The sequence below is a fragment of the Enterococcus bulliens genome, assembly GCF_053761865.1.
Window position 1 is genome coordinate 1 of the sequence record NZ_JBSMXK010000007.1, and the last position, 57671, is coordinate 57671.

Sequence of the window (57671 nt, forward strand, 5' to 3'; positions counted from 1 at the left end):
ACTCCTTTCGTTTGTTTATTTTGTGGTGATTTAATCATACAGGAAGCGAGTATGTTTTTTAATACCTAAAATGACAAATGGACTGATGAATTGAATTCAATTCATCAGTCCATTAAATTATAGAGCCGAAATTATCGGGCGTGATTCGGCTTATTTTCGTAGGCGGTGCTTCTAAAATACCATGTTTTCGATAGTGAAAGAGGTGTGACAATGTCCTGTCACACCTCTTTTTTCAGATATTTAAAACTTTGTTTAAAAAGTCTTTGGTACGTGGATTGGTTGGATGATTAAAAATTTGATCTGGTGTGCCATCTTCTAAAAAGTTTCCACCATCGATAAACATAACACGGTTGGCGACTTCTTTAGCAAATCCCATTTCGTGGGTAACGATCACCATCGTCATCCCTTGTTTGGCTAGTTTTTTCATAACGTTCAACACATCGCCAACCATTTCAGGATCTAGCGCGGATGTCGGCTCATCAAAGAGCATGATATCAGGATTCATTGCCAATGCGCGAGCAATGGCGACCCGTTGTTTTTGCCCACCAGATAGGTTATCCGGATAAGCGTCTTTTTTATCGGCTAATCCAACTGTTTCAAGTAGTTTAACAGCTTTTTTTTCTGCTTCGGCTTTACTTAATTTTTTAAGGTCTGTTGGTGCGAGAATGATGTTTTCCATAATCGATAGATGTGGGAAAAGGTTGAAGTGTTGAAACACCATCCCGATATGTTGACGGACCATATTGATATCTGTGTTTTTATCCATTAGATGGGCGCCATCGACGATGATGTCTCCGCTAGAAGGCTCTTCTAGGCGGTTTAGACAACGTAAAAAGGTCGATTTACCTGAACCGGAAGGGCCGATAATGCAGACGACTTCGCCTTCTTTGATCGAGACATTGATATCGTTTAAAACAGTATTGTCTCCGTATTGTTTGACTAAATGTTCTACTAATATTTTTTCTGCCATCTTAATTCACCTTCTTTTCTAAAACTTTCGCTAAACGAGTTAATGCTGTGATCACGATCAAGTAGATCATTGCGATAATAAAGTAGACAGACGTACTTTGGAGTGTGCTTGCTACAATGATTTTTCCAGTTTGTAACAACTCGACCACACCGATAGCGGAAATGATAGTTGTATCTTTTAAGGTAATGACGAATTGGTTAACAAACGAAGGCACCATGATGCGTACCGCTTGCGGTAAAATGATTTTTTGCATCGTTCGGTTGTAAGATAATCCTAGACTACGTGATGCTTCCATCTGTCCTTTTGGTACAGCGTTGATTCCACCACGAACGATTTCAGCGATATAAGCACTGGCGTTTAGCGTCAAGGTAATGACCCCGGCAACAAAGTCTGGAATGGTAATGCCTATCGCTCCTGATAAACCAAAGAAGATAAAGAATGCCAATACCATCATTGGAATACCGCGAATAATATCCACGTAGATTGACGCGACGATGCGTAGTGCTTTGATTGGTGCGACACTCATCAAGCCAAAGATGACGCCGACTAAAATCGCGAGCGCAAAGGAAATCAAGGCAAGAAGCATTGTTTTGCCTAAACCGGCAAGCAATTGTTTATAGTTGTTTTTTAAGATTCTCCATAAAGAAGAGTTATCTTTAGTCGATTCTTGTTTGACTGGTTCGCCATCTGCGATATACGTTGCGATAATCTTGTCATATTCACCTGATTGTTTCATTTGTGCTAAAGCTTCGTTGAACATTTCAAGTAATTCTTGGTTTTGTCCTTTTTTCACAGCGAAGGCATATTCACCGCCACTTTCACGTGCAATCGGTGTAGCAAGTTCTTGACCTTGAGAGATGGCATAGCCGATTACTGGATAGTCGTCCATGATGGCGTCGACTGCGCCGACTTTGACTGCTTCGTATAATTGATCTGCTGCATCATAACTTTTGATCGTGTAGCCATATTTATCTTTATTGGCTTCTAAAAAGTCCGCACTTTCGGTCCCGACTTTTACCCCGACCTTTTTGCCTTTTAAGTCTTCATAAGAGTTGATGTTTTTATTGCCTTTTTTGACTGCGATTTGGATACCGCTTTGGAAATAAGGAGTGGAAAAGTCGAATTCTTTTTTTCGTTCGTCTGTCACAGTCATACCGGCGATCATGCCGTCAGCTTGTTGCCCTTGTAAGGCTTGAACTGCTGCTGAGAAGCCGATGAAGTTAAAGTCGATCGTGAAACCTTGTAATTCTGCCGCTTTTTTCATCAAATCGACATCGATTCCCACATATTCATTGTCTTCGTTTTTGAATTCAAATGGGGCAAAAGCAGAGTCGCTTGCAATAATGTATTTCTCTTTTAGCGGTGTGATTTTTTTCATTTCTGTTTGTGATGTTATCGTTTCGCTATTTGTTTTGATATACGTTTGAACGATTTCGTCATATTGGCCTGATTCTTTTAATTTTTTAAGACCGGCGTTGAATTTTTGGATCAGTTCGGCATTTTCGCCTTTTTTGACTGCAAAACCGTAAGCATTTCCTTTTTCAGCTGTCCCAATGAGTTGCAAAGGTTCTCCCTTGTTGATGGCGTACCCTAAAACAGGATAATCATCGAAAATTGCTTGCACCGTTCCATTTTTGATGGCACCGTATACGCCAGTAGCATCGTCATAAGTTTTGATCGTATAGCCATATTTATCCTTGTTTGCTTCTAAAAATGTTGCACTTTCAGTTCCAACTTTAGCACCGACAACTTTTCCTTTTAAGTCTTTATAGGATTTGATTGAGTTATCGCCAGTTTTGACAGCCATTTGGATGCCGCTATCAAAATAAGGATCAGAAAAGTCAAAACTTTTTTTCCGCTCATCTGTAATACTCATTCCTGCGATCATACCATCTAGTTGTCCAGATTGGACTCCTTGGATCGATGAATCAAATCCCAGTGGACGCAAATTGATGGCGAATCCTTGATCTTTGGCGATCGCATTTAACAAATCAATATCGATCCCTACATAATTTTGATTGTCATCTTGAAATTCAAACGGAGCAAATGTGATGTCAGTTCCGATTTGATAAGTCGTTTCTTCTGCTTTTACGCTACGTGCCGTAAACAACCCTAACGTCGCCACGATGGAAAGTAGTGATAAATAAAAAAGCTTTCGTTTCATGTAATGATTTCCTCCATTTCTTCTCATAAAAACTTAGTCGATTCTATTTGAATTGACGATTAGCAAGAGTATAACAAGAAAAAAGAAAAAAATAAACTGAATGCTTACATGAAATGTAAGGAAAACTTACATAAAAAGTTTAAGAAATAAGCTTCCATCCTTATGAAACAAGTCACAAGAATAGCGAAAATATGTTCGCTATGATAAAATATAAGAACGAAAACGAACAATTGAAATGAGGATTGAGGATGATTGAACGAAACAATTCGATTCCTTTTGATCTAGTTTCTGCGTATCAACCGGCCGGTGATCAACCGGAGGCCATCCGCCAACTAGTCGAAGGAGTTCAAAAGAAAGAAAAAGCACAAATACTACTAGGAGCAACGGGAACGGGGAAAACCTACACGATCTCAAATGTGATCCAACAGGTCAATAAACCGACTTTGATCATTGCGCACAATAAAACATTAGCTGGTCAATTATATGGCGAGTTTAAAGAATTTTTCCCCAATAACGCAGTAGAATATTTTGTGAGTTATTATGATTATTATCAGCCAGAAGCTTACGTTCCTTCAAGCGACACATATATCGAAAAGGACTCAAGTGTCAATGATGAAATCGATAAATTACGTCATTCGGCAACGAGTTCGCTTTTAGAGCGCAATGACGTGGTAGTGGTGGCTTCAGTTTCTTGTATTTTTGGTTTAGGTTCTCCTATGGAATATCAAAAGCAAGTTGTCTCGATTCGCGAAGGAATGGAGATTTCACGCGAAGAAGTGTTACGTCGTCTGATTGATATCCAATTTGAACGCAATGATATTGATTTTCAGCGGGGACGATTTCGCGTGAGAGGTGATGTCATCGAAGTCTTTCCAGCTTCACGCGATGAACGTGCGTTGCGGATTGAATTTTTTGGCGATGAAGTCGATCGAATTCGTGAAGTCGATGCCTTGACAGGTGAAGTCCACAACGATATAGAGCATGTCTCGATTTTTCCGGCAACTCACTTTTTGACCGATGAGAATCATATGGAAAGCGCGATTGCGTCCATTCAAGCCGAACTTGAATGGCGTTTAAAGATTTTACGAGAAAATGAACAGTTACTAGAAGCACAACGTTTAGAGCAACGCACTAATTATGATATCGAGATGCTACGTGAAATGGGGTATACTTCAGGAATCGAGAATTATTCGCGACATATGGATGGACGTAAAGAAGGAGAACCACCTTATACGTTGATTGATTTTTTCCCTGAAGATTTTTTGATGGTGATCGATGAATCACACGTTACGATGCCGCAAATTAGAGGCATGTACAATGGAGACCGCGCGCGTAAGCAAATGTTAGTAGACTATGGATTTCGTTTGCCATCAGCTTTAGATAATCGTCCTTTACGATTGGAAGAATTTGAAGCGCATGTCAATCAAATCATCTATGTTTCTGCCACTCCAGGACCATATGAATACGAGCAAACAGATCACGTCGTACAACAGATCATCCGACCAACTGGACTCTTGGATCCAATCATCGATGTGCGTCCTATCATGGGGCAAATCGATGATCTAGTAGGAGAAATCAACGAGCGTGCAGAAAAAGACGAGCGTGTCTTCATTACGACGTTGACGAAAAAAATGGCAGAAGATTTGACAGATTATTTCAAAGAACTTGGTATCAAAGTGAAGTACTTGCATAGTGATATCAAAACACTTGAGCGAACTGAAATCATTCGTGACTTACGCTTAGGCGTATTTGATGTATTGATTGGAATCAACTTACTACGAGAAGGGATCGATGTGCCAGAAGTTTCTCTAGTTGCGATCTTAGATGCCGATAAAGAAGGATTCTTACGTAGCGAACGCTCATTGATTCAAACGATTGGGCGCGCGGCACGAAATTCCAATGGGAAAGTGATCATGTATGCAGATAAAATGACCGATTCCATGAATAAAGCGATCGAAGAAACGGCTAGAAGACGTTCGATCCAAGAGGCGTATAATGAAAAACATGGAATCACACCGATTACCATCAAAAAAGAGATCCGTGATCTGATCCGCATCTCTAAGGTCGCAGAAACTGCAGAAGCTTATGACGTGCAGTCGATTACCGAACTCTCAAAAGAGGAAAAAGAACAATTACTATTGAAGTTAGAAAAAGAAATGCGCGATGCGGCTAAAGCATTAGATTTTGAAACAGCTGCTACACTACGCGATACCATTTTAGAATTAAAAGCAGAATAATATAGGGGGCTTCTTTGTGGCAAATGATAAAATAGTGATTCATGGTGCACGAGCACATAATCTAAAAAATATTGATGTGACCATTCCGCGTGACAAGATGGTTGTAGTGACCGGACTTTCTGGTTCTGGAAAAAGCTCGCTTGCCTTTGATACGCTTTATGCAGAAGGACAACGTCGTTACGTTGAAAGCCTTTCTGCTTATGCACGGCAATTTTTAGGACAAATGGATAAACCAGACGTCGACAGTATCGATGGCTTGAGCCCAGCGATCTCGATCGATCAAAAGACTACAAGTAAAAATCCGCGTTCAACCGTTGGTACAGTCACTGAAATCAATGACTATCTAAGATTGCTTTATGCACGTGTAGGTCATCCGATTTGTCCAAACGATCATGTAGAGATTACCAGTCAATCAGTAGAGCAGATGGTCGATCAAGTATTGGCGCTACCTGAGCGTACAAAAATCCAATTATTAGCACCTGTTGTACATGAAAAAAAAGGGCAACACAAAAAAGTATTTGAGATGATCCAACGAGAAGGTTACGTTCGCGTACGGGTAAATGGAGAAACCTATGACATCACAGAAGTTCCGGAATTACCTAAAACGAAAAAACATTCGATTGCAATCGTTGTCGATCGTATCGTGATCAAAGACGGAATTCGTTCACGTTTATTTGATTCATTTGAAGCGGCGTTACGTTTAGCAGATGGCTATGCGGTTGTTGATGTGAACGGCGAAGAAGAGTTATTGTTTAGTGAACATTATTCTTGTCCTTATTGTGGTTTTACAGTCGGTGAATTGGAACCGCGTTTATTTTCATTCAATGCACCATTTGGGGCTTGTTCTGAATGTGATGGGTTAGGGATGAAATTAGAAGTCGATTTAGATTTAGTCGTACCTGATACAACCAAAACGTTGCGTGAAGGCGCTCTGGTGCCTTGGAATCCAATCAGTTCACAATATTATCCGCAATTGTTGGAACAAGCGTGCTATGCTTTTTCAATCGATATGGATACGCCTTTTGAACAATTAAGTCAACAAGAACAAAACATCATTTTGTATGGTTCTGGTGAAGAAGCGTTCCATTTCCATTACGAAAATGATTTTGGTGGTGTCCGTGATGTCGATATCGCGTTTGAAGGTGTGATGAGCAATATCAAACGACGTTATCACGAAACCAATAGTGATTTTACGCGAGAACAGATGAAATTGTATATGACAGAATTGCCTTGTAACGTCTGCCATGGTTATCGTTTGAACCGTCAGGCGTTATCCGTTAAAGTCGGAGGGGAACATATCGGTCAAGTGAGTGAAAAGGCGATCACCGAAGCGTTACATTTTGTTGATCAGCTGATCTTGTCTGAAAAAGAACAAACGATTGCACAAACGATCGTAAAAGAAATCAATGATCGGTTAAGCTTTTTACGTAATGTAGGACTTGATTATTTAACGTTAAGCCGTGCAGCCGGAACGCTTTCTGGAGGCGAAGCACAACGGATCCGCTTGGCTACACAAATTGGATCAAATCTATCTGGTGTATTGTATATTTTAGATGAGCCTTCGATTGGATTGCATCAGCGTGATAACGATCGTTTATTAGATTCGCTTCGAAAAATGCGCGATCTTGGAAATACACTAATTATAGTAGAACACGACGAAGACACGATGCGCGCTGCGGATTATTTGATCGATGTAGGTCCAGGAGCTGGTGCTGCTGGTGGTCAAATCGTCGCACAAGGAACACCAAAACAAGTGGAAAAAAATAAAGCATCGCTTACTGGACAATATCTATCTGGCAAACGAAAAATCCCAGTACCTGAGACGAGAAGACAAGGAAATGGTCAGGCGATCGAAGTACTTGGGGCTTCAGAAAATAACTTAAAAAATATTGATGTAGCTTTTCCCCTAGGTGAATTCGTTGCGGTCACAGGTGTTTCTGGTTCAGGAAAATCGACTTTGGTCAATGAGATCTTGAAAAAAGCCTTAGCGCAAAAAATCAATCGAAACAACGCAAAACCTGGAAAATATCGCTCGATCACAGGATATGAAGCTATTGAGAAAATCATTGATATCGATCAAAGTCCAATCGGTCGTACACCACGAAGTAACCCTGCGACCTACACGAGTGTTTTTGATGATATCCGTGATCTGTTTGCAAAAACCAATGAAGCAAAGGTTCGGGGATATAAAAAAGGGCGCTTTAGTTTTAACGTCAAAGGCGGCCGTTGTGAAGCTTGTCGTGGAGATGGAATTATTAAAATTGAAATGCATTTCTTACCCGATGTCTATGTACCGTGTGAAGTATGCCATGGGAAACGGTACAATTCGGAAACACTTGAAGTTCACTATAAAGGAAAAAATATTGCCGATATCTTGGATATGACGGTTGAAGATGCGGTCGAATTTTTCCAATCGATTCCAAAGATCAATCGGAAACTGCAAACGATCGTAGATGTCGGTCTAGGATATATCACATTAGGTCAACCTGCTACCACATTATCTGGTGGTGAAGCACAACGGATGAAGCTTGCAAGTGAGTTACACAAGATATCAAATGGAAAAAGTTTTTACATTTTAGATGAGCCCACAACTGGACTACATTCAGAAGATATTGCCCGTTTGTTAAAGGTTTTGGATCGCTTAGTTGAAAAAGGCAATACGGTGTTAGTGATTGAACACAATCTTGATGTGATCAAGTCTGCGGATCATTTGATCGACCTTGGACCAGAAGGCGGTGCCGGTGGGGGCACGATTCTAGCGACTGGGACACCTGAGGCACTCGCACAAGTAGAAGAAAGTTATACCGGAAAGTATTTGAAGACAGTATTGTCTTAAAAAAAAGTAAAGGCGAAACTCGTCTTTACTTTTTTTTCGATAAAATGTAGTCATGATACGCCCGGGATGATATAATTGTTTAGATTATGAGAAAAAGAGGGGGTAATACTATGGTAGATAATTTAGAATTAGTTATTATTACAGGGATGAGCGGAGCTGGAAAAACGGTGGCTGTTCAAAGTTTCGAGGACATGGGCTATTTTTGTATTGATAATATGCCGCCATCATTGATTCCAAAATTTTGGGAATTGATTAAAGAATCTGGCAAAATCTTAAAAATCGCATTGGTCGTCGATATGCGTTCACGCTCGTTCTTTGAAGAGATCCAAAGTATGTTGATTGAAATCGAGAATACCAATTTCATCAATACACGTATTTTATTTTTAGAAGCGTTAGATGCCGAATTGGTTTCTCGATATAAAGAAACCCGTAGAGCCCACCCATTGGCAATGGATGGTTTGGTAACAGAAGGCATCAAGAAAGAACGTCACTTATTAGAAGAATTTAAAGCGCAAGCATCGGTTGTTGTCGATACAACAGAATTGACTCCACGTCAATTAAGAGAGCGAATCAATGCCGAGTTTCGGACGAGTGATACCACACCGGGATTTCGTATCGAGATGTTGTCATTTGGATTTAAGTATGGATTGCCAATCGATGCAGATATCGTGATGGACGTGCGTTTTCTACCAAATCCACATTATATCCAAGAATTGCGTCCATTAACGGGACTTGATCAACCGGTTTACGACTACGTGATGTCTTTTGATGAAACGGAAGCTTTTTACCAACAGTTTAGTCAATTGCTACTTAGCGTGATGCCAGGTTATATCAAAGAAGGCAAAAGCAGTCTAACGATTGCGATCGGATGCACGGGTGGACAACACCGTTCAGTGGCATTGACAAAACGAATCGGAGACTTGTTGAAGCAAGAGTATCTCGTACACACCACACATCGAGATAAAGATAAACGTAAAGAAACGGTCAATCGTTCATGAGCTTAAAGACTTACCGTATCCATAAACCAAAAGTGGTGGTGTTAGGTGGCGGAACGGGATTGCCGGTGATCTTAAAAAGCTTACGCAATCAAGGAGTAGACATTACAGCAGTCGTGACGGTCGCAGATGATGGAGGGAGTAGTGGGGTGATTCGTGATTCGATCACAATGGCCCCGCCAGGAGATTTACGGAATGTATTGGTCTCGCTATCGGATATGCCAAGACTTTATGAGGATATTTTTCAGTATCGTTTTAAATCAGAAGATCATTTTTTAGCCAATCATGCGTTAGGAAATTTGATTATTGCGGCTATTTCTGAAATGCGTGGGAGTACATATGAGGCGGTACAATTATTATCTAAAATGATGCATGTCGACGGTCGCGTCTTTCCATCTTCTGATGAACCTTTGATTTTACATGCAGTGTTTAAAGATGGAACGACGGCTGTAGGAGAATCGAATATTGCCAAACAGCGAAAAACGATTGATCGTGTTTTTGTGCAAAATCAACACAATCAAAGCGAGCCAAAAGCGGCACGTAAAGTGATTTCTTCAATTTTAGAGGCAGATATGGTGGTATTAGGGCCGGGTAGTTTATTTACCAGTATTTTACCAAATCTAATGATTGCTGAAATCGGCCAAGCGTTATTAGAAACAAAAGCAGAAACAGTCTATATTTGTAACATTATGACGCAAAAAGGCGAAACCGAGTATTTTAGCGATGCCGATCATGTGCGCGTCTTGCATGAGCACTTGCGTCAACCTTTTATCGATACCGTCTTGGTCAATATTGAAAAAGTACCAGAAAATTATATGGACAATGAGCGTTACGATGAGTATTTAGTTCAAGTAGAACATGACTTTTTAGCTTTACGTGATGAAGGTTGTCGAGTAGTATCTACTGACTTTCTTGAATTACGTGATGGTGGAGTGTTTCACGATGGCGAAAAAGTTGTACAAGAATTATTGCGCTTAGTGTATGAACGAAAACGAAGACATTAAGGGCTAGTGTAGAAAGAAGGTGATCTGGATGTCTTTTGCAGCCGAGGTCAAAAAAGAATTAACGGGTCTTGAAGTGCATCGCGAGCATGCTAAAGCAGAACTTGCGGCGTTGATTCGGATGAATGGTTCTCTAAGTTTAGCCAACCATCAATTCATCTTAAATGTCCAAACAGAAAATGCGGCGATCGCTAGACGAATCTATTCGTTATTAAAAGATCATTATGATGTAAAAAGTGAGTTACTTGTACGTCGTAAAATGAAATTGAAAAAGAACAATGTGTATATCGTACGTCTAAAACAAGATACTCAACGGATTTTAACAGATTTAGACATTATGGATGGCATGATGTTTCACACGCATGTATCCGATGAGATCATGGGAAATAGTCAAAAAATGCGTTCGTATCTAAGAGGAGCATTTATGGCATCAGGCTCTGTGAACAATCCGGAAACGAGTCGATATCACTTAGAGATTTATTCACTTTATGAAGAACATAATCAAGATATTTGCGAAATGTTGAATTTTTTTCAGTTGAATGCACGCACGCTTGAACGCCGTAATGGCTATATTTCTTATCTTAAAGGTGCCGAACAAATCGCCGATTTTTTTGTGGTGATCGGGGCTACCAATTCGATGCTGAAATTTGAAGATGTACGGATTGTAAGAGATATGCGCAATTCGGTGAATCGTTTAGTCAATTGTGAAACGGCCAATATGAATAAAACAATCGACGCAGCATCAAAACAATTGCAAAATATTTCGTTTATCGAGGATACGGTCGGACTCAGTGCATTGCCGGAAAAATTACAAGAAATTGCAGAATTACGTTTAGAAAATCCTGAAGTTAGTTTGAAAGAATTAGGAGAAATGATTCCATCAGGAGCGATTTCTAAGTCGGGAATCAATCATCGGATTCGCAAAATCAATGAATTCGCTGAACGATTGCGCGAAGCAAAATAAAAAACCAAAAGCCTAGGTTAGTTCAACACTTCGGCTTTTGGTTTTTTTATTTAGCGTTCGACTAATGAAACTAAATCTTCATGGGTGATACTTTCATCAAAGATTTGATCCGCAAATAAAATCGTTGGAACAAATTTGATATTCGCGGCTTCGCTCTCAGCTGTGATCTCTTTGGCATACTCTTCATGATTATGACGTGTTAGGCCTAGTTTTTCTTCAGCAAACGTTGCGACTTCTTCTAGAGATAGATCGCCCCATTGATCTTGTGTGTCAAAAATTTTCGCGATCTCCATCAATGCTGTTTTCGCATCATTTGTTGTCACGTATTGATGCATCACATTTCCACGTTGTAAGGATTCTTTTTGTCGATCCGTCAGTTTGATCAGACGAGACAATTGATTGGCTTTTACCGCTTCATTTAAATAGTGCTCCGATTCTTGGAACCACTTTTTACAATAAGGGCAACGTAGATTCACAAACTCGATCATCACGCGTTCGTTGTCTCCGATTTTAATTCCATGTGTAGTGTTTGTTGCCTCAGGTTTAATAACAGAAATATCCATTCTCATATCCTCCTTTAATGACTATCACTATTGTACCTAATTTTTACCAAAATGCCCACTAATCAAGCAGTTTGATTTTTTGTGAAAAAGATAACTTTCATCTTTATAATTTTTTCACAATCTATTATACTAAAGAAGAAAATCAAGTAGAGGAGTGTCAGTATGAGAGAATATCGTGTAATGGATGGGAATGAAGCGGCAGCGTATGTGTCGTATGCCTTTACTGAAGTTGCTGCCGTTTATCCCATTACTCCAAGTTCACCAATGGCTGAATTGGTCGAACAATGGGCCGCGCAACAAAAGAAAAATATGTTTCACGAACCGGTGACGATCGTGGATATGCAATCTGAAGCAGGAGCAGCAGGGGCTGTACATGGTGCCTTAAAAACAGGAGCTTTAACAACCACGTATACCGCGTCGCAAGGATTATTATTGATGTTACCTAATATGTATAAAATCGCTGGAGAGTTGTTGCCAAGTGTGATTCACGTAGCGAGTCGAGCATTGACGACTAATGCATTGAGTATTTTTGGGGATCATTCTGATGTGATGGCCGTGCGCCAAAGTGGCTATGCCATGCTAGCGTCTAGTTCCGTTCAAGAAGCAATGGACCTTGCAGCGATTGCTCATCTAGCAACGATTACCAGCCGAATTCCTTTTGTGCATTTTTTCGATGGTTTTCGAACGAGTCATGAGATGCAAAAAATCGAAGTGCTACCTTATGCGCAGTTGGAAAAATGGCTCGACAAAGAACAGCTTAAAGCGTTTAAAGACGAAGCGATGAATCCGAATCATCCCACAGTAAGTGGCGCCAATCAAAATCCAGATGTTCATTTTCAGCAACGTGAAGCGTTAAACCAACCTTATCAAGACGTGATTGCTACAGTTAAAGAATATTTTTCTAAGTTAAATACTTTTCGTCAAACTGATTATGATGTGGCAAACTACTATGGTTATCCTAAAGCAACGCAAGTGATCATCGCCATGGGATCAATCACGGAAACGATTCGTCAAACTGTCGAATATCTACAGATGAAAGGTCGGAAAGTGGGCGTGGTATGTATACGGCTATATCGTCCTTTTCCAGTAGCAGATCTATTAGAAGTGATGCCAAAGACTGTTGAAAAGATTGCTGTGCTCGATCGTAGTAAAGAAGCGACTGCTCCTGGAGAATCTTTACTGCTAGATGTAAAAAGTACTTTTTATGGTCAGGAAAATGCGCCCATTATTATTGGCGCGCGTTACGGTCTAGGCGCAAAAGATACACGACCAGAAGATATCAACGCTTTATTTGATGAGTTGGAAAAAGAGCAACCGCAAAAAGAAGTCACTTTAGGCATTGTAGACGACGTGACACACCTTTCGTTGAAAGTAGGAGCGACACTTGATCTCACACCAAGTACGATCAAGCAAGCAAAATTTTGGGGATTTGGTTCAGATGGAACAGTCAGTGCAAGTAAATCAGCGATCAAAATCATTGGCGAACAGACAACGCAAAACGTTCAAGGCTATTTTTACTATGATTCAAAAAAATCAGGTGGATTGACGATTTCGCATCTACGTTATGGAAACGATACGATCCATTCAGAATATTTGATCACAAAAGCGGACTACGTTGCTTGTCATACGCCTGCTTACGTTCATCGTTATTCTTTATTAGAAGATTTGAAAACACAAGGTATTTTTGTCTTAAATACACCATGGACGGCAGAGCAACTGATGCGGGCACTGCCAACTGCATTAAAACGTGATTTGGCACGAAAACAGATACAGTTTTATACGATCAACGCTATGGAACTTGCGCAACGCTATGGTCTAGGTCGACATATCAATAAAATTATGGAAACGGTCTTCTTTTATTTAATGAATCCATGTCCCTTTACACAAGCAATGGAAGCGATGAAAGCTGAAATCAAACAAAAATACCGACATAAAACTGAACAAGTCGTTGAAAACAATTTAGCGATTTTAGCAGAAGTCGTCAATAGTTTAAAAAAAGTCGCTGTGCCTAAAGAATGGGCAACATTGGAAGTCGACTCACATAAAAAGACAGCGACAGACGACTATATGGAAAACGTGGCAAATCCAGTGCTGGCACAAAAAGGAGACTGCTTGCCTGTCTCGGCTTTTTCACCATCAACACGGCAAACCGGTCAGATGCCACTGGGGACTGCTGCGTATGAAAAACGAGGGATCGCTTTAGAAGTTCCAGAGTGGTTTAGTGAACGTTGTACGATGTGTAATGAATGCGCTTTTGTCTGTCCACATGCAGCGATCCGCCCATTTTTATTAGACGAAGAAGAGGAACAAGCAGCTCCAGAAGGATTTATTACACGCAAGTTTCGAGGTAAGGATGGACTATGGTATCGAATCCAAGTTTCAGTAGAAGATTGCACAGGATGTGGACTTTGCGTTGAGGCTTGTCCAGCAAAAGGCAAAGCGTTAGCAATGGTCCCTTATGAAACGAAAAAGCAAGAAGCGATTCATTGGGCGTTTGCGATGACATTGAAACAAAAAGAAAATCCCGTAAAAGTATCAAGTGTCATGGGATCACAATTCGAAAAACCACTACTAGAATTTTCAGGTGCTTGTGCTGGTTGTGGTGAAACGCCTTATGTCAAATTGTTGACCCAATTATTTGGCGATCGGATGCTTGTGGCCAATGCGACAGGTTGTTCTTCAATTTGGGGCGCTTCTTTTCCTACGACACCTTATACGACAACTGCGTCAGGCCAAGGACCGGCGTGGTCGAATTCATTATTAGAAGACAATGCTGAATTTGGCTATGGTATGCATATTGGCATAACAACTAGACGCCAAGCACTAGCGCGTCAGATCCATCTACTTGCAAAAAAAGCTCGCAATGTGTTTGAAAAAGAAACAGTACAATTGATGAAAGAGTTTATTGATCATTTAGCAGAAAGTGACGGAACCAAGCAACGCGCTGCAAAATTAAGACAAGCTTTGTACCATGAAACAGCTTTTGAAGTAGAGCGACAAGCCATATTAGCACAAGAAGATCTATTTGTGAAACCGAGTCAGTGGATCATCGGTGGTGACGGTTGGGCCTATGATATTGGCTATAGTGGATTGGATCATGTCATTGCAAGCGGTGCGGATGTCAATTTACTTGTGTTAGACAATGAAGTCTATTCAAATACAGGAGGACAAGTCTCAAAAGCCACCCCGAAACATGCTGTTGCAAAATTCGTATCAAACGGAAAAGCACAACGCAAAAAAGACTTAGGAAGAATCGCGATGACATATGAATCGGTCTATGTGGCTCAAATTTCATTTGCAGCTAGTCCGATACAGACGATCAAAGCGATTGAAGAAGCTGAAAAATTCCCTGGACCATCGATTTTAATCGCCTATACGCCGTGTATCGCGCATGGATTGATCGGTGGTATGCGACAAAGTCTAACCGAAGCCAAATTAGCTGTTGAAAGCGGCTATTGGCCACTGTATCGGTATCACCCAGAAACGAAACGATTTACTTTAGATACGAAACGGCCTAAATTCGAACGCTTAGAAGACTTTTTAACGTTACAATTGCGATTTAAACAGACGCAAAAAACCAAAACATTGACCCCGATGGTAAACGAATTGACCGAGCAAGTGACACAACGCTTTAGCTATTATGAAGGATTGACTGGTAAACGAAATCATGAAGAAAAGTCAACTGAAGTCGATGAAGCGACCCAACGTCGTTTGGCCAGACGAGCTGCGCGAAAGCAGCACGAGTAAAAGAGGGTGTAGTCAATAAGCTACTTCTAAAAAAATCGCATATTTGATTTTTAAGAGTGTGACAATTTTCTGTCACACTTCTTTTTTACGGATGCAAAAAGTTTTTAAAAAATTTCGGAAAAAGTCATGATTTTGTTCAATTTTAAAAAACGCTTATGTTATACTAAAAGTTGAAAAGTCTGAGAGCAAAGGAAGGCTTCATATATGTCAATTAACTTATCGAATTTTTTTAATTTGGAACACTGGAAACAGTTTGTTTCCGTTGATTTTTTATCTTGGGATTTTGCCATTAATTTACTAGATATTCTAGTGGTTTGGTTTATTTTATATAAATTGATTCAATTGGTTCGCGGAACGAAAGCGATCCAATTATTAAAAGGGGTTGCGGTCTTTATCGCAACACGTTTTGTAGCAGAGCTGATTGGGCTACATACACTTTCATGGCTGATGGATCAAGTCATCACGTATGGTGTGATCGCCGCTATCGTCATTTTTCAACCAGAGATTCGCCGTGGGTTAGAGCATTTAGGCCGGACTTCGTTTTTTAATTCGACAAAATCAAATAAACGTCAAGATGAGCAAATGATTTTAGCGTTTGATAAAGCGATCCAATATATGTCAAAACGAAAAATCGGAGCATTAGTGACGATCGAACGTAATACCGGATTAGAAGAATATATCGAAACCGGGATTCCTGTTGATGCAGATATCAGTGGAGAATTGTTGATCAATATCTTTATCCCCAATACACCACTACACGATGGTGCTGTGATTATCCGCGATGGTAAAATCAGTGTCTGTTGTGCATATTTGCCTTTATCTGAGAGCTTGTTGATTCCAAAAGAGTTTGGAACACGGCACCGTGCAGCAGTGGGTGTCTCTGAGGTGAGCGATGCGGTAACGTTTATCGTATCTGAAGAAACTGGGGATGTGAGCATTACCATGAACAACCAATTATTACCTGGTCTGACTCGCGAAGAATATTTAGCGATCTTACGTCGTGAATTGATTCCAAATGAAGAAAAAACTGTTAAAAAACCTTTTTATAAGGTCTTCATCGATGAGATGAATCGCTTGAGTAAAAAGGGGGATAAATAATGTTAAAAACGAAGCGGCGCAAAAATATTTTTTATGCAGTGATTTCGTTATTGTTTACCTTAGTGTTATTTTTTAATGCAAATGGATCGACATTACAAGGAAATATCATTCCCACACCAACAAGTTATGAGGAAACGTTAAAAGAAATTGCGATCCAACCACAATATGACTCTAATAAATATTTTATTCAAGGATTTACACCAACCGTAACGGTCAAATTAAAAAGTGATAATCGGGTCCAATTGAATACGGAACTGAATACCGAAACGCGTAATTTTAGAGTGATCGCAGACCTTGATGGACTGGAGCCTGGAACACATGAAGTCGCACTCAAGGTCGAAAACTTAAGTAGTGGCGTCAGTGCAACACTTGAAACCAAAACGATCACTGTCACAATCGAGAAAAAAGTCACCAAAACATTTGATGTCAAAACAGATTTATCGCAAGCAAATTTGCAAGATGGCTATGAATTAGGTAAAATAGCAATCGAACCGAGTACAGTGTCGGTAACGACGGGCGAAGAAACAGTAAAAGAAATCGACCAAGTGCTTGTATCTGCTAATTCAATCGTCAATGCGACCAAAGATATCAATGCAAAATTAGCTGTAGCAGCGGTAGATGCGAATGGTCAAAAGTTACCGGTCGTGATTTCACCAGAACAAGTGACCGTAAGCGCAACAGTCACACTGCCTTCTAAGCAAGTGCCGATCACGGTCGTGCCAACGGGAGAGATGGCTACAAGTCTATCATCGATCGATTATGAGTTAAATGAATACAATGTGACGGTAAGTGGTGAACAAGCAGCACTTGATCAAGTCACTCAAGTTTCGGTATCGGTCGATATCGACAATGTAGTCAAACAAACTCAAGTCACGACACCAGTCGATGTACCAGAAGGAGTCGAAGTATCACCAAATGAAGTGACAGTAACGATCAAACCTGTACAAAAGCCAACAACAAGTACCACCTCGTCTAGTCGTGCGCAAACATCGGCTGCTTCTAGCAGTTCAACAAGCACTAATGAAACGACAGCAAGTACGACTAGCGAAACAGAAACTAGTACGTCAGTGTCTGAAGAAGTCGTTACTAGCGAAACCACAAATTGAGTTTTTTGAATAAGAGAGGATATAGGACATTATGGGAAAATATTTTGGAACCGACGGAGTTAGAGGAGAAGCTAATACTGAACTTACACCAGAATTAGCCTTTAAATTAGGCCGTTGTGGCGGATATGTATTAAGCCAACATGAAAGTGCTGACCGCACACCACGTGTATTAGTAGGGCGAGATACACGAATTTCTGGTCAAATGTTAGAAAATGCCTTAATCGCAGGCTTGCTTTCAGTGGGGATCGAAGTCTTTCAACTAGGGGTGATTTCAACACCAGGTGTCGCATACTTAACACGCTTGCAAAAAGCGAGCGCAGGTGTGATGATTTCAGCATCACATAACCCTGCACAAGATAATGGGATCAAATTTTTTGGAAGTGACGGTTTTAAATTAGTTGACGACCAAGAAGCAGAAATCGAAGCATTATTGGATGCACCAGAAGATACACTACCTCGTCCTTCATCAACTGGGTTAGGCACGGTAGAAGAATATCCTGAAGGACTAATGAAGTATTCACAATTTTTAGTTCAAACGATTCCAAGTGATCTTTCAGGTTTGACGGTTTGTATCGACGCGGCAAATGGTGCGACAGCATCAAGTGTCAATCGTTTATTTGCCGATTTAGAGACAGATTTTTATACGATGGGAACGTCACCAGATGGGTTAAACATCAATGATGGTGTAGGCTCAACCCATCCTGAAAGATTAGCTGCGATGGTTGTTGAAAAACAAGCCGATGCTGGTCTGGCATTTGATGGTGATGGTGATCGCGTAATCGCGGTAGATGAATTAGGGAACATTATCGATGGCGATAAAATTATGTATATCTGCGCAAAATATCTTGCGGAAAAGAAACGTCTAAAACACGATACGATCGTGACGACAGTCATGAGTAATCTCGGGTTTCATAAAGCGGTAGAACAAATCGGTCTAAAAGATGTGATCACTCAAGTTGGGGATCGCTATGTCGTAGAAGAGATGCGCAAAAATGACTACAATTTTGGTGGAGAACAGTCTGGACATATGATTTTCCTAGATTTTAATACAACTGGTGATGGGATGTTGTCTGGTATCCAATTGTTAAATGTCATGAAGGAAACTGGAAAGACGTTATCTGAGTTAGCAGCAGAAGTTGAGATCTATCCTCAACAATTAGTCAATATCCGTGTATCGAATAAATATGGTGCAATGGACGTTCCAAAAATCAAAGCTGTAATCGAAGAAGCGGAACAAGAGATGAATGGAGAAGGTCGGATTTTAGTTCGTCCTTCTGGAACAGAACCGTTGTTACGCGTGATGGCAGAAGCGCCAACCGATGAAAAAGTTACGTACTATGTTGAAAAAATCGCGGCAGTCGTACGTGAAGAAATCGGTTTAGATTAACCTTAAAAAAGCTGTGAAGAGAACCACTTCTCTCGCAGCTTTTTTGACTAATGGAGGGTATTATGAAGACAAAATATAAGTTATGGAGCATCGGTGGAATCGCGATTTTATTCGGTGTGGGTGGTGCAACTTGGTATTACCAAACACATCAAGCACAAGCCAAAGCCAAAGAAGTTGTGATGGAGTTTACCCAAGCCTTGAGCCAACAAAAATTTACAGAACTCAGCCAATATGTGACAACAGATTCAATCAAAACAGCAGGGCTTAAAGAAGATGAGTTGGCGACGAAATATCAAAATATTTACCAAGGAATCGGAGTAACAGCAGTCAAAGTCGATCAGATGAAGACTATGAAACAACAAAAAGGGTGCGAAGTGTCTTACGAACTCACGTTAAGTACGTCATTAGGAAAATATACGGCGACGTATCAAGCGCTGGTTGATAAGGATAAGATAAAATGGACACCAGCTTTGATTTTCCCGGATATGACAAAAGACGATACGGTCTCTTATCAGCCGCTCTCAGCTACAAGAGGGCAAATATTCGATCGAAATCAGCAAGGTCTAGCAATCAATGATACGCTTGATCAAGTCGGAATTATTCCAGGACAGCTAGGAGAACAAAAAGAAAATGCGATCGCACAAATCGCAACTTTATATGGATTGACTAGTGAAGGAATCAACCAAACTTTAGCTCAAAGTTGGGTGACAGGTGATGCTTTCGTACCATTGAAAGTGACAAAAGACGCACCAAATGAAAACCTTCCTGGTGTGGAGATTAGACAAACTACAGGTCGTTATTATCCATTAGGAGAAGCCGCGGCGCAATTGATTGGCTACACAGGAGAAGTAACAGCAGAAGATTTGGAGAAAAATACAAAATTGGAAGCTGGGCAATTAATTGGACGATCAGGACTTGAACAAACACTGGATGATACATTGCGTGGTCAAGACGGTGGTAAGATCGTTTTATTAGATCAAGATCAACAAGAAAAAAAAGTTTTATTAGAAAAACAAGTCACCAATGGTCAAGACGTTACATTGACTTTAGATAGCAATGCACAAAAAATCGCTTTTGAACATTTAGGGGGCAAAAAAGGATCTTCGGTTGCTACGATGCCTAAAACTGGAGATCTACTCGCTTTGGCCAGTTCACCAAGCTATGATCCGAATAAAATGGCCAATGGTATCTCAACAGCAGACTACAATGCATATGCTGAAAATGAAGCCAAACCGTTTATCAGTCGCTTTGCGACACGTTATGCTCCGGGCTCGACTTTTAAAACGATTACGGCTGCTTTAGGAATCGATGCAAAAATGCTTGATCCAGATCAAAAAATTGCGATCCCATCATTGAAATGGCAAAAAGATGACTCATGGGGAGATTATCAAGTGACCCGTGTCCAACAGACCGATGAAGTCAATTTAAAAGATGCTTTGATGTATTCAGATAATATTTACTTTGCACAACAAACATTAAAAATGGGCGAAGCGACATTTAGAGAAGGATTGAATCGCTTTATTTTTGGAGAAACCCTTGATCTACCATTTGAGATGAAAGCCGCACAAATTTCAAATGCCGATCAATTTAATTCAGAGATTTTATTAGCGGATACGGGCTATGGGCAAGGCCAGTTATTGATCAGTCCAGTAGAGCAAGCAACGATGTATTCGGTATTTGCAAACGAAGGAAATTTGGTATATCCACGATTACTACTTGATGCCAAAACAAAAACAAAAGACAATGTCATCAGTCAAGATGCAGTGAAGATCGTCGGTAGTGACTTGCGTGCAGTTGTGACGGAACCCACAGCCTTTGGGTATCGATTAAATGCTTTAGGAATCGATGTCGCAGCTAAAACGGGTACGGCAGAAATCAAACAATCACAAGATGATACCACTGGAACAGAAAATAGTTTCTTATTTGCTTATGATTATGGCAAGCACAACTATTTGACTGTTAGCATGTTTGAAGATAGTGAAGGCGAGTATACGGCGATCAAACAAGCCGATGATCTACTTTCTTATCTTGCACAAACTTATCAATAACACGAATAAAGAATTAAAAAAGAGAAAAAGTGAAATCGAATCTTTTTCTCTTTTTTTAAAAGGGGCCACACAATGGAAATCATGACATTAAAACAATTAAAAACAACGATCGCAGCTTTAGAAGCTTCAGGTGTAGGCGAAGACACACCGATATTTTTAGATACTGGCTGGGATAGCATTCAAGAACTCGATCCTGATGCATTGACTGTAAAACAAGCAAGACCATTCCAAATTCAAGATGTATTGACCAAAGAATACTATGGTGGCTTCGTATTAGAAGAAAAAGCACATACCAAAGAAACGACTGGGGATAAACAAGATGTTCTTGTATTTGACCATAAATATTAAATGGAAGTAGAGGGATAAGAAATGAATAAAAGAAGATGGGTAGCAGTGGGAATATTTGGTGTCGTTGTCGTAGGCTCGATACTAGTCAGTGTGATGGGCTCTTCAGACGATCAAACAGAAAAGAATAAATTAACGACTGTCCAAAGTATTTTATATGGAAGCAATGAGTTAGCTGAAAATCAATTGGAACCCGGCGTTGTCGATAAGCGTATCGTAAAAGTTACGATCGATGGTACAATTGCCGATACAGGTGAGTCGAGTGGATTATTTTCAAGTGAAGGATACAATCATGATTTTGTATTGCAACAGTTACAAGCGATCCAAGAAGACGATTCTATCAAAGCAGTGTTATTAGAGGTTAATTCACCAGGTGGTGGGGTATATGAAAGTGCAGAACTTGCTAGACAGATCCATTTGATTCAAGATAAGAAAAAAGCACTCTATGTATCGATGCAAAGCATGGCTGCTAGTGGCGGATATTATATTTCTGCATCGGCAGATAAAATCTTTGCTACAGATGAAACGATTACTGGTTCGATTGGGGTCATTTCTTCTAGTTTAAATTATGCCGGATTATTAGAAAAATTAGGATTAAAAGAACAAACATACAAAAGCGGGGCATTAAAAGATATGAATGCACCAACAAAAGAGCCAAGTGAAGAAGAAAAAAATGTGATGCAAGACTATATCAATAGCTCATATGAACGATTTGTAGATATTGTAGCAACTGGCCGTAAGTTACCTAAAGAAACCGTATATAAATTAGCAGACGGTCGTATTTACGATGGAAGTCAAGCAGTTAAAAATGGTCTAGTCGATGAGATTGGGTATGAAGATCAAGTATTAACTGCTTTGCGCAAAGATAAAAACTTGAAACATGCACAAGTGTTTGAATATGGAACAAGCAGTACAGGATTTGCCCAAACCTTCTTTGGTGCGAAATTAGCGCAATGGCAAGGGTTGACACAAAGTCCAGAAACTCGTTTGACGAAAGTGATCGAAAGTATTGGAACGCAAAGTGCACCAAAACCAATGTATATGTATGGAGGGGAGTAAGATGAGCGAAAAACAAGAAACGTTTTTTAGTGAATTGGTCGTACAAAGTAAAAAACAACAGTATACACAAACAGAAATCAATGCGATCAAACAACAAAGCCAAGCGACACTTCCTCCAGAGATTGCTGAGGTAAATACTGCATTACCACCTTATTTTTTTAGTGGTGTGTGGATTCGCATGTTTGCATTGCTCCTCGATCTGATTTGTATTGCCGCATTGACTCAAGTGGTGCGTACGATCGTGGGCATGTTTATCACGTTTTCAACACTTGGTACGTTTAGTGTATATGGAATTTGCGGTTTGATCGTTTACTATGGTTACTTTATTTTACTGACTAAATACAATCACGGGCAAACGATCGGTAAAATGATTTTTGGCATCCGGGTCGTCTCTTTGACGAGTTCCACATTGGATTGGCAAACTGTTTTGTTGCGTGAAGGATGTGGACGGTTCTTTTTAAGTATCCCGATCTTGAATCTCTTTTTATACGCACCGATTTTATTTACGAAAAGAAAGCAACAAATCGCCGATCTCTTTTGCGATACCTCTGTGGTGAATCTAAAGATAGTTGCGTCTTTTTTACATCAAACAGATGAATCGAATCAAGTAGAAGCAGCATATAAGGAAGTGAGTCTTTGACCGTGTTATTTCCAGATGAGCACCAACGCTTACAAGCACAAGCTAAGACCGCTTTTTTAAATGAAGAGTATCATGCTTGTTTGTCCGCATTAGCGCAATTAGTACCGGAGTCACTTGCTAAAGAGGAGCAAGAAATGATCGTACACTGTCAAATGGCTTTGGGCGAATATGAAGCTGTCTTGTTGTATTTAAAAGAACACGCCGCCTTACTCACAACACAGAACATGTACACTTGCTACATTCAAGCGCTATGTAAGACATATCGGTTTTTAGATGCATGGTTTGTTAGTTGTGCACTAGGTCAAGATGACTTGCAGCAAACTGTATTGATGATGGAAAATGGCTATCTACAGTTTCATCCAGAACAAGCAACCCAAAAAGCACGCCAATTGTTGGATTTAAAACAAGGAAAACGTCAAGTTAAAGCTTGGCTGGCTTTTTTAGAAGGATTGACAAGTCAACAAGCAAAAACACTATTGCCTGAACTACTGGTTTATCAAGCAGAAACACAAGTCGCGTTAAAAAGTAAAGCAGCCGAACTCTTGGTCAAACTAAATGAGTCACGTGTTTTAGACGTGACCCATCCATTGACAAAACAACAACATGCGATCGATTTTTCTACTTTAACGACGCTAGAAGGAAGCAAGCAGTTACAAGTATTAGATCAAGAAAGTAGACGATTGGCAAATGAACCGCAGACATTAGCGGCAACAGTAGCCGAAATACGTGCACATTGGGCCTATCTTTATCCATTTTTACCAGAAGTTAAAGACGTGACACAATGGATCGATGTCTATGCATTAGATTACAAAGTTAGTCATTTAGCACAGCCAGTGTATCAGGAAATCGCACTAGCAAATATCCAAGAAACAAAAGAAAAGATTCGGCTAAAATTCTCGTTATTTTCTTAAAAAATGGCTGAGAAATAACGGAGTTTGTGTTTAAAATGTTTACAATTGGGCCTGTATAGTGTACTATTTAAAAGTATGCATGAAGCTATTTCATATAACAATAGACAGATATTCGGAGGGAATTACATGACTGCAAAGTTTGAAAAAAAAGGCACAAATGATGGTGTATTGACATTTTCAATTGCAAATGAAGAAATCCAAAAAGGATTGACAACTGCATTTAATCGCGTGAAAGGAAATTTAAACGTACCTGGATTCCGTAAAGGGAAAGTTTCACGTACTGTATTTAACCGTATGTACGGCGAAGAAGCATTGTATGAAGATGCATTGAACGCTGTTTTACCAGCAGCTTATGAAGCAGCTGTTTTAGAAGCTGGAATCGATCCAGTTGCACAACCAAAAATCGATGTGAAAAGCATGGATAAAGGTGAAGCTTGGACGATCGAAGCAGAAGTAACTGTAAAACCTGAAGTAAAATTAGGTGAATACAAAAACTTAACTGTTGAAAAACAAGATACTGAAGTAACAGATGAAGACGTAGACGCACGTGTGAAATCTGCTCAAGAACAACAAGCTGAATTAGCAATCAAAGAAGATGCTGCTGTTGAAGGTGATACAGTTGTGATCGATTTTGAAGGTTTTGTTGGCGAAGAAGCTTTTGAAGGTGGAAAAGGTGAAAACTATTCATTAGAATTAGGTTCTGGTTCATTTATTCCAGGTTTCGAAGAGCAATTAGTTGGCCAAAAAGCTGGTGACTCTCTAGACGTTACAGTAACTTTCCCTGAAGACTACCAAGCAGAAGACTTAGCAGGCAAAGAAGCTGTCTTCAAAGTAACTGTTCATGAAGTAAAAGCAAAAGAACTTCCTGAATTAGATGACGAATTTGCAAAAGACGTTGATGATAGCGTATCTTCATTAGCTGAATTAAAAGAAAAATTCCGTCAAGAATTAACTGAAAGCAAAGCGCAAGCAGCTAAAGATGCTGTTGAAGAAGCCGCAATCCGCCAAGCAGTGGAAAATGCTGAAATCGTTGAATTACCACACGTAATGGTTCACGATGAAGTACACCGTGCAATGGACGAATTCTTAAACAACATGCAACGTCAAGGAATCTCTCCTGAAATGTACTACCAATTAACTGGTTCTACAGAACAAGACTTGCACCAACAATTTGAAGCAGAAGCAGACACTCGCGTGAAAACGAACTTAGTGATCGAAGCGATTGCAAAAGCTGAAGGCTTAGAAGCAACTGAAGAAGAAATCGCTAATGAAATCAAAGAGCTTTCTGAAACATACAACATGCCAGAAGCACAAGTGAAACGCGTATTGACTGAAGATATGCTAAAACACGACGTAACAATGAAAAAAGCTGTTGACTTAGTAACATCTACAGTAGTTGAAGCGTAATTAAATCGATAAAAACTAGCAACTCCATTTGGGGTTGCTAGTTTTTTTACGGTTCTGGCTAGAATTGATGAGCAAAAATATGATGATTTATTATTCAAATATAACGGAAAACTATTCAAACTTTATTCTTTCATTAATTTCCCTAAAAAGCAGATAGCAATAGCTTTTTCTTTCCTGTAGAATATGCTATTATGGAGAAATGAAGTGTATAGATTGCTTTTTACTATTTTACGTAAAAAAGCAGTAAGGGGTGACGAATTTGTACGAAAATACAAATGGAAATGAAACAGTACGTTGCTCTTTTTGTGGCAAAGCCCAAGAAGAAGTAAGAAAATTAGTAGCCGGTCCAGGCGTGTATATCTGTGACGAATGTATTGAATTGTGTAAAGAGATTATCGATGAAGAATTTTCTGAAGATACGATTCACGAGTTACTAGAAGTGCCAAAACCACAAGAGCTATTAAAAACTTTAAATGAGTACGTGATTGGTCAAGACCGTGCCAAACGAGCATTAGCCGTAGCGGTATACAACCACTATAAACGAATCAATGCCAACAATGAAACAGATACAGCAGACGTTGAGCTACAAAAAAGTAACATTTGTTTGATTGGACCAACTGGTTCTGGAAAAACATTTTTAGCACAAACACTTGCTAAAAGCTTGAATGTGCCATTTGCGATCGCAGACGCAACGAGTTTGACAGAAGCTGGATATGTAGGAGAAGATGTTGAAAATATCTTATTAAAACTGTTACAAGCTGCTGACTTTGATGTTGAATATGCACAAAGCGGAATTATTTATATTGACGAAATCGATAAAATTGCACGTAAAAGTGAGAATGTATCGATCACGCGTGACGTTTCTGGTGAAGGTGTGCAACAAGCATTACTGAAAATTTTAGAAGGCACAACAGCGAATGTTCCGCCACAAGGTGGTCGTAAACATCCACATCAAGAAATGATCCAAATCGACACAAGCAACATCTTATTTATTGTAGGTGGTGCGTTTGATGGGATCGAAACAATCGTCAAAAATCGTATGGGTGAAAAAACGATCGGTTTTGGAAGCAATAACCAAAAAGTACCGGACAAAGATAGTGTCATGAAATACATTATCCCGGAAGATTTATTGAAATTTGGTTTGATTCCTGAGTTCATCGGACGTTTACCGGTAATGGCTGCATTAGACAAGTTGACCGTTGATGATTTAGTGCATATCTTAACGGAACCTAAGAATGCTTTAGTCAAACAATATACGAAATTATTAGCTTTAGATGATACAGAGCTAGTGTTTGAAGATGACGCATTACGCGCAATCGCGCAAAAAGCGATCGAACGCAACACTGGAGCGCGCGGATTACGTTCGATTATCGAAGAAATCATGATGGACATCATGTTTGACGTACCTTCAGATGAAGCGATTGCCAAAGTAATCATCACAAAAGCTGCAGCACTTGAAGAAGAAAAACCAGTAATTATTTATACAGAAGAAAAAGCTGGATAGAAAAAGTGGGGGAAATCGCATTTGGATTTCCCCTTTTTTAGGAGGAATACTATGAAAGTACACAATGCCGATATCGTGATCAGTGCCGTATCGCCTGCCCAATATCCGGAGACGGATCTACCAGAGATTGCTTTAGCAGGACGATCTAATGTTGGGAAATCATCTTTTATCAACACATTAGTCGATCGTCGTAACCTAGCTCGAACATCATCAAAACCCGGAAAAACGCAAACATTAAATTTTTTCTTGATTGAAAATGCGCTACATTTTGTAGACGTCCCAGGATATGGCTATGCAAAAGTATCAAAAACAGAGCGAGCAAAATGGGGCAAAATGATCGAGACGTATTTAGCTGAGCGCGAACAACTGAAATCCGTGATTTCATTAGTTGATCTACGTCATGCACCTTCAGTAGAAGATGTTCAGATGTATCAATTTTTGAAATACTATGATATTCCAGTAATCGTAGTCGCTACAAAAGCCGACAAGATTCCACGTAGTAAATGGAATAAACATATTAGTGTGATCAAAAAAGCCTTAGATTTTGATGAACAAGATGAATTCATCTTGTTTTCTTCGGTGACAAAACAAGGAAAAGAAGAAGCCTGGGCTGCAATTGAAGCTGCGATGGTTCGACCATAAAAAAGGAGCGCTCTAATTTGAGTGCTCCTCTTTTTGTTTCTTTTCCTCGTCATCTTCTGGAAGTAAAAAACGGCTGATATCGATAGCTTCTTTTTCTTCTTCAGGAGGTAAAAATGCAAAATCTTCTAGACGTTTATCTAAGGCGTCATCACGTTGAAATTTTAATCCCATGTTGAATTCCTCCATTTCAATTACTTGTAGTGTACCATGAAGTAAAAAAAATAAAAAGCTAGCCGAATGACTCGGCTAGCTTTTTTAGACTTTATTTAGCAACTGGTTTTTTTAATAATCCGAAGATCACACCAGAAACGATTGCTCCGATAAAGATGAATAACAAGTACATTAATGGGTTGCTTACCAATGGAATAACGAAGATTCCACCATGCGGAGCTAGAGATTTAATATCTAAGGCACCAACTAGACCACCAGTTAAAGCAGAACCGATTACGAAACTTGGGATCGCACGTAATGGATCGGCTGCAGCAAATGGAATCGCACCTTCAGTTACAAATGAAAGTCCCATTACGATATTAGTCAAACCAGCATCAACTTGACTTTGGTCAAATTTTTTCTTGAATAAAGTAGTGGCTACAAAAATTGCTAATGGAGGAACCATACCACCGGCCATAACAGCAGCCATAACGACTGAACCACCAGAAGTAACAGATTCTGCTAAACTTAATGTCGCAAACACATAAGCGGCTTTATTGATAGGTCCACCTAAATCGACAGCCATCATACCTGCAACTAAAATTCCAAGTAATACCGCGTTCGCACCACTTAATGATGATAAGAAGTTGTTTAACGCTGTGTTGATCGCACTTACTGGGATATTGATGAAAGTCATTAAGAATCCAGTAATCAATAATCCAAAGAAAGGATAGAACAAGATTGTTTTAATTCCACCAAGTGATTTTGGTAGGCCACTGAAGATTTTTTTCAAGAATAAGATTACGTAACCTGCTAAGAAACCGCCGATCAACGCACCTAGGAAACCAGCACTCTTCGGTTCACCACCAAAGTTGTTAAAGGCATACCCACTACTTGCTAACGCACCAGCTGCAAATCCGACGATCAAACCAGGACGATCGGCAATACTTGCTGCGATATATCCAGCAAACACAGGTAACATAAAGGCAAAAGCTGCACTACCGATTTGGTTGAAGTTTGCGGCCATTGGATGGTATGAACCTAGTTTACTTAATTGATCTTGAGGTACACCCATAAATTGGTCGATCATAAAGGATAGGGCGATCATGATCCCACCAGCGATAACGAATGGTAACATGTGGGATACACCATTCATCAAGTTTTTGTAGATCTCTTGACCGACAGAACCTTTAGACGTTTCTTCTTCTGAACTGCTGCTGTTATTTTCAGCATGATAAACAGGTGCTTTTCCTTCAACAGCTAATGTCAATAATTCTTCTGTCTTACGGATTCCATCACCAACTGGACGATTCAATAATTTTTTACCATCGAAACGGTCCATTTCGACTTTTTTGTCGGCTGCAACGATAACGGCAGTGGCGCGTTCGATATCTTCAGCCGTTAGACGATGTTTGATTCCATCTGAACCATTTGTTTCAACTTTGATATCGATACCCATTTCTTTGGCTTTTTTCTTTAATGAATCTTCAGCCATATAGGTGTGGGCGATTCCAGTTGGACAAGCGGTAACAGCGATCACATAAGGACGATCACTTGCTGTAGGAGCATCTTGTGCTTGAGCCTCAGCTTTTGCTTCAGCTTCTTTTTCTTTTGCTTCTTCTGCTTCAGCCGCTGCAAAAATCGCTTGGACTTGATCAGGTGTTTGAACACCTTTTAAGCTTTCCACAAATTCTGGATTGATCAATTGGCGAGATAAGGCCGCTAATGCTTGTAAATGAGTATCATTGGCACCATCTGGAGCAGCGATCATAAAGAATAAGAAAGTCGGTTGACCGTCTAATGCTTCATAGTCTACACCAGCATTTGATTTCGCAAACAATACAGTTGCTTCTTTTACAGCTGCATTTTTTGAGTGAGGCATAGCGATTCCGTCGCCTAAACCAGTTGATGTTTGGGCTTCACGTGCTAAAATCCCTTCTTTAAAGGTTTCAACGTCACTGATACGGCCAGTGTCGTATAATTTTTGGACCATTTCATCGATAGCACCGCGCTTGTCAGTCGCTTTCAAATCCATGATCATAGCATCTTTTACTAAAAGATCGTTGATTTTCATTTTATTTCCCCCTGTATATTAAGATAGTTTGGTAATGACAACTTCAGGTAACAATTCGTGAATAAAATCTGCGGTAGCAAGATCATCTGAAAATGCTGTTGCACTTCCACAAGCCACGCCCCATTTGAAAGCTTCGATAGGATCTTGATCTTTAGCAAATGCCCCAATGAAACCTGCGATCATTGAATCACCAGCCCCAACTGAGTTTTTCAAAGGACGTTTTAAGACGTTTGATTGGTAGATCCCTTGATCACAAAATAGTAAAGCACCATCGCCAGCCATTGAGATCAAGACATTTTTAGCTCCAGTTTCACGTAATTTTTCAGCATAGGGAAAGATATCTTCCATTTTTTCAAATTTCGTGTGGTACATTTCAGCTAATTCATGATTATTTGGTTTTACCAATAATGGTTGAGAAGAAAGTGAGTTCAATAGATCTTCACCAGTTGTGTCGATAACAAATTCAGCACCTTTTTCTTTGATCAATGTGATCAGTTCTTGGTAAAAGTTGGCGCGTAAGCTTTTTGGTGTACTACCAGCTAACACGACGATATCGCCAACAGTTACTTGAGCTAAAGCTTCTTTTAACGCCGTGATTTCATCATCTGATAACACGGGGCCAACCCCATTGATTTCAGTTTCTTCACCAGCTTTTAATTTGATATTGATACGCGTATCGTCTTGAACGCTTGTAAATGCGCAATTGATTCCTTCTTGTGTTAACCAGTCACTGATAAATGTGCCAGTGAATCCACCAAGAAAGCCTAACGCAACAGAATCAGTACCGACGCGTTTTAAAATACGTGAGACATTGATTCCTTTTCCACCAGGGAGTTTAAAATCAGTTGCCATACGGTTTACCGCGCCCATTTCCAATTGATCGACATGCACGATGTAATCGATGGAAGGGTTTAATGTCATTGTATAAATCATATTATGACCTCCTTTATAGTTGTATGTAGGGATAATCGTTTACGAATATCAGAAGGACAGTGATCAGTAATAATTTCAGCAGCATGTACGGGTGCAACTTGAACAAAATTGATCGTTTGAAATTTTGTCGCGTCCGCTAGAATAAACGGTCGTGCGCTGTTTTTTAGACCAATTCGTTTGAGATGAGCTTCTTCGATGTCTGGTGTCGTAAATCCTGCATGTAGATCAATCCCGTTGATTCCAATAAACGCTTGGTCAAAACGATATTGTTGCAGTTGTTCACTTGTCGTGACACCGGTAGAGGCTTGTGTAGAAAGTTTGACATTGCCACCTAAAATGATTGTTTCGATTTGATAGTCACTCAGCTGGGCTGCGTGTTTTACCGAATTCGTCACGACTTTTAGTTGGACGTCAGTTGGTAAAAAGGTAATCATCTGGAAAGTAGTTGTTCCAGCATCTAAATAAATAATTTCATTTGGCTGAATGAGTGAGGCCGCATATTTGGCGATAGCAATCTTGCCTTCGACATTGACTTGGCTTTTTTCATTCATATTTGCTTCAACGTTCAAAGTGTTGACTTTTTTTGCGCCTCCGTGGACACGCAATAGTAGACCGTGGTCTTCCATAAACTGTAAATCTCGTCGAATCGTAGACTCGGAAACGTTCAATGAATCAGTCAATTCAGTAAGCGTCACCATCTCATATTCTTTTAATAAAGAAAGGATTCGTTGTCGCCGTAGTTCTGTAAGCATTTACAATCACCCCATCACGCAGTATATTAGCATAGAATTTCGTATTAATCAATCAAAAACAGTCAAAAACAGTAATAAACAATCAAAAAAACCCTTTCTTTATGAAAGGATTTTGGGCGAAATTTCATATTATTCTAATCTGCATAAATTTACCTAAAAATCAAAACGCTTCCTATATAATGTAAAGCGTTTTAACTAGAGTGTTTTACTGTCTATCTGATAGATGAAATTAAGAGAAATATGAAAGTCCGTTTGTGGTGAACTAGTCAAAAATGAGTCATCCATTGTATAAATGGTAAAGTAAGGAACAAAAGAGAAGTTACTTATGGAAAGCTGGACATTAGTATGGGAAGAAAGAATAGGGGATGATGTTTACAGAAGTTGGGGGGGGGGCTGATTATTGAATAGACAAAAAACATTTCGAATATTGGGAAGAGTGTACTGATAAATCGTTTAAAAAACTAGATATCAAGACTTAGATCGTAATGATACCAAGGAATATCAAAAGAACATAAATCACATTTTACTAAGTAAACATATATTTCAGATAGACTTCTTGAATTACCGGTGCAAAGGCTTATTTGCTAACCCGCTGTGCTGGATAAATGTATTTTTAAATCAAAGTTTTTGTTTTCTAATTCAATTGTATATGTTAATAACTAACTATTTTTACTTGTTGAAAAAATCATTTCCTCATAAATAAACTTAATCTATTTTTGTCTCTACGAAAAGTTGTCTAGGATTTGATACTAACACCAATAGTTTATTAAAGGTGTTGTTCACTATGAAATACAGAAAAGTCAACAGCTACAAAATATTCAAAAAAATTATAAGAATAAAATTAAAGACTGCTTAACACCAAAAATGAAAGCATAAACGACAGAATAGATTTTTTCAACTTTAAAAACCTCTAAATTTTTGGGTCACTATAAATAGATAGGTACTTTTTATTAGTCACTTGTCATTCAAATTGTGATTCAACTAGATTTCGGAAATTTCACAAGCACTTTCTTTGTATTTTTCACTGTTTTTGTATAAGGTCATCCTTGGTGATTAATTTCACTGATTAAAGGAAGAGAGGAAATATTTTTTTATGGCACTAAACAAGAAGTTTACGAGAGCAAAGCTCTTAGTTATCATTATTACAACTGTATTCTCATTTTCAAGCATGTCGGATGCATTTTTTTTAAAATCTTATTCGGCAATTCCTTGGTTTATTTTATGTGCAGTTGTATATTTTTTTCCTTATTGCATTATATTATCTGATTTAACAAGTGTTTATCAAAATGAAAAGGGTGGGGTATATTCTTGGTTAAAGGAAACTAATACTGAAAAAGTTGCATTTATTGCCACTTTTCTATGGTATGGAAGCTATTTTACTTGGATGATTAGTCTAGTTATGAAGACATGGATTCCATTATCTATATTGATTTTTGGTAAGGATTTGACGAGCTCTAAGCAGCATTTATTGAATTTTTCAGCGATTCAATGGGTGGGAATTTTATCTATTTTATTAATTATTGGTATGACGCTTGCCACCTTTCGGGGATTTCGTAATATTTCATTCTTTTCTGTAATGAGTGGTCGTTTTATGCTATTTTTAGTTTCTGTAATGTTTGTTGGTAGTTTGTTGTTGTTCATTGGTCATCATGGTAAATTAGCTGAACCCTTCCATGTGAATGATTTATTTAAATCACAAGGTCAGTTTCAAACACCAATCGAAAATTTATCCTTTTTATTATTTGGAATCACCGCATTCGGTGGGTTGGATACAGTTTCTAGCTTAGTAAATAATACAGGTGAACTAAAACGTAATTTTGGGAAATACTTATTAGTCAGCGGAATTGTTATTCTAAGTCTATATATTTTGGGGATTGTCTTTTGGGGTGCAGGGATCAATGTACAAGAATTTATTCATGGTCCGTATCATTTAGGAAACTTAATGTATGGTTTGATGGGACAATTAAGTTTGAACATTGCTAATCTTTTGGGTTTGAGTACTTCAGCTGCAGCTTTATTATCGATCGTCTTTATGCGCTTAACCGCATTGACTTTATTCACAGCATATATTAGTTTATTATCCATTCTATTTTTTGTACCTATTCGTTCTTTGTTAGAGTCAATTAGGGGAATGAAAGGGGACGACACAACGGAAGAAAGCCAAAAAGTACAATTGAAAAAGGCGTTAGGGTTACAAGCTCTTTTTATTGCTTTGTTTGTGTTTATATTATCGTTTCAAAATCAATGGGCTGCGACCTTATATAATAAATTAACGATTATGACGAATATTTCACGCTCGATTCCTTATTTATTAGTTGCGTTGTCTTATCCAAAATTCAAACAGTTGTATCCAACACATCCATATTTGTCATTTGTAAATAATAAAAAAGTGACGTATCTTTTAAGCGGACTTGTAGCTTTGGCCGTTTTTTTAGGTATAATTTTTTCGGTTTATCAAAAAATTTCAGTCAAACAATTTGTCGATGCATCGTGGTTAGTCAGTGGCCCGCTGTTATTTGCAATTGTAGGGTACATTTTCTATAAAATGATTGTGAAAAATCCAAATAAAATAGCATAGAGGGTATGAAGTGATGACAACAGTTTATCGAATGGGTACACGTAAAAGTAAGCTCGCGCAAATTCAAGCAGATCAAGTGGCTAAATACATTTACTCGCATTTTCCCGATATTAAAATTGAAAAAGTACTAATCACCACAGAGGGTGATCGTAATCAAAAAGACAGCTTACTAAAAATTGGTGGTCAAGGTGTTTTTGTGAACGAAATTAGGCATCGTTTACTGGACAGGTCAATTGATTTTTGTGTCCATAGTGCCAAAGACTTGCCATCAGAGTTACCAAGTCAATTAACCCATGCTGCTTATCTACCACGTGAGGATGTTCGAGATGTTTTGGTTACCGCAGATACGATTGAAACCATCGATCAATTGCCTAATCAAGCAAAAATTGGTACCAGTAGTAAGCGGCGTCTATTTGAATGGAAAAGTGTGTATCCACAGTTTTACTACGAATCTATTCGAGGAAATGTGGATACCCGATTAAATAAGGTTGTGACCAAAGAATATGACGCCACCATTCTAGCTATGGCTGGTTTGAATCGTTTAGAGGTATCTTTAAGAGATTTAGGATTAAAAGCACATGTCGTAGAAGCTCAAAAACCATTCATTCCGGCAGTTGGACAAGGTGTAATTGCTGTGGAATGTTTGCGCACGAACCAGCCTTTGATTGATTGTTTGTCAAAAATTGATGATTCGATAACGCGCATGGCTATAACACAAGAACGAGAATATTTAGCAGAATTCGGTGCCGGATGTAATGTACCTATAGGGGCCTATGCTGAGATTGTGAATCAGCAACTTAAGTTTCAATCGATTGTTTTCAATGAGCAAAGTGGCACAGTAAACTACCACAATGAGTCGTTCGACTTGTCACCATCAATTGGCAAAAAAATCGCCAGAAAACAAAAGGAATGGTTAGAAAATGATAAATGATTCTTGCTTATTATTATTACGAGCGCAAGCAGATAATCAAAAGGATCGTCAGCAACGATTTGAAAACTATCGTGGAAAGATTGTAGAGTGCCCATTGGTCAAAATTTCAGTCGATTTTACTTGGTCTGAACAAAGAATGCTTGAGCTTGAGCGAGCAAATACGCTGTTCTTTACTAGTAAATACGGAGTGAAAATATTTTTTCACTTATGCTTTAAACAAAAAATTTCGCATCAAATGTTAGCAAACTATCGCTATGTTTGCATTGGTGAGCAAACAAAAAAAGCTATTTTAGAAGTTCTCACACCTGTTCAGGGAGTTTTCGTGTCAAAAAATTTGTCAGCAATTAAAATGGAAGAGGAATGGTTAGGTAAGTCGTCAAAAGTTATTCTAGGAGAATGGCTATGGATAAGCGGAAATTTGTCAGCTGATTTAAGGTATCTAGACACCTTTATTCAATGGCGTATTTATCAAAATCAAGCTGTCTCTGGCTATGAACAATTATTGATGAGTTGCTTGAAGCAACATAATATTACGGATGTATTTGTGAGCAGCCCCTCAATTTTCGAACGTTTTTATGAGATTGCTAATGAATGCCTTCAGATTGAGTCGCTTCGTTTCTTTGTTCTAGGTGAAACGACAACCAAGGCGATTCAACAAAAAAATCCAAAAATAAAAAAGATTCAGGAGATTAAGTGAAATGACGAATCCAAGTGTTTTATTTTTATATACAACCGTAGATGGTCAAACAAAAAAAGTAGCAGATGCCTTGCAAAAAGAACTAGAAGCAGCTAACATTGTTTACCAGCTAGAAAATTTAGAAAACTATAGTTTAACCGATATTCATTGGCAAAACCAACTAGTTATTTTGATGGGAGCTGTTCACACTGGTGGATTTGATCCAAAGTTAATCGCTGCTAGCCAAGATGAAGCGTTTATCCTTCATAGTAATCAGACTCATTTTGTAGCTTTAAATTTGATAGCAAGAAATAAAGAAAAAACTAAAATCGAGAATAATGTCTATGTCCGTGAGTTTTTATCAGCAACTGATTGGCAACCAGCTCACACGGAAATTATTGCTGGCGCTTTGAACTATACAAAGTATACAAAAGAAAAACAAGACTCTATTCTAAGAGTAATGGCTATCACTAAAGGTCCAACGGATATTACTAAAGACTATGAGTTTACTGATTGGCAGCAAGTTAATGAATATGCACAAAAGATTGTTAATTTTGTCAAAGGAGAAGACAAATGAAAAACAAAACCTATTTAGATGCTGCTCTAAAAAAAGACACTAATACTATTCCAGTTTGGTATATGAGACAAGCAGGGCGTTCGCAACCAGAGTATCGTAAATTAAAAAAAATATATACGCTAGAGGATATTGTCCATCAGCCCGAACTGTGTGCCGATGTAACGGCATTGCCAGTAGAAGATTATGGTGTCGATGCGGCCATTCTATTTAAAGATATTACCACACCATTTCCAGGAATTGGTGTTCCTGTGTATATCAAAGATGGTGTCGGACCGATTATCGATGATCCTATTCGTTCAATGCAAGATGTTTTAAGCTTACGTCTTTTTGAACCGGAAGAAAGTACACCATTTGTTTATGAAACGATCCGTATTTTAGCTCAGCAACGGTTAGAAGTCCCATTGATTGGTTTTGTGGGTGGCCCATTTACTTTAGCGAGTTATATGATTGAGGGAAGACCTTCAAAAAACTACGCGAAGACAAAATCTTTAATGATTTCACAATCGGATGTATGGTATTTATTAATGGATCACTTAGCGGATATGATTATTAAAGATGCACACGCTCAAGTTTTAGCTGGTGCCAGTGCTTTACAAATTTTTGACTCATGGGTGGGGAATTTGAACGTTCAACAGTATCAAGTATACATTAAACCCGTAATGCAAAAGATCTTTAGTGGTTTGAAATCCTGTCAGGTTCCGATTACGTTATTTGCATTTGGTGGTAGCCATTTGATCAACGAATTTAAACAATTTGAAATCGATGTAATTGGTTTAGACTGGCGTTTATCTTTTGCAGAAGCACGTGCAAAAGGGGTGAAACAAACACTTCAGGGCAATCTTGACCCAGCCTTTTTAACTTGTGATTGGTCGGAATTAAAACAAGAAACTACTCGTATTTTAACCGAAGGAAAAGAAAATGGCTCCTTTATATTTAATTTAGGGCACGGAGTATTTCCTGAAGTAGAACCAAGTACACTAAGACGATTAACTGATTTTGTGCATAATTTTACTAAGAATTGATTCTTTAAGCGTTAAATTTTTATTATCAATACATGTATCAATACATGTTAAAAAAATTCTCAAGTAAATCATGATTAAATAAATGACTTTCTTGAATACCAAACAAGGAGATAAAAAATTACTTTGTTTAATGTTCTTTCGAGCTAGTTTTAGTTTTCATTTTAATGTAACTTTATCGTCTAATTTTATTATAATATTTATTTAACAATTAGAGATTGATTGTCTAAACCAGCCGTTTTGATAAAGGATTGCGAAAATTATGAAAAGTTAGAAAAATAAAAAAATCCTTAAGCTGAAACTAAAGTAATTAAAGTATAATATTTTCATGTCTCAAAAAGTTGAATCAACTGAATCAACGATACTCATTTCTTTCTCACTGACTTACTAGTACCCGCTAGTAAGTCTTTTTGTGTTATTCAATTTTTAAGTCTTTGTCCAATGCACTAGAAATTTTATAAAGAGCATTAAAACTCCAAAAGTAAATGACATACTCTTTGGAAAAAATTTTCAAATCTATATAAAAATACAAGCGTTTACAAAAAAATGTGATAAAATTGATTCAATTAAGCAAAAGTTAGAGCAAGAAAAATCCGTCATTAATGCGATCTTGGATCAGGAGGAATAACAATGCTTTTTCTAGAAAAAATAAATGAACATGACTTTGATGAAGTCTACCAATTACAAAAATCAGTATTTAAAAAATTATATTCTAAATACCAAGATGAACATTCTCCATTTCTTCAATTTAAATCTTCAATGTTAGCAAAAATACGCCAATCAGATAATTATTTTTATTTTATTAAAGAAGAGAATAAAACTATAGGCTATATTCGAATCGTAATCAATAAAAATCAAATGAAAGGTAAGATAGGGCCGATAGGTATTATTCCAAATAATGAAGAACAAAGTCTTGGAACTGATACCATGTTTTTAATTGGAAGACAATTTCCTACAATCAAGAAATGGTATTTAAGCACAATCCTTCAAGAGCAAAAATTAGTGCATTTTTATACTAAACTTGTCTATAAAGATACGGGAGAAAAAATACAAATAAAAGAAGGTATGGATATGCTATTTTTTCAAAAAATTTAATGAAGATTTTCGAAAGATTCAATCATTTCAAACTGGTCAAATGAAAAACATTCGGTTGCTATTTATTATTGGAGTGCTTGAAGTGTTCATTCTGATATCGTTCTAGGTGAATTTAGAAGTTGTTTCAAATAACTCATAATTCATTAATTGTAGTCATTCGAATGAGAAATCAAAAATACAATTTATAGTTGATTTTGGCGAAATATTTTTTACTAACCAAGCGCATGGTATACTAAAAATAAAGGAGCTTTTTTATGGATATTTGGGAAACATTATATGAAGAGGCAAAAGATCTGTATAACCCTCATGAAGTATCCCCGTTTATTTATGCGCAACATGTAGTATGTGCTCTAGAAGCTGAGGACGGACAAATATTTACAGGCTATTGTTTTGAAGCGACTGCTGGAGTTTTCCATCTCTGTGCCGAACGCGCGGCAGCTTTCAATATGTATCAATTAAGTAAACAAACTAAAATCAAAAAAATTATAGCCTTTCGAAATGAAGCACCTTATGGGATAGGAGGTATGCCTTGTGGTGCTTGTCGGGAATTTTTACTGCAACTTAATAGTGAAAATTCAAAAACTGAAATTATGGTAGATTATGAAAAATGTGAAATTATTACTTTAGAAGAATTACTCCCCAAATGGTGGGGAAGTGATCGGGCCCAAGAACGAGAAGTCCAAGAGTAAACAATAAGCAAAATAATTATAAAATGTTTTTATTCGAGATTTTAGGGACCCTTTTTGGCCGTGTTTATTTTGGATAATTTCGTATTTGGAAATATTCATAGTAGATACGCTAGTCAGTGTCAAACGAGTCAGTATAGTAAAGCGTAAGCATAAAAAAACAGAAGCTCATCATACACTTCTGTTTTTTTATATCTTTGATTATTGTTCACTTGATGAATGGAGTTTGCAAAAGTACTCCCCATAGCCATCCGCTTTTTTGAAGTTTGGTTAGTAGCGATTTTCCATCCGGTGTGAGGCTTTTTTGTAAAGATAAGTTTCTGAATTGATTGATTAATTCGATTTTTTCTCGTGAAGAAGAAACATTGTGCTGTGTTAGATTTTCTAGACTTTGATCGAGTATCTTATGTTCATCAGTGCTTAGGTTCGGGTGTGCATGTTGAAATTCGACGAGCTCTTTTCTTAAGTCTTGTACAAAAATGTTTTTCATATCCAATGCCCTCCTATCGATTTTATTGTTATAATGTAATTCTAATTTTTTATTCATTTTTAGTCAAGTCTTGACTCATAAAATTCTTGTGAAGACTCAAAATATAACGTTTGATTACTCCGCTAAATCTGATCAAAGATTTAAAAAGCGGATCAATTAAAAATACGCACTAGATGGACTAAGCATCTGGTGCGTGTTTTTTATATCACTGTATACAACTGACTGCGAATCGTGCGTAGATGTTCTTTAGTGGTAAAAATCGTCAGGATATCACCTGCTTTGATCAACGTATCGCCATTGATCAAAATGACTTGATCACCACGTTGGATCGAAACAATCAATACGTGTTCAGGCCATTTGATTTCACGAATCGTTTTCCCCGCATAAGGGCTTTCTAGCGTGATCGGATATTCGATTACGGTCTGTTTTGTCGAGGTCATCTCGTGTTGCCCGACTAGACGTGCTAAGAGCGATTCATAAATGGGTGCACCACCTAGTGTATCGACAACTAGATACGCAATCAATGCGACCATTCCTGTTGCCATCAAATGATGCAAAGATCCAACCATTTCCGTAATCAAAATGATTGCCGTTAATGGAGCTTTTCCGATAGCTGCAAAGTAACCAGCCATACCGACAATAATAAAATTTTTCATATACACGTCATCTAGACCTAGATAACGGATCGCCACCGATGCAAACAGAGCACCCGCTAAGGCACCAAGTGTGAGGATCGGTAAAAAGATTCCACCAGGCAAAGATGCGCCGTATGAGATCATAGAAAAGATAAATCGTAACACGAGGACTCCGATCAAAGGCAGTATCGTCCAAGCTTGTGCTTCGACACATGTAATGACTTGATGCCCGCCTCCTAATAAATCTGGGAATAACAATCCAATAGGGACGATCAAGATAAAAGGTACGATCCCATGAAAAGCAGTCGGTAACGGGATATGAGCATACCATTTTGGTAAAGCCAATAACACGACCTGATAAAAGCGTGCAAATAATCCTAATAAAAGTGCAAACACGATCAATAACCAATAATCACTAAGCGGCATGTCTTGCAATTCACCAAGATAAAGGACGGGTCTGAGCCCAAATACATACAGTGAGACCATATTAGCGGTTAATGCTGAAGCAAAGGCTGTCAGCCAAACGAGTGGTGAAAAGGTATGATGGATCTCTTCGATAATGAACATCAGTCCTGCGATCGGTGCATTAAAGGCAGCTGAAAGCCCAGCACTGGCGCCACTTGAGATAAAGATCTTGCGCTCAAAACCAGTCGCTTTTGTCGTTTCTGCAAATCCTTGACCAATTGTTGCGCCTAACTGGATCGAAGGGCCCTCACGACCTAAAAAGAGTCCTGAACCGACTGCAATCAGTCCGCCAGCAAATTTCTTCCAAAGAACAGAAAACCAATTGTAATCCAGTTCTTCTTGCAATTGACCTTCTACTTGGGGAATCCCACTACCTTTGATCATCGGTTCTGAACGGATCAGAAGGCCTACGATTATCGCAGATCCAATCATCAAAAGTAACCAAGCAATAATCCACATAGGGTGATGAGGCAATTTGTGATAGATTTCGATACACCATTCGGTCAGTGAGCCAATTCCTAAACGAAACAGACTGACGATACTTCCAGTCAGTGCACCAATCACGATACCTTTTAACACAAAATTCAAACGAGTATGATCCAAAAAATGTAATTCATGTTTCGACATGTTTCATCCTCCATTCCATCCTTATGTTACGCGCATTTGATTTTTGAAACAAGCTGAGTTTTAGAAATTCCTATATTTTTCAGATAAAATGCTGAAAAATTGGGGGTGTAAATGCTATAATAATGAAGATTGCCAAAGAAAGGATGTTGAGAGATGTCATCCAAACAGACATTAATACAAGGTATGAATGAGCAGCAAAAACAAGCTGTCGAAACGACTGAAGGACCACTATTGCTAATGGCAGGTGCTGGAAGTGGAAAGACACGGGTGTTGACGCATCGCGTGGCCTACTTAATCGAAGAAAAAGAAGTGAATCCTTGGAATATCCTTGCGATTACATTTACCAATAAAGCCGCAAAAGAAATGCGCGAACGGATCCAAAAATTATTAGATCATGGAGCAGAAGATGTATGGGTTTCGACATTTCATTCGATGTGTGTCCGTATTTTAAGAAGAGATGTCGAAGCTTTAGGCTATACACGCAACTTTACGATCTTAGATCCATCTGAACAACTTTCTTTGATCAAACGTGTGCTAAAAGAGTTGAACTTAGACCCGAAAAAATATGATCCAAGAAGTTTATTAGGTACGATCTCGAATGCGAAGAACAGTCTCCAAAGTCCAGAAGACTATGAAAAACTAGCGGGAAATTATTACGAAGAACAAGTCGCAACTTGTTATACTCGCTATCAAAAAGAATTAGTGGCCAATCAGTGTATGGATTTTGACGATTTGATCATGAATACGATCGAATTGTTTGTCAAACATCCAGACGTGTTAGTTTTTTACCAACGTAAATTCCAATATATCCATGTCGATGAATATCAAGATACCAACCATGCACAATATACATTGGTGAAATTACTCGCAGCACGTTTTAAAAACCTATGTGTCGTAGGAGATGCTGATCAAAGTATTTATGGTTGGCGCGGTGCAGATATGCAAAATATCCTTGATTTTGAAAAAGATTATCCCGATGCAAAAGTGATCTTACTCGAACAGAATTATCGTTCAACACAGACGATTTTAGAAGCAGCCAATCAAGTGATTGAAAACAATACGAATCGTCGCGCGAAAAAGCTATGGACGGAACAAACATCAGGCGAAAAGATCTTTTATTACCGTGGTGAAAGCGAGCGCGATGAAGGTCGTTTTGTTGTCTCAGAAATCACAAAAGCGGTTCGCGAACGCACGCACACATATCAAGATTTTGCTGTATTGTATCGTACAAATGCGCAATCACGGATCGTCGAAGAATCGCTTTTAAAAGCCAATATTCCGTATAAAATGATTGGCGGACAAAAATTCTATGCTCGTAAAGAGATCCGCGATATCTTAGCTTATCTAAGTGCTTTAGCGAATCCTAGTGATTCGTTGAGTTTAGAACGCATCATCAATGTACCAAAACGAGGTGTCGGACCAGGATCAGTTGAAAAATTACGTGATTTTGCTTCGATGCATGAATGGTCTTTATTAGAAGCAGTCTACAATATCGATCTATCGGGAATCGGGGGTAAAGCCGGACGTGAATTAGGTAATTTCGGGCAAATGATGCTGGAATTAAGCCAGATGATCCCGTTCTTGACCGTGACGGATCTGACAGAAGAAGTCTTGAAACGTACGCATTATTTAGATGAATTGAAAGCTCAAAAAACGATCGAAGCGCAAGCGCGAATCGAAAACTTGGAAGAATTTTTAAGTGTTACCAAAGAGTTTGATCGGCAATATGCGAGACAAGAAAACGAAGAAACCGAAAGTAAATTATCCCTCTTTTTAAATGATCTAGCGTTAGTCTCTGATTTAGATTCGTATGAAGAAGAAGTGGCGCAAGTGACTTTGATGACGCTTCACGCAGCTAAAGGACTTGAATTTCCAGTCGTCTTTTTAGTAGGGATGGAAGAAAATGTCTTTCCGTTATCGCGTGCCTTACAAGAAGAAAGCGAGTTAGAAGAAGAACGCCGTTTAGCTTATGTTGGAATCACCAGAGCAGAACGTCGCTTGTATCTCTTGAATGCTTTTTCGCGAACTCTTTACGGACGAACACAATACAATAAGCCCTCACGTTTTATCGAAGAAATCGATGATACGTTATTAGAAGTAATTGGAAGAAATATTGCTTCACCAAAATCAAGTCAACGCCCAACGATCGTCCAAAATCGTCCGGCACAACGCACGGTAAGTACGTATCAGCAACCCACAAAATCAGGGGTATCAAGTAAACAACAAAGTGGAGCGCAAGAAGAGCATTGGCAATCGGGTGATCATGTGGTTCATAAAAAATGGGGACGTGGAACAGTGGTAAGAGTCAATGGATCTGGAAGTGACTTGGAATTAGATATTGCATTTCCACAACAAGGTGTGAAACGGTTGCTTGCAGCATTTGCACCGATTACGCGTGCATAGGAGGAGATTAGATGGAAGCCAATCAAGAAATAATCGATCGTATCGCCTATTTACAAGCGGAATTGACCAAATACGGGATGGCCTATTACGTAAAAGATCAGCCGCTAGTAGACGACGCGACATATGACGCGATGTATCGTGAATTAGAAGAGCTAGAAACGACTTATCCGCAATACCAGACAGAAGATTCACCAACAGCACGTGTCGGAGGGATCATTTTACCTGGTTTTGAAAAAGCGATCCATGAGATCCCGCTATATTCCCTTTCTGATGTCTTTACGAAAGAAGAACTGTTTGCTTTTGATCAACGTGTTCAAAAGGCGTTAGGCTATGAACCTAGTTATGTATGTGAGTTAAAGATCGATGGATTATCGATCTCATTGACGTATGAAGCAGGTCGTTTAGTCCGGGCAGCGACACGCGGTGATGGAACAGTTGGTGAAAATATTACCGAAAACATCAAAACAGTACAATCGGTACCGTTACGTTTACCTCAAGCGATCGATTTAGAGGTTCGTGGAGAATGCTATATGCCTAAAGCATCTTTTTTAGCATTGAATCAAAAACGGGAAGAAGAAGGACTAGAAACATTCGCCAATCCACGTAATGCGGCAGCCGGAAGTTTGCGCCAATTGGATTCTAAGATTACGGCGAGTCGTAATTTAAGTACCTTTATGTATACACTCGCAGACTTTGGTCCTTTGAACGTTACAACGCAAGAAGCCGCATTGACCCATTTAGACGAACTAGGGTTTCGCATCAATCCAGAACATCGAGTCTGTGACACGATCGATGCCGTTTGGGACTATATTGAAAGCTTTCGTGATCAGCGGAGTGGATTGCCTTATGAGATCGATGGTGTCGTCATCAAGGTCAATGAATTTGCTGCACAAAACAACTTAGGCTTTACCGTTAAAGCGCCACGCTGGGCAACGGCCTATAAATTTCCACCAGAAGAAGCGGTAACGACGATCGAAGATATCGTATGGACGATCGGCCGAACGGGTGTGTTGACGCCAACTGCAGTGATGACACCTGTCAAAGTAGCCGGAACAACGGTTGCTCGTGCAAGTTTACACAATGGTGATTATATCGAATTAAAAGATATCCGCTTATATGATCAAGTCGTAATCTATAAAGCAGGAGATATCATACCAGAAGTCTCACACGTCTTATTGGATGCACGTCCTGCTGATAGTATGCCTTATCCTTTACCTACGCATTGTCCAGAATGTGGCAGTGACTTGGTTCATTTAGAAGAAGAAGTCGCGTTACGTTGCATCAATCCGAAATGCCCGGCTCAATTAAAAGAAGGATTGGCTCATTTTGTTTCAAGACAGGCGATGAATATCGATGGTGTCGGACCAAGAGTGATCGCACAATTATTTGATACTGGTCTGGTTCACGATACAGCGGATCTTTATCGCTTGGAAAAAGCACAATTGATCGAACTCGAAAAGATCAAAGAAAAATCGGCTGAAAATATCTTGCAAGCGATCGAAGCAAGTAAACAAAATTCTTTAGAACGGTTACTATTTGGCTTAGGGATCCGTCATGTCGGTGCTAAAGCGGCGCGTTTACTCGCTGAAGAATTTGAAACGATCGAACGGTTTTTCACCGTAAAAGAAGAAGAGATTCTCGCGATCCATTCGATTGGACAAACGATCGCCGATAGCGTCGTGACGTATTTTGCGACACCAGAAGTACGCGAGCTTGTAGATGAATTTATGGAAGTGGGCGTCAATACCACTTACTTAGGACAAAAACGCAGTGAACTCGTTGCAGTTGATTCTTATTTCCAAGGCAAAACGATCGTTTTGACCGGGAAACTTTCCCATTATACTAGAGAAGAAGCGAAAGCGAAAATCGAAAGTTTAGGCGGAAAAGTCACCGGAAGCGTCTCGAAGAAAACCGACTTGGTCGTGGCTGGAGAAGATGCTGGGAGCAAACAAGCAAAAGCCCAAAAACTTGGCGTGCTGATTTGGGACGAGGCACAGATGGTCGCTGAAATCGACAAAGATCAAGCATGAGCGTAGGTTTTTTTAGAAATCAGTAGGGGAAACCTACTGATTTTTATTTCAAGATGTCGGATAAAATGATACAATACGAAGTAGAAATTTCGAAGAGGAGGATTTTATGGCAATTACAGAAGAACAAGTCAAACATGTTGCAAAATTAGCGAAACTTTCATTTGCAGAAGAAGAACTGCATGAATTTACGGCTCAATTAGACAAAATTATCGAAATGGTTGAAACTTTAGAAGAGATCGATACGACAGGGGTACCGTTTACCTCTCACGTGGTCGATTCGATCAACGTTTTACGTGAAGATCAAGCGGCTCCAGGTTGGGATCGTACAGAATTGATGCGCAATGTACCAGAATCTGAAGATGGATTCATCAAAGTACCAGCGATTTTAGACAATGGGGAGGCTGGCGCATAATGGAAAAATTATATACCAAAACGATCGAAGAATTACATGCACTATTAGTATCTAAAGAAGTGACGGCAGTCGACGTGACAAAGGCGATTTTTGATCGCATCAAAGAAACAGAACCTAAGATCGATGCTTTTTTAGCTTTAAATGAAGAAAAAGCTTTGGAAATGGCGAAAGCTTTAGACCTTAAAGGGATTACTGCTGAAAATGCCTTAGCTGGTATTCCGATCGGGATCAAAGACAATATCGTAACCAAAGATTTGCGTACGACAGCAGCTTCAAAAATGTTATACAATTTTGATCCTGTCTATGACGCAACCGTTATGGAAAAAGTGTACGAAGCAGATATGATTCCAGTTGGAAAATTAAACATGGATGAATTTGCGATGGGTGGAAGTACCGAAAACTCTCATTTTAAACAAACAAAAAATGCGTGGGACCAAACGAAAGTTCCTGGTGGATCTTCAGGTGGTTCAGCAGCAGCTGTAGCCGCAGGACAAATCCCAGCTTCTTTAGGTTCTGATACGGGTGGTTCGATCCGTCAACCAGCTGCTTTTAACGGAATCGTAGGAATGAAACCAACGTATGGCCGTATCTCTCGTTTTGGGTTGATCGCATTTGCGTCTTCACTAGACCAAATCGGACCATTGACACGTACGGTAAAAGACAATGCTCTAGTGTTAAATGCCATCAGTGGCTATGACGCGAAAGATGCAACGTCAGCTGGACGTAGTGTACCTGACTTTACAAAAGCAATCGATAAAGGTGTTAAAGGCATGAAGATCGCCTTACCGAAAGAGTATTTAGGCGAAGGGATCGATGCTGGCGTGAAAGAAGCGATCTTAAAAGCTGCAGATACCTATCGTGCATTAGGTGCGACTGTTGAAGAAGTTAGCTTACCTCATTCAAAATACGGGGTAGCGGTATACTACATTATCGCCTCTTCAGAAGCAAGCTCAAACTTACAGCGTTTTGACGGGATTCGCTACGGTTTCCGCTCAGAAAATGTGTCAACATTAGAAGACGTATATGTGAATTCAAGAAGTGAAGGATTTGGCGATGAAGTCAAACGCCGAATCATGCTTGGAACGTTCTCACTAAGTGCAGGTTATTACGATGCTTACTTTAAAAAAGCAGGCCAAGTCCGTACGTTGATCAAACAAGATTTTGATAAAGTCTTTGAAGAATACGACATGATCATTGGACCAGCAGCACCAACTGTTGCATTTGGAATCGGTGAAAACATCAATGATCCATTAGCAATGTATCTAGCAGATCTATTAACGATCCCAGTAAACTTAGCAGGACTTCCAGGGATGTCGATCCCAGCTGGTTTATCAAATGGATTGCCAGTCGGCTTACAATTGATTGGAAAACACTTTGATGAAGCAACGATGTATCAAGCAGCGTATGCGTTTGAACAAGCAACAGATTTTCATTTACAACAACCTGCGATTTTAGGAGGGACAAACGCATGAACTTCGAAACAATTATCGGACTAGAAGTCCACGTTGAGTTAAAAACCAACTCAAAAATCTTTTCACCAGCACCCGCTCACTTTGGGGCAGAGCCAAATACCAACACGAATATCGTGGACTGGGGCTATCCGGGTGTATTACCGGTCATGAACAAACAAGCGCTAGAATTTGGGATGCGTGCGGCATTAGCATTAAATTGCGAGATCTCAAAAGAAACGCATTTCGATCGTAAAAACTATTTCTATCCAGATAATCCAAAAGCGTACCAAATCTCTCAATTTGATCAACCAATCGGACACGATGGTTGGATCGAGATCGAAGTCGAAGGCAAAAAGAAAAAGATCCGCATCGAACGTGTGCATCTAGAAGAAGATGCTGGGAAAAATATGCACGGTATCGGCGGCTACTCACACGTTGACTTAAACCGTCAAGGCACACCACTGATCGAGATCGTATCAGAAGCAGATATGCGTTCACCTGAAGAAGCATATGCATATTTAGAAGCGTTGCGTTCGATCATCCAATTTACCGAAGTATCCGATGTGAAAATGGAAGAAGGCTCAATGCGTTGTGATGCAAATATCTCACTACGTCCTTACGGTCAAGAAAAATTTGGAACAAAAGCCGAATTGAAAAACTTGAACTCGATGACGTTTGTTAAAAAAGGATTGGCCTTTGAAGAAAAACGTCAAGCAAAAGTCTTATTATCAGGCGGTGAGATCCAACAAGAAACCAGACGTTTTGATGAAACAACGAATAAAACACTCTTGATGCGTGTCAAAGAAGGATCATCTGATTACCGTTACTTCCCAGAGCCAGATCTACCACGTTTTGTGATCGATGATGAATGGATCGAAAAAGTTCGTGAAAGTATTCCTGAGTTACCACAATCACGCCGTGCGCGTTACTTATCTGAATTAGAGCTTCCTGAATACGATGCAATGGTCTTAACGCAAACGAAAGAAATGTCTGATTTCTTTGAGGACACTCTTGCACATAACGCAGATGCTAAACAAGTCTCAAACTGGTTGATGGGTGAAGTATCCGCATATCTAAATAGTGAAAAATTAACTTTAGCTGATACGAAATTAACACCAAGTAATCTAGCAGGCATGATCAACTTGATCGCTGATGGCACGATCAGTTCAAAAATCGCGAAAAAAGTCTTCCGCGAATTGATCACAAATGGCGGCGATGCAAAAGAAGTCGTTGAAACAAAAGGTTTGGTTCAATTATCGGATCCAGCACAACTGTTGCCAATGATCAATGAAGTATTAGACCAAAACGCGCAATCGATCGAAGATTTCAAAAACGGAAAAGACCGTGCGGTTGGCTTCTTAGTCGGACAAATCATGAAAGCGTCACGCGGAAAAGCCAATCCAGGTGTCGTCAATCAATTGTTGCAACAAGAATTGGTAAAAAGATAGAAGGTCTGAACATGAAAAAAGCGCGAGTAATCTACAATCCGACTTCTGGAAAAGAAACGATGAAGCGTAGTTTAGCCGATATTTTAAATGCTTTAGAGCAAGCCGGCTACGAAGCCAGTGCCTATGCGACAACACCCAAACCTAACTCAGCTAAGGATGAAGCAACGCGTGCAGCTTTAGCGGGATTTGATTTGATCGTAGCAGCCGGTGGTGATGGCACGATCAATGAGGTCGTCAATGGGATCGCACCACTAGAGACGCGTCCGAAAATGGCGATCATCCCAGGTGGTACGACCAATGATTATGCTAGAGCATTGCGTATCCCGCGAGATAATCCAAAAGCTGCAGCAGAAGTCATTTTAAAAAATCAGACGGTCAAGATGGATATCGGAAAAACACCGGAACAATATTTTATCAATATTGCAGCCGGTGGTCATTTGACGGAACTGACATATGATGTTCCATCTGAGCTAAAAAGTGTGTTTGGATATCTTGCTTACTTAGCTAAGGGAGCAGAATTATTACCACGGATCAAGCCGATCAAAATGAAATTCAAGTATGATGATGGCGAGTACGATGGCAATGCGTCGATGTTTTTCTTAGGGCTTACCAATTCAGTTGGTGGTTTTGAAAAAATCGCTCCTGACGCAAAATTAGATGATGGCAAGTTTTCATTGATCATCGTCAAAACAGCCAATGTCTTTGAAATCGTTCATTTAGCTTCTTTGATGTTAAATGGCGGCAAACATATCAAAGATCGTCGAATCATCTATACGAAGACGTCAAAACTTGAAGTCTCCGTACCGTCTGATCATCATCGTTTGATGATCAATCTAGATGGTGAGTATGGTGGCGATGCACCGATGACATTTGAGAATCTGCACAATCATATCGAATTTTTTGCAGATCTCGATGCCATGCCAGATGGTGCGGTGATCGGAGGAGATGAACTGATTTCGATTGGACGTAGTTTTATCAAAGAGGTCGAAAAATTAAACGATGAAGACATCGATGGCGATGGCAAAATCGGATAAACGAGGTAAGTTGAGTGAGAATTCGCTCATCTTACCTTTTTTACTTGCGTAAGTGTCTAAAAACCGCTAGAATGACTTGAGGTTTTAATGAAAAGGAGAACAAGATGAAAACATACCCAGTAGCAAAGAATCAAGAAGTAGACGTAACGATCATGGATCTATCACATGAAGGTATGGGAATTGCTAAAGTCGATGGCTATTTATTATTTGTCGACAATGCCCTACCAGGTGAAGTCGTGACCATCAAAGTCTTAAAAGTAGGACCAAAATTTGGTTTTGCTAAAGTCATGCAGTATATTGAAAAAAGTCCACACCGCAACGAAGAGATCAATGAAGATCTATTACGTACCGGTATTGCACCATTAAGTCACTTAGACTACCCATCACAATTAGCTTTCAAACAAGAACAAGTTGAAAACGTGATGCGTAAAGTCGCAAAAATGCCAGACGTACCGGTATTGCCTACGATCGGGATGGACGAACCTTTTGGCTATCGTAATAAAGCACAGATCCCAGTTCAACGGATCAATGGTGAATTGACGACTGGATTTTACCGTAAACATAGTCACACATTAGTGCCAATGGAAGACTTTTTCATTCAAGAACAAGAAATCGATAAAGCGATCGTAACGGTTCGCGATATCTTACAAAAATTTGGTGTCAAAGCGTATAACGAAGAAGCGCATGAAGGATTCTTGCGTCATATCGTCGTTCGTCGTGGTCATTATAGTGAAGAAATGATGATCGTCTTAGTGACAAAGAAAACAAAATTCTTTCAAGCCGATAAAATCTGCGTAGCGATCACAGAAGCATTACCAAAAGTCGTATCAATCGTCCAAAACGTCAATGAAGAAAAAACAAACGTCATTTTAGGACCAGTCAACCGTGTCTTATTTGGTAAAGCATATATCGAAGACCAACTACTAGGCAAGACGTATCGTATCTCAGCGCGTTCATTCTACCAAATCAACACCGTTCAAGCTGAAGTATTATACAACTGTGCCATCGATGCAGCTGGTTTAAAATCTACGGATACAGTCATCGATGCGTATTCAGGAATCGGTACGATCGGCTTATCTTTAGCAGATAAAGTCCATCACGTTTACGGCATGGAGATCGTCGAAGAAGCAGTTGAAGATGCACGTACTAATGCAGAGATCAATGGTATCGAAAACGCGACCTATTTAGCTGGTAAAGCCGAAAAAGTGATGCAACAATTTGCTCGCGAAGGCATCCAAGCAAACGTCGTATTTGTTGATCCACCACGTAAAGGTCTAGAAGCGAACTTTATCGAGTCTACGGTTCAAATGAAACCAGAAAAAGTGGTCTACATCTCATGTAACCCAGCGACTATGGCACGCGATATCGCCTTATTTGCGGATAAAGGCTACAAAGTCAAAACGATTCAACCAGTCGACTTATTCCCACAAACACATCACGTCGAGTGTGTGACGGTATTAGTGAAAAAATAAGTGTATGAAGCAGTTCTAGAGTAATCTAGAACTGTTTTTTTGAATTAGGATTTGTTTTTTTATGTTACACTATAGGTAAATAGCATAACGAAGAGATAGTGTGGTGTAAACATGGCAATTGCAAAAGCAATTCAATTGTACTTAGCTGATGGAACGTTGAACGGGATTTTGACTATCCAAGAACCAGCTGGTTGGGGATCTGGTATTTTGGTATCTGCTCCTCGAGAGAATTTTGATCAATTATTAAAACGACCGGAAGTCGATAATGCCGGTATCTATTTTTTACTCTCAGAATCACAAGTGTATATTGGCCAGTCTCATAGTAGTATCAAGACTCGGCTCACAACACATGATAAGAAAAAAGACTGGTGGGACCGTGTGATTTTTCTGACGAAAACAGATAAATCTTTACGGGCAACAGATGTGCAATATTTAGAGGTAGAATTTATCAAACTAGCCTTAAAAAATCAAACAGCCGATATGGATAATAAAAATGGTGGCAATCAAAATGGCTATATTTCTGAATTTGACCGAGCAGCGAATGATCAGTTTATGCAAGAAGCCTTATTGTTGTTAGAAGTGATCGGGATTACAGTTTTTATGAAGAAGAATAAGTTAGAACAGCCCATAGTTGCAACAATTCCCGAAACGATTCACACTACAAATCCACGAACATGGCATCCAGCTATTGCAGACTATACATTTTATTATCGCACGAAAAATGGTGGCGATGCCCAAATGAAATGGATCAGTCCAAATGAGTTCGTCTTACTTGCAGGTTCTATATTGGGAAAAAGTTTTTCAAATAATTCGAGTGGTCAATATGCTCAAAAACTAAGAGCACAATATACAGATAGAATTAATGACTATATTTTAAATACCGATATTATTTTTCCAAATCCAAATCCTACTTCAAATATGGTGGTCGGTCGTGCAGCGAATGCTTGGACAGAATGGAAAACAAATCAAAAAGAAACGTTAGATAAGGTGATTCATCGCTTAAATCAAGCTACAGATTAGGAGTGAACAGTATGGATAATTTAGATAATCCTATTTTCGAAGTATATTCTCCAACTGAATTGTATTCTTATGTTCGTGGTTTGAAACAAAAGATGGGGCGGTTGAAAAATCAATTAGAACATCCAGACTATCAAGGATCGGTAGAAGAAAAGATTGAAGCAATCGAGATTTTACGTAAAGAATTAGTTCTGGCTAAGCAAGTGTACACACAAAAAGTAGGAATTTATCCTATGTCTAAGAAAGAACAGGCAATCGATACGTTTGAGCACAATTTACAAGATATTTCTAAAATCGTTTTGACGATAGGTGGATTTTTCTCTGGGTATCCCAACTATGTCGCAGATTTTTCAGATGATTTTTCTATTTACAAAGAATACTTTGATTTTAAAGAAACAATTGATTTATTGGATAAATTTAGTCAACCGTATACGAAATCAAGTTTTCTAGCTGAATTTCATACGATACATGTAGAAGAGTGGGACAAAAGCTATTCGTTGCGAAAATTTGGATACGAAATCTTAGACGGCAAACAATGGGAGTTGATGATTTATTATGATGATGGTATCGCTCCAGTGAATTATTCAGGTAATAATCACTATCCATATAACTTTGATCAATTAACAAAATTATTTAATATAACTGAATGACTAAAAAAAACTTTCACGTATTATCCGGGTTGGATTTGCGTGAGAGTTTTTCTTTTAATCAAACGAATATTCTGCTTTAAAACTACGGTCGATCTTACTTGTACCATCTTGGTAATTGAATTGGACATCTGGCTGGACATTGAATAGATAGACATTAAAATCTAATGTTCCTTTTGTATCCACAGCTTGTAACCAGTAGCCGCGTGGCATCAACTCTTGATCACGAAAGACTGTGATAATTTCATACGTGACTTTATTGCCTTTGATCTTTTGGGCATCGCGTACGAGTTTTTCATAGTGCGTTTGTAAGATTTGATTCGAGAAAGCCGATTGCGTGGCTAAGTTTTTTGGATTATCGATACTACCTGTTTCACCTTGTTTATAGTTGCCATCGATATCTAGATTAAAACTTGACGTATAGGCGAGTAGGTGTCCACGATTATAGATGTAGTCATTGCTGACCTTTTTTTGATGCCAGCCAGTCGGTTTAAAGACTTGTTGGTCGCGGCCTTCTGATTTGCCTAAGTTTTTTTGGTCAATAAAAGCCGTCACAAATGTTGTTCGATTTAGTGAGTCCAAATCACCATAAATGACTTTATTGGTCGACCATACGTTAGGATCCAGTGTCGGTTTCCCACCATTGACTTGATATACGGCATTTTCACCACTTTTGAAGTCCATTCGCGCTAACGTGTTGATCTGCTTACTATTGTTTTGATAAAACGTATTTGGATCTTGTAGGCCATCAGACGATGCTTGATTTGATGGTGCTTGTTGGGTGACTTCTTGGTTTTGTGGTAAAAGATCGAGTAATTCTTCTTTACCGAATATTCCAGCACCTAATAAGACCAGGACGGAAATCCCGATACTGACCAATTTCTTGTTGTTTTTCATTTCATTTCCCCTTTAAATTTGTTCAACCTACTAAAAATAACATGTTTTAAGAGGTTTGTCTAAAGGAGATTCCAATTGTCTAAGTCAAGTGAACATAGTACACTAAAGAAAAAAAGGGGGATTATTATGGAAGTACTTGTAGTGATCGACATGCAAAATGATTTTATCACCGGAAGTTTAGGGACTAACGAAGCCCAAGCGATCGTGCCAGTGGTTAGAGAAATGATCGAACGTTTTGAAGGACCGGTTCTCTTTACCCGCGATACGCACCAAGTGGATTATCTATTGACTCAAGAAGGTAAGAAATTACCTGTGGTGCATTGTTTAGAAGGTAGTGAAGGTTGGGAGATCGAAGCGTCTTTACCGGTCGATGATGCGGTGATTTTTGATAAGCCGACATTTGGAAGTCCAGCACTTGGCCAGTATTTAGCCGAACTTGCGACACAAGATACATTAGATGCGATCCATTTGATCGGAGTCTGTACTGATATTTGTGTGATTTCAAATGCCTTGTTGATCAAAGCGTTCTTACCAGAAGTGCCGATCATCGTTCATGAAAAAGCTTGTGCCGGTGTGACCCCTAAAGCCCATCATCGAGCACTTGAGGCCATGAAGAGTTGTCAAATCGAAATCAACTAAAAAAACGAGAGCTCCTACAAAGTAGGGGACTCTCGTTTTAGTTTTGCATCATGTTTTCTAAAGATTGCATCGCGACCATGACTTTTTCAGCCGTCATTTCTTCAGCGAGTAAGTGAATACTTTCTTCTTTAACTGTCGCACGTTTCGCTACTGCTTGATACTCTTCTTTTGTTAAGATCATATCCATCTCTCGTAAAGAAGTCGGTAAGTGCATTTCATGATAAAACGGTACTAGATTTAGGATCTCAGTTGGATTTTGTTCTAGCATGAGTTGCACTAAAATACCATAAGCGACTTTATTGCCGTGTAATTGATGATGGCTTTGCGGTAAGATCGTCAAGGCATCGTGGATCGAGTGGGCTGCGGCAGTTCGGCCATATTCATCGCCAAATCCGCCGACCATTCCAGCAAGTAAAATATTGGTTTCGACAACGGCGATAAATTCAGGGGTGAGTATTTGGGTGTGCATCGCTTCGATGGCTTGTGTTCCAAAAGCTAATAGATTTTCCTGACATTTTTTCGCTGCAAAATGGGCCACTTGGACTTCGACTGGAACAGTATTTAATTGACGAATGATTGCATCGCCTTCATACCATTTGGCTAACGTATCGCCAATACCGGCGATCATATACGCGATAGGCGATTCTAAGATCACACGTGGTTCGATCAAGGTCAAAGCGATCGCTTCAGGAAAAATATCATAACGATCCATCGAACCGTCTTGGTTATACATGACACTTAGTGGCGTATAGGCTGCACACGTTGCCGCAAGTGTCGGTAAGATGATCACTGGTTTTTGAACAAGGTGGCCTGTTTGTTTGGCTAGGTCTGCGATTTTACCACCTCCAACAGCTAAAATCGCATCGCAGTGTTGATGGAGCATCAGTGTACAAAATTCTGCTACTTTTTCATCACAACATTCGCCACCATAATGCACTTTGGTTACATCAAATGCCGTTAGATCGGGTAAATAGGGTGTAGCCGCTTCAAGTGAGCGACTACCGTGGATCATTAGGATATGTTTTAGTTTACGTGCAGTTAAGTGTTCGGGTAGTGTCGTCCAAGCGCCTTCTTGACACACATATTCTTGCGGGGCGCCACGAACGATTAGTGAATTGATCATAATGTCACACTCCTTTAGTCCTCCATAGTGTAAAATAAAATGCATAAGGATACAATAGATAAATGCAAAAAAGAATAAAAAAACAAAAAAAGGGATTTCAATTTTCGCTATTGGAATATAAAATGAATGTTTATCGAATAATATTTGGTTTTTTAGAATAAAAAACAAATATTATACAAAAATATGCTTTTCAAACTACTAATGATATGCTATGATAAGCAAGTCATTAATTTATGAATTTTTATACATTATAAATCAAGAGGGGTTTTGTTATGAAAGGAAGAAATAAAAATTGGTTGATGGTCGTATTTACATGTCTACTCATGTTAGGTATAGCCTTACCAAGTATGACGGTGCAAGCCGAAGAAAGTGATCCAACGTTTGAAGCAATCAAACAAAAAGGAGAAGTCGTGGTCGGATTATCTGCCGACTATGCACCATATGAATTCCATGCAGAAGTCGATGGTCGTGATCAGATCGTCGGATTTGATATCTCATTGGCACAAAAAATCGCCGATGACATGGGTGTGAAATTAAAGATCGAAGAATTAGGCTTTGATGCCTTACTCGGTGCATTAAAAACAGGGAAGATCGATTTGATCATCTCTGGAATGTCGCCAACAGAAGAACGGTTAAAAGAAGTGGACTTTTCGGATCCTTACTTAGAAACGACTCAAAAAATCATTGTGCGTAAAGATGATCTAAACAAATTCAAATCAGTCAACGACTTTGATGGTGTGAAAGTCAGTGCACAAAAACAAACGACACAAGAAGCCTTAGCCAAATCAGAATTAAAAGGTTCAGATGTGGTGTCGTTACAAAAAGTTCCAGATATCGTGTTGAACTTGACGAACCATAAAGTCGATGCAGCCGTATTAGAAGGACCGATCGCTGAAGCGTATGTGCAACGGGATGATTCATTAGCATTTGCCAATGTTTCTTTTTCTGACGATCATAAAGAAACGGCGATCGCGATGCCAAAAAATGCACCAGAATTAAAAGCTGCAGTCAACAAATCGATCAAAGAAGTCAAAGATCAAAAGTTGATGGATAAATATAAAAAAGAAGCCAATGAATTGATGTTCCAAAAAGACCAAAACTTCTTCCAAAAATATTATAAATATTATGTAAGTGGTGCGGGATATACCTTATTCTTAGCTGTGATCGGGGTCGTATTCGGTGCGATCGTCGGTGGGATCTTAGCATTGATGAAACTTGGTAAAGTCCGTGTCGTGCGTTGGATCGCAACAGCGTATATCGAATATGTCAGAGGAACGCCATTATTGGTTCAAATCTTTATCGTGTACTTTGGTTCAGGGATCATCGGTATCGAATTATCAAAAGTCGCTGCCGGATGTATCGCCTTGGCCTTAAATAGTGGAGCGTATGTAGCGGAAATCATTCGTGCAGGGATCAATGCGGTAAACAAAGGTCAAATGGAAGCTGCGCGCTCACTTGGGATGAACCAACGTCAAGCGATGCAATTTATCATTTTACCACAAGCAATCAAAAATATCTTACCGGCATTAGGAAACGAGTTTGTGACAGTCATCAAAGAATCTTCTATCGTATCGGTTATCGGGGTATCTGAATTGATCTTCCAAGCTGGAAACGTCCAAGGAGCAAGTTTCAAACCATTCTTACCTTACTTGATCGTATCGTTGATTTACTTTGTAATGACCTTTACGTTATCTCGTTTACTAGGTGTCGCCGAAAGGAGAATGAATACAGATGCTTAATATTGAAAACTTACACAAAACATTTGGTAAAAATGAAGTCTTAAAAG

47 protein-coding genes (1 of these 47 running past the window's edge) are annotated in these 57671 nt (G+C 39.1%); 36 read left to right on the forward strand and 11 right to left on the reverse strand.

Annotated elements, in window-relative coordinates:
- Positions 1 to 232 precede the first annotated feature (232 nt).
- Positions 233 to 970: an amino acid ABC transporter ATP-binding protein gene (locus ACWOEC_RS04970; RefSeq protein ID WP_297077269.1), complete on the reverse strand. Its 738-nt coding sequence runs from the start codon at positions 968 to 970 to the stop codon at positions 233 to 235.
- A gap of 1 nt (position 971) precedes the next feature.
- Positions 972 to 3134, reverse strand: a complete 2163-nt coding sequence (locus ACWOEC_RS04975) for an amino acid ABC transporter substrate-binding protein/permease (protein WP_455306447.1) — start codon at positions 3132 to 3134, stop codon at positions 972 to 974.
- Positions 3135 to 3382: 248 nt separating this feature from the next.
- Between ACWOEC_RS04975 and uvrB the strand changes: the two genes are divergently transcribed.
- The 5 genes from uvrB to whiA all read left to right on the forward strand — a co-directional run bounded on the left by uvrB (position 3383) and on the right by whiA (position 11167).
- Positions 3383 to 5371, forward strand: a complete 1989-nt coding sequence (gene uvrB, locus ACWOEC_RS04980) for an excinuclease ABC subunit UvrB (protein WP_455306449.1) — start codon at positions 3383 to 3385, stop codon at positions 5369 to 5371.
- 16 nt (positions 5372 to 5387) lie between these two features.
- Positions 5388 to 8207: an excinuclease ABC subunit UvrA gene (gene uvrA, locus ACWOEC_RS04985; RefSeq protein WP_455306451.1), complete on the forward strand. Its 2820-nt coding sequence runs from the start codon at positions 5388 to 5390 to the stop codon at positions 8205 to 8207.
- A gap of 110 nt (positions 8208 to 8317) precedes the next feature.
- On the forward strand, positions 8318 to 9205 hold the full coding sequence (rapZ, locus tag ACWOEC_RS04990; protein ID WP_455306453.1) for an RNase adapter RapZ: 888 nt from the start codon (positions 8318 to 8320) through the stop codon (positions 9203 to 9205).
- Entirely contained in the window at positions 9202 to 10206 is a 1005-nt protein-coding gene (locus ACWOEC_RS04995) for a gluconeogenesis factor YvcK family protein (RefSeq protein WP_455306455.1), read from the forward strand. The genes rapZ and ACWOEC_RS04995 overlap by 4 nt, the downstream gene beginning before the upstream one ends.
- A 28-nt stretch (positions 10207 to 10234) precedes the next feature.
- Positions 10235 to 11167 (forward strand): DNA-binding protein WhiA, encoded by a 933-nt coding sequence (gene whiA / locus ACWOEC_RS05000; protein ID WP_455306457.1) that lies wholly within the window; start codon positions 10235 to 10237, stop codon positions 11165 to 11167.
- Positions 11168 to 11217: 50 nt separating this feature from the next.
- Here the strand turns inward: whiA and ACWOEC_RS05005 are convergent, their stop codons facing one another.
- Positions 11218 to 11730, reverse strand: a complete 513-nt coding sequence (locus ACWOEC_RS05005) for a thioredoxin domain-containing protein (protein WP_297077282.1) — start codon at positions 11728 to 11730, stop codon at positions 11218 to 11220.
- Positions 11731 to 11892: 162 nt separating this feature from the next.
- Here ACWOEC_RS05005 and nifJ point away from each other — a divergent pair, with 162 nt between their 5' ends.
- From nifJ to yihA, 12 genes are all read left to right on the forward strand, one after another.
- Positions 11893 to 15477, forward strand: coding sequence for a pyruvate:ferredoxin (flavodoxin) oxidoreductase (gene nifJ, locus ACWOEC_RS05010; RefSeq protein WP_455306459.1), 3585 nt, complete (start codon positions 11893 to 11895; stop codon positions 15475 to 15477).
- A gap of 204 nt (positions 15478 to 15681) precedes the next feature.
- Positions 15682 to 16575: a diadenylate cyclase CdaA gene (gene cdaA, locus ACWOEC_RS05015; protein ID WP_455306461.1), complete on the forward strand. Its 894-nt coding sequence runs from the start codon at positions 15682 to 15684 to the stop codon at positions 16573 to 16575.
- Positions 16575 to 17681, forward strand: a complete 1107-nt coding sequence (locus ACWOEC_RS05020; protein ID WP_455306463.1) for a CdaR family protein — start codon at positions 16575 to 16577, stop codon at positions 17679 to 17681. The genes cdaA and ACWOEC_RS05020 overlap by 1 nt, the downstream gene beginning before the upstream one ends.
- A 31-nt stretch (positions 17682 to 17712) precedes the next feature.
- Positions 17713 to 19068 carry a phosphoglucosamine mutase gene (gene glmM, locus ACWOEC_RS05025; protein WP_455306465.1) on the forward strand — a complete coding sequence of 452 codons (1356 nt, stop codon included), beginning with the start codon at positions 17713 to 17715 and terminating at the stop codon, positions 19066 to 19068.
- Between the two features lie 62 nt (positions 19069 to 19130).
- The gene (pbp4, locus tag ACWOEC_RS05030) at positions 19131 to 21116 is read left to right on the forward strand and encodes a penicillin-binding protein PBP4(5) (RefSeq protein ID WP_455306467.1); all 1986 of its coding nucleotides are present in this window, start codon (positions 19131 to 19133) and stop codon (positions 21114 to 21116) included.
- Between the two features lie 72 nt (positions 21117 to 21188).
- Positions 21189 to 21464: a hypothetical protein gene (locus ACWOEC_RS05035; RefSeq protein ID WP_297077293.1), complete on the forward strand. Its 276-nt coding sequence runs from the start codon at positions 21189 to 21191 to the stop codon at positions 21462 to 21464.
- Between the two features lie 21 nt (positions 21465 to 21485).
- Positions 21486 to 22520 carry a signal peptide peptidase SppA gene (gene sppA / locus ACWOEC_RS05040; RefSeq protein ID WP_455306470.1) on the forward strand — a complete coding sequence of 345 codons (1035 nt, stop codon included), beginning with the start codon at positions 21486 to 21488 and terminating at the stop codon, positions 22518 to 22520.
- A gap of 1 nt (position 22521) precedes the next feature.
- On the forward strand, positions 22522 to 23160 hold the full coding sequence (locus ACWOEC_RS05045; RefSeq protein WP_455306471.1) for an RDD family protein: 639 nt from the start codon (positions 22522 to 22524) through the stop codon (positions 23158 to 23160).
- 2 nt (positions 23161 to 23162) lie between these two features.
- Entirely contained in the window at positions 23163 to 24071 is a 909-nt protein-coding gene (locus ACWOEC_RS05050; protein ID WP_455306598.1) for a hypothetical protein, read from the forward strand.
- A 126-nt stretch (positions 24072 to 24197) separates the two neighbouring features.
- Positions 24198 to 25478 carry a trigger factor gene (gene tig / locus ACWOEC_RS05055; protein ID WP_297075927.1) on the forward strand — a complete coding sequence of 427 codons (1281 nt, stop codon included), beginning with the start codon at positions 24198 to 24200 and terminating at the stop codon, positions 25476 to 25478.
- A gap of 259 nt (positions 25479 to 25737) precedes the next feature.
- The gene (gene clpX, locus ACWOEC_RS05060; protein WP_297075930.1) at positions 25738 to 26982 is read left to right on the forward strand and encodes an ATP-dependent Clp protease ATP-binding subunit ClpX; all 1245 of its coding nucleotides are present in this window, start codon (positions 25738 to 25740) and stop codon (positions 26980 to 26982) included.
- A gap of 51 nt (positions 26983 to 27033) precedes the next feature.
- Positions 27034 to 27624 (forward strand): ribosome biogenesis GTP-binding protein YihA/YsxC, encoded by a 591-nt coding sequence (gene yihA / locus ACWOEC_RS05065; RefSeq protein ID WP_297075933.1) that lies wholly within the window; start codon positions 27034 to 27036, stop codon positions 27622 to 27624.
- 12 nt (positions 27625 to 27636) lie between these two features.
- Here the strand turns inward: yihA and ACWOEC_RS05070 are convergent, their stop codons facing one another.
- The 4 genes from ACWOEC_RS05070 to ACWOEC_RS05085 form a co-directional block, all read right to left on the reverse strand.
- Positions 27637 to 27795 (reverse strand): SPJ_0845 family protein, encoded by a 159-nt coding sequence (locus ACWOEC_RS05070; protein WP_455306474.1) that lies wholly within the window; start codon positions 27793 to 27795, stop codon positions 27637 to 27639.
- 91 nt (positions 27796 to 27886) lie between these two features.
- On the reverse strand, positions 27887 to 29848 hold the full coding sequence (locus tag ACWOEC_RS05075; protein WP_455306476.1) for a PTS fructose transporter subunit IIABC: 1962 nt from the start codon (positions 29846 to 29848) through the stop codon (positions 27887 to 27889).
- 18 nt (positions 29849 to 29866) lie between these two features.
- Complete coding sequence (pfkB, locus tag ACWOEC_RS05080; protein ID WP_455306478.1) at positions 29867 to 30781, reverse strand: 1-phosphofructokinase; 915 nt, start codon at positions 30779 to 30781, stop codon at positions 29867 to 29869.
- Positions 30778 to 31533, reverse strand: coding sequence for a DeoR/GlpR family DNA-binding transcription regulator (locus tag ACWOEC_RS05085; RefSeq protein ID WP_455306480.1), 756 nt, complete (start codon positions 31531 to 31533; stop codon positions 30778 to 30780). The genes pfkB and ACWOEC_RS05085 overlap by 4 nt, the downstream gene beginning before the upstream one ends.
- Before the next feature lie 1093 nt (positions 31534 to 32626).
- On the opposite strand from ACWOEC_RS05085, the gene ACWOEC_RS05090 reads away from it, so the two are divergent.
- The 7 genes from ACWOEC_RS05090 (at position 32627) to ACWOEC_RS05120 (ending at position 39098) form a co-directional block, all read left to right on the forward strand.
- Positions 32627 to 34111 (forward strand): amino acid permease, encoded by a 1485-nt coding sequence (locus ACWOEC_RS05090; RefSeq protein WP_455306482.1) that lies wholly within the window; start codon positions 32627 to 32629, stop codon positions 34109 to 34111.
- 13 nt (positions 34112 to 34124) lie between these two features.
- On the forward strand, positions 34125 to 35042 hold the full coding sequence (gene hemC / locus ACWOEC_RS05095; RefSeq protein WP_455306484.1) for a hydroxymethylbilane synthase: 918 nt from the start codon (positions 34125 to 34127) through the stop codon (positions 35040 to 35042).
- Positions 35032 to 35739, forward strand: coding sequence for a uroporphyrinogen-III synthase (locus ACWOEC_RS05100; protein ID WP_455306486.1), 708 nt, complete (start codon positions 35032 to 35034; stop codon positions 35737 to 35739). The genes hemC and ACWOEC_RS05100 overlap by 11 nt, the downstream gene beginning before the upstream one ends.
- 1 nt (position 35740) lies before the next feature.
- Positions 35741 to 36295 carry a flavodoxin domain-containing protein gene (locus ACWOEC_RS05105; protein WP_455306488.1) on the forward strand — a complete coding sequence of 185 codons (555 nt, stop codon included), beginning with the start codon at positions 35741 to 35743 and terminating at the stop codon, positions 36293 to 36295.
- On the forward strand, positions 36292 to 37317 hold the full coding sequence (gene hemE, locus ACWOEC_RS05110; protein ID WP_455306490.1) for a uroporphyrinogen decarboxylase: 1026 nt from the start codon (positions 36292 to 36294) through the stop codon (positions 37315 to 37317). The genes ACWOEC_RS05105 and hemE overlap by 4 nt, the downstream gene beginning before the upstream one ends.
- Positions 37318 to 37944: 627 nt before the next feature.
- Positions 37945 to 38409 (forward strand): GNAT family N-acetyltransferase, encoded by a 465-nt coding sequence (locus tag ACWOEC_RS05115; protein ID WP_455306492.1) that lies wholly within the window; start codon positions 37945 to 37947, stop codon positions 38407 to 38409.
- 254 nt (positions 38410 to 38663) lie between these two features.
- Entirely contained in the window at positions 38664 to 39098 is a 435-nt protein-coding gene (locus ACWOEC_RS05120) for a cytidine deaminase family protein (RefSeq protein ID WP_455306494.1), read from the forward strand.
- A 205-nt stretch (positions 39099 to 39303) separates the two neighbouring features.
- On the opposite strand, the gene ACWOEC_RS05125 is transcribed toward ACWOEC_RS05120, so the two are convergent.
- Together ACWOEC_RS05125 and ACWOEC_RS05130 are read right to left on the reverse strand one after the other, a co-directional pair.
- On the reverse strand, positions 39304 to 39585 hold the full coding sequence (locus ACWOEC_RS05125) for a hypothetical protein (protein WP_455306496.1): 282 nt from the start codon (positions 39583 to 39585) through the stop codon (positions 39304 to 39306).
- A 200-nt stretch (positions 39586 to 39785) separates the two neighbouring features.
- A complete protein-coding gene (locus ACWOEC_RS05130) occupies positions 39786 to 41312 on the reverse strand; it encodes a ClC family H(+)/Cl(-) exchange transporter (RefSeq protein WP_455306498.1) in 1527 nt (508 codons plus the stop codon).
- A gap of 153 nt (positions 41313 to 41465) precedes the next feature.
- Between ACWOEC_RS05130 and pcrA the strand changes: the two genes are divergently transcribed.
- The 9 genes from pcrA to ACWOEC_RS05175 all read left to right on the forward strand — a co-directional run bounded on the left by pcrA (position 41466) and on the right by ACWOEC_RS05175 (position 53229).
- Complete coding sequence (gene pcrA, locus ACWOEC_RS05135) at positions 41466 to 43715, forward strand: DNA helicase PcrA (protein ID WP_455306500.1); 2250 nt, start codon at positions 41466 to 41468, stop codon at positions 43713 to 43715.
- 11 nt (positions 43716 to 43726) lie between these two features.
- The gene (gene ligA / locus ACWOEC_RS05140) at positions 43727 to 45745 is read left to right on the forward strand and encodes an NAD-dependent DNA ligase LigA (protein ID WP_455306502.1); all 2019 of its coding nucleotides are present in this window, start codon (positions 43727 to 43729) and stop codon (positions 45743 to 45745) included.
- A gap of 106 nt (positions 45746 to 45851) precedes the next feature.
- Positions 45852 to 46157, forward strand: a complete 306-nt coding sequence (gatC, locus tag ACWOEC_RS05145; RefSeq protein ID WP_297079713.1) for an Asp-tRNA(Asn)/Glu-tRNA(Gln) amidotransferase subunit GatC — start codon at positions 45852 to 45854, stop codon at positions 46155 to 46157.
- Entirely contained in the window at positions 46157 to 47629 is a 1473-nt protein-coding gene (gene gatA, locus ACWOEC_RS05150) for an Asp-tRNA(Asn)/Glu-tRNA(Gln) amidotransferase subunit GatA (RefSeq protein ID WP_455306504.1), read from the forward strand. The genes gatC and gatA overlap by 1 nt, the downstream gene beginning before the upstream one ends.
- Entirely contained in the window at positions 47626 to 49056 is a 1431-nt protein-coding gene (gene gatB, locus ACWOEC_RS05155) for an Asp-tRNA(Asn)/Glu-tRNA(Gln) amidotransferase subunit GatB (RefSeq protein WP_455306506.1), read from the forward strand. Before gatA ends, gatB begins: the two co-directional genes overlap by 4 nt.
- 11 nt (positions 49057 to 49067) lie before the next feature.
- Positions 49068 to 50090 carry a diacylglycerol kinase gene (locus tag ACWOEC_RS05160; protein ID WP_455306508.1) on the forward strand — a complete coding sequence of 341 codons (1023 nt, stop codon included), beginning with the start codon at positions 49068 to 49070 and terminating at the stop codon, positions 50088 to 50090.
- Positions 50091 to 50194: 104 nt separating this feature from the next.
- Positions 50195 to 51562 (forward strand): 23S rRNA (uracil(1939)-C(5))-methyltransferase RlmD, encoded by a 1368-nt coding sequence (rlmD, locus tag ACWOEC_RS05165; RefSeq protein WP_455306510.1) that lies wholly within the window; start codon positions 50195 to 50197, stop codon positions 51560 to 51562.
- A 111-nt stretch (positions 51563 to 51673) separates the two neighbouring features.
- Positions 51674 to 52582, forward strand: coding sequence for a GIY-YIG nuclease family protein (locus tag ACWOEC_RS05170; RefSeq protein WP_455306512.1), 909 nt, complete (start codon positions 51674 to 51676; stop codon positions 52580 to 52582).
- An 11-nt stretch (positions 52583 to 52593) separates the two neighbouring features.
- Positions 52594 to 53229, forward strand: coding sequence for a hypothetical protein (locus ACWOEC_RS05175; RefSeq protein WP_455306514.1), 636 nt, complete (start codon positions 52594 to 52596; stop codon positions 53227 to 53229).
- 54 nt (positions 53230 to 53283) lie between these two features.
- On the opposite strand, the gene ACWOEC_RS05180 is transcribed toward ACWOEC_RS05175, so the two are convergent.
- The gene (locus ACWOEC_RS05180; RefSeq protein WP_455306516.1) at positions 53284 to 54123 is read right to left on the reverse strand and encodes a DNA/RNA non-specific endonuclease; all 840 of its coding nucleotides are present in this window, start codon (positions 54121 to 54123) and stop codon (positions 53284 to 53286) included.
- A 126-nt stretch (positions 54124 to 54249) separates the two neighbouring features.
- On the opposite strand from ACWOEC_RS05180, the gene ACWOEC_RS05185 reads away from it, so the two are divergent.
- Positions 54250 to 54762 carry a cysteine hydrolase family protein gene (locus ACWOEC_RS05185; protein WP_455306518.1) on the forward strand — a complete coding sequence of 171 codons (513 nt, stop codon included), beginning with the start codon at positions 54250 to 54252 and terminating at the stop codon, positions 54760 to 54762.
- Between the two features lie 37 nt (positions 54763 to 54799).
- On the opposite strand, the gene ACWOEC_RS05190 is transcribed toward ACWOEC_RS05185, so the two are convergent.
- On the reverse strand, positions 54800 to 55885 hold the full coding sequence (locus ACWOEC_RS05190; protein WP_455306520.1) for an iron-containing alcohol dehydrogenase family protein: 1086 nt from the start codon (positions 55883 to 55885) through the stop codon (positions 54800 to 54802).
- Positions 55886 to 56157: 272 nt separating this feature from the next.
- On the opposite strand from ACWOEC_RS05190, the gene ACWOEC_RS05195 reads away from it, so the two are divergent.
- Positions 56158 to 57624 carry an ABC transporter substrate-binding protein/permease gene (locus ACWOEC_RS05195; RefSeq protein ID WP_455306522.1) on the forward strand — a complete coding sequence of 489 codons (1467 nt, stop codon included), beginning with the start codon at positions 56158 to 56160 and terminating at the stop codon, positions 57622 to 57624.
- On the forward strand, positions 57617 to 57671 hold the 5' end (the start) of the coding sequence (locus ACWOEC_RS05200; RefSeq protein ID WP_297079638.1) for an amino acid ABC transporter ATP-binding protein. Its footprint extends 668 nt past the window's final position; the window shows 55 of its 723 coding nt (coding positions 1–55); it begins with the start codon at positions 57617 to 57619; the stop codon falls past the right edge of the window. The genes ACWOEC_RS05195 and ACWOEC_RS05200 overlap by 8 nt, the downstream gene beginning before the upstream one ends.

What these genes read in the sequence shown, in the direction of transcription:
- ACWOEC_RS05190 (WP_455306520.1), bottom strand. Translation starts at nt 55,885, where the DNA reads ATGATCAATTCACTAATCGTTCGTGGCGCCCCGCAAGAATATGTGTGT.
- ACWOEC_RS05085 (WP_455306480.1), bottom strand. Translation starts at nt 31,533, where the DNA reads ATGCTTACAGAACTACGGCGACAACGAATCCTTTCTTTATTAAAAGAA.
- gatA (WP_455306504.1), top strand. Translation starts at nt 46,157, where the DNA reads ATGGAAAAATTATATACCAAAACGATCGAAGAATTACATGCACTATTA.
- ACWOEC_RS05115 (WP_455306492.1), top strand. Translation starts at nt 37,945, where the DNA reads ATGCTTTTTCTAGAAAAAATAAATGAACATGACTTTGATGAAGTCTAC.
- uvrB (WP_455306449.1), top strand. Translation starts at nt 3,383, where the DNA reads ATGATTGAACGAAACAATTCGATTCCTTTTGATCTAGTTTCTGCGTAT.
- ACWOEC_RS05100 (WP_455306486.1), top strand. Translation starts at nt 35,032, where the DNA reads ATGATAAATGATTCTTGCTTATTATTATTACGAGCGCAAGCAGATAAT.
- glmM (WP_455306465.1), top strand. Translation starts at nt 17,713, where the DNA reads ATGGGAAAATATTTTGGAACCGACGGAGTTAGAGGAGAAGCTAATACT.
- cdaA (WP_455306461.1), top strand. Translation starts at nt 15,682, where the DNA reads ATGTCAATTAACTTATCGAATTTTTTTAATTTGGAACACTGGAAACAG.
- ACWOEC_RS05035 (WP_297077293.1), top strand. Translation starts at nt 21,189, where the DNA reads ATGGAAATCATGACATTAAAACAATTAAAAACAACGATCGCAGCTTTA.
- yihA (WP_297075933.1), top strand. Translation starts at nt 27,034, where the DNA reads ATGAAAGTACACAATGCCGATATCGTGATCAGTGCCGTATCGCCTGCC.
- ACWOEC_RS05020 (WP_455306463.1), top strand. Translation starts at nt 16,575, where the DNA reads ATGTTAAAAACGAAGCGGCGCAAAAATATTTTTTATGCAGTGATTTCG.
- ACWOEC_RS05005 (WP_297077282.1), bottom strand. Translation starts at nt 11,730, where the DNA reads ATGGATATTTCTGTTATTAAACCTGAGGCAACAAACACTACACATGGA.
- ACWOEC_RS05125 (WP_455306496.1), bottom strand. Translation starts at nt 39,585, where the DNA reads ATGAAAAACATTTTTGTACAAGACTTAAGAAAAGAGCTCGTCGAATTT.
- ACWOEC_RS05070 (WP_455306474.1), bottom strand. Translation starts at nt 27,795, where the DNA reads ATGGGATTAAAATTTCAACGTGATGACGCCTTAGATAAACGTCTAGAA.
- ACWOEC_RS05120 (WP_455306494.1), top strand. Translation starts at nt 38,664, where the DNA reads ATGGATATTTGGGAAACATTATATGAAGAGGCAAAAGATCTGTATAAC.
- ACWOEC_RS05105 (WP_455306488.1), top strand. Translation starts at nt 35,741, where the DNA reads ATGACGAATCCAAGTGTTTTATTTTTATATACAACCGTAGATGGTCAA.
- ACWOEC_RS05195 (WP_455306522.1), top strand. Translation starts at nt 56,158, where the DNA reads ATGAAAGGAAGAAATAAAAATTGGTTGATGGTCGTATTTACATGTCTA.
- ACWOEC_RS05045 (WP_455306471.1), top strand. Translation starts at nt 22,522, where the DNA reads ATGAGCGAAAAACAAGAAACGTTTTTTAGTGAATTGGTCGTACAAAGT.
- hemE (WP_455306490.1), top strand. Translation starts at nt 36,292, where the DNA reads ATGAAAAACAAAACCTATTTAGATGCTGCTCTAAAAAAAGACACTAAT.
- sppA (WP_455306470.1), top strand. Translation starts at nt 21,486, where the DNA reads ATGAATAAAAGAAGATGGGTAGCAGTGGGAATATTTGGTGTCGTTGTC.
- ACWOEC_RS05185 (WP_455306518.1), top strand. Translation starts at nt 54,250, where the DNA reads ATGGAAGTACTTGTAGTGATCGACATGCAAAATGATTTTATCACCGGA.
- gatC (WP_297079713.1), top strand. Translation starts at nt 45,852, where the DNA reads ATGGCAATTACAGAAGAACAAGTCAAACATGTTGCAAAATTAGCGAAA.
- ACWOEC_RS05170 (WP_455306512.1), top strand. Translation starts at nt 51,674, where the DNA reads ATGGCAATTGCAAAAGCAATTCAATTGTACTTAGCTGATGGAACGTTG.
- gatB (WP_455306506.1), top strand. Translation starts at nt 47,626, where the DNA reads ATGAACTTCGAAACAATTATCGGACTAGAAGTCCACGTTGAGTTAAAA.
- ligA (WP_455306502.1), top strand. Translation starts at nt 43,727, where the DNA reads ATGGAAGCCAATCAAGAAATAATCGATCGTATCGCCTATTTACAAGCG.
- ACWOEC_RS05160 (WP_455306508.1), top strand. Translation starts at nt 49,068, where the DNA reads ATGAAAAAAGCGCGAGTAATCTACAATCCGACTTCTGGAAAAGAAACG.
- rlmD (WP_455306510.1), top strand. Translation starts at nt 50,195, where the DNA reads ATGAAAACATACCCAGTAGCAAAGAATCAAGAAGTAGACGTAACGATC.
- ACWOEC_RS05090 (WP_455306482.1), top strand. Translation starts at nt 32,627, where the DNA reads ATGGCACTAAACAAGAAGTTTACGAGAGCAAAGCTCTTAGTTATCATT.
- ACWOEC_RS05180 (WP_455306516.1), bottom strand. Translation starts at nt 54,123, where the DNA reads ATGAAAAACAACAAGAAATTGGTCAGTATCGGGATTTCCGTCCTGGTC.
- ACWOEC_RS05175 (WP_455306514.1), top strand. Translation starts at nt 52,594, where the DNA reads ATGGATAATTTAGATAATCCTATTTTCGAAGTATATTCTCCAACTGAA.
- whiA (WP_455306457.1), top strand. Translation starts at nt 10,235, where the DNA reads ATGTCTTTTGCAGCCGAGGTCAAAAAAGAATTAACGGGTCTTGAAGTG.
- ACWOEC_RS04975 (WP_455306447.1), bottom strand. Translation starts at nt 3,134, where the DNA reads ATGAAACGAAAGCTTTTTTATTTATCACTACTTTCCATCGTGGCGACG.
- ACWOEC_RS05130 (WP_455306498.1), bottom strand. Translation starts at nt 41,312, where the DNA reads ATGTCGAAACATGAATTACATTTTTTGGATCATACTCGTTTGAATTTT.
- hemC (WP_455306484.1), top strand. Translation starts at nt 34,125, where the DNA reads ATGACAACAGTTTATCGAATGGGTACACGTAAAAGTAAGCTCGCGCAA.
- nifJ (WP_455306459.1), top strand. Translation starts at nt 11,893, where the DNA reads ATGAGAGAATATCGTGTAATGGATGGGAATGAAGCGGCAGCGTATGTG.
- rapZ (WP_455306453.1), top strand. Translation starts at nt 8,318, where the DNA reads ATGGTAGATAATTTAGAATTAGTTATTATTACAGGGATGAGCGGAGCT.
- ACWOEC_RS04970 (WP_297077269.1), bottom strand. Translation starts at nt 970, where the DNA reads ATGGCAGAAAAAATATTAGTAGAACATTTAGTCAAACAATACGGAGAC.
- pbp4 (WP_455306467.1), top strand. Translation starts at nt 19,131, where the DNA reads ATGAAGACAAAATATAAGTTATGGAGCATCGGTGGAATCGCGATTTTA.
- tig (WP_297075927.1), top strand. Translation starts at nt 24,198, where the DNA reads ATGACTGCAAAGTTTGAAAAAAAAGGCACAAATGATGGTGTATTGACA.
- ACWOEC_RS05075 (WP_455306476.1), bottom strand. Translation starts at nt 29,848, where the DNA reads ATGAAAATCAACGATCTTTTAGTAAAAGATGCTATGATCATGGATTTG.
- pfkB (WP_455306478.1), bottom strand. Translation starts at nt 30,781, where the DNA reads ATGATTTATACAATGACATTAAACCCTTCCATCGATTACATCGTGCAT.
- pcrA (WP_455306500.1), top strand. Translation starts at nt 41,466, where the DNA reads ATGTCATCCAAACAGACATTAATACAAGGTATGAATGAGCAGCAAAAA.
- ACWOEC_RS04995 (WP_455306455.1), top strand. Translation starts at nt 9,202, where the DNA reads ATGAGCTTAAAGACTTACCGTATCCATAAACCAAAAGTGGTGGTGTTA.